This window comes from Chryseobacterium antibioticum, from assembly GCF_012927325.1.
GTDB classification, from domain to species: domain Bacteria; phylum Bacteroidota; class Bacteroidia; order Flavobacteriales; family Weeksellaceae; genus Chryseobacterium; species Chryseobacterium antibioticum.
Map to the genome: position 1 here is coordinate 1 of NZ_JABBGI010000017.1, position 57171 is coordinate 57171.

Annotated in this window: 60 protein-coding genes and 1 riboswitch (1 of these 61 only partly in view); of the genes, 28 read left to right on the forward strand and 32 right to left on the reverse strand. The window is 37.5% G+C overall.

Annotation, left to right across the window (positions count from 1 at the left end; all coding sequences use genetic code 11):
- Positions 1–225: 225 nt before the first annotated feature.
- A complete protein-coding gene (gene def / locus HHL23_RS13800) occupies positions 226–855 on the forward strand; it encodes a peptide deformylase (protein WP_169235375.1) in 630 nt (209 codons plus the stop codon).
- A gap of 18 nt (positions 856–873) precedes the next feature.
- On the opposite strand, the gene HHL23_RS13805 is transcribed toward def, so the two are convergent.
- From HHL23_RS13805 to HHL23_RS13825, 5 genes are all read right to left on the reverse strand, one after another.
- Positions 874–1329, reverse strand: a complete 456-nt coding sequence (locus HHL23_RS13805; RefSeq protein ID WP_169235376.1) for a YdcF family protein — start codon at positions 1327–1329, stop codon at positions 874–876.
- A 147-nt stretch (positions 1330–1476) separates the two neighbouring features.
- Positions 1477–2205, reverse strand: a complete 729-nt coding sequence (locus tag HHL23_RS13810) for an NERD domain-containing protein (protein WP_169235377.1) — start codon at positions 2203–2205, stop codon at positions 1477–1479.
- A gap of 102 nt (positions 2206–2307) precedes the next feature.
- Positions 2308–2730 carry an organic hydroperoxide resistance protein gene (locus tag HHL23_RS13815; RefSeq protein WP_169235378.1) on the reverse strand — a complete coding sequence of 141 codons (423 nt, stop codon included), beginning with the start codon at positions 2728–2730 and terminating at the stop codon, positions 2308–2310.
- The gene (locus HHL23_RS13820; protein WP_169235379.1) at positions 2731–3165 is read right to left on the reverse strand and encodes a MarR family winged helix-turn-helix transcriptional regulator; all 435 of its coding nucleotides are present in this window, start codon (positions 3163–3165) and stop codon (positions 2731–2733) included.
- Positions 3166–3196: 31 nt separating this feature from the next.
- A complete protein-coding gene (locus HHL23_RS13825; RefSeq protein ID WP_169235380.1) occupies positions 3197–3829 on the reverse strand; it encodes an NAD(P)H-dependent oxidoreductase in 633 nt (210 codons plus the stop codon).
- Between the two features lie 244 nt (positions 3830–4073).
- Between HHL23_RS13825 and HHL23_RS13830 the strand changes: the two genes are divergently transcribed.
- A complete protein-coding gene (locus tag HHL23_RS13830; protein WP_169235381.1) occupies positions 4074–4826 on the forward strand; it encodes an SDR family oxidoreductase in 753 nt (250 codons plus the stop codon).
- Positions 4827–4930: 104 nt separating this feature from the next.
- Here HHL23_RS13830 and HHL23_RS13835 read toward each other — a convergent pair whose 3' ends face one another.
- The 14 genes from HHL23_RS13835 to HHL23_RS13900 form a co-directional block, all read right to left on the reverse strand.
- Complete coding sequence (locus HHL23_RS13835; RefSeq protein WP_169235382.1) at positions 4931–5215, reverse strand: hypothetical protein; 285 nt, start codon at positions 5213–5215, stop codon at positions 4931–4933.
- Positions 5216–5322: 107 nt separating this feature from the next.
- A complete protein-coding gene (locus tag HHL23_RS13840) occupies positions 5323–6276 on the reverse strand; it encodes a protein-glutamine glutaminase (protein WP_169235383.1) in 954 nt (317 codons plus the stop codon).
- 309 nt (positions 6277–6585) lie between these two features.
- Positions 6586–7638 carry a serine hydrolase domain-containing protein gene (locus tag HHL23_RS13845; protein ID WP_169235384.1) on the reverse strand — a complete coding sequence of 351 codons (1053 nt, stop codon included), beginning with the start codon at positions 7636–7638 and terminating at the stop codon, positions 6586–6588.
- 187 nt (positions 7639–7825) lie between these two features.
- Positions 7826–8554 (reverse strand): lipoyl(octanoyl) transferase LipB, encoded by a 729-nt coding sequence (gene lipB, locus HHL23_RS13850; RefSeq protein WP_169235385.1) that lies wholly within the window; start codon positions 8552–8554, stop codon positions 7826–7828.
- Positions 8555–8633: 79 nt separating this feature from the next.
- A complete protein-coding gene (gene trpA / locus HHL23_RS13855) occupies positions 8634–9368 on the reverse strand; it encodes a tryptophan synthase subunit alpha (RefSeq protein WP_228464762.1) in 735 nt (244 codons plus the stop codon).
- 97 nt (positions 9369–9465) lie between these two features.
- On the reverse strand, positions 9466–10644 hold the full coding sequence (gene trpB, locus HHL23_RS13860; protein ID WP_169235387.1) for a tryptophan synthase subunit beta: 1179 nt from the start codon (positions 10642–10644) through the stop codon (positions 9466–9468).
- 118 nt (positions 10645–10762) lie between these two features.
- Positions 10763–11287, reverse strand: coding sequence for a hypothetical protein (locus HHL23_RS13865; RefSeq protein ID WP_169235388.1), 525 nt, complete (start codon positions 11285–11287; stop codon positions 10763–10765).
- Between the two features lie 89 nt (positions 11288–11376).
- Complete coding sequence (gene tnpA / locus HHL23_RS13870) at positions 11377–11829, reverse strand: IS200/IS605 family transposase (protein ID WP_169235389.1); 453 nt, start codon at positions 11827–11829, stop codon at positions 11377–11379.
- Between the two features lie 15 nt (positions 11830–11844).
- Positions 11845–12543 (reverse strand): phosphoribosylanthranilate isomerase, encoded by a 699-nt coding sequence (locus tag HHL23_RS13875; protein ID WP_169235390.1) that lies wholly within the window; start codon positions 12541–12543, stop codon positions 11845–11847.
- A gap of 18 nt (positions 12544–12561) precedes the next feature.
- Positions 12562–13341, reverse strand: coding sequence for an indole-3-glycerol phosphate synthase TrpC (trpC, locus tag HHL23_RS13880; protein ID WP_169235391.1), 780 nt, complete (start codon positions 13339–13341; stop codon positions 12562–12564).
- Positions 13342–13456: 115 nt separating this feature from the next.
- Positions 13457–14446, reverse strand: a complete 990-nt coding sequence (trpD, locus tag HHL23_RS13885) for an anthranilate phosphoribosyltransferase (protein ID WP_169235392.1) — start codon at positions 14444–14446, stop codon at positions 13457–13459.
- 134 nt (positions 14447–14580) lie between these two features.
- Positions 14581–15189 (reverse strand): anthranilate synthase component II, encoded by a 609-nt coding sequence (locus HHL23_RS13890; protein ID WP_169235393.1) that lies wholly within the window; start codon positions 15187–15189, stop codon positions 14581–14583.
- A 75-nt stretch (positions 15190–15264) separates the two neighbouring features.
- Positions 15265–16689, reverse strand: coding sequence for an anthranilate synthase component I family protein (locus HHL23_RS13895; RefSeq protein ID WP_169235394.1), 1425 nt, complete (start codon positions 16687–16689; stop codon positions 15265–15267).
- Between the two features lie 249 nt (positions 16690–16938).
- Positions 16939–17583: a hypothetical protein gene (locus tag HHL23_RS13900; protein WP_169235395.1), complete on the reverse strand. Its 645-nt coding sequence runs from the start codon at positions 17581–17583 to the stop codon at positions 16939–16941.
- Between the two features lie 139 nt (positions 17584–17722).
- Between HHL23_RS13900 and HHL23_RS13905 the strand changes: the two genes are divergently transcribed.
- From HHL23_RS13905 to lysS, 4 genes are all read left to right on the forward strand, one after another.
- The gene (locus tag HHL23_RS13905; protein ID WP_169235396.1) at positions 17723–17932 is read left to right on the forward strand and encodes a hypothetical protein; all 210 of its coding nucleotides are present in this window, start codon (positions 17723–17725) and stop codon (positions 17930–17932) included.
- Positions 17932–18306 (forward strand): c-type cytochrome, encoded by a 375-nt coding sequence (locus HHL23_RS13910; RefSeq protein WP_169235397.1) that lies wholly within the window; start codon positions 17932–17934, stop codon positions 18304–18306. The genes HHL23_RS13905 and HHL23_RS13910 overlap by 1 nt, the downstream gene beginning before the upstream one ends.
- A gap of 2 nt (positions 18307–18308) precedes the next feature.
- Positions 18309–19235 carry a 23S rRNA (adenine(1618)-N(6))-methyltransferase RlmF gene (gene rlmF / locus HHL23_RS13915; protein WP_169235398.1) on the forward strand — a complete coding sequence of 309 codons (927 nt, stop codon included), beginning with the start codon at positions 18309–18311 and terminating at the stop codon, positions 19233–19235.
- A gap of 208 nt (positions 19236–19443) precedes the next feature.
- Positions 19444–21138, forward strand: coding sequence for a lysine--tRNA ligase (gene lysS, locus HHL23_RS13920; RefSeq protein WP_169235399.1), 1695 nt, complete (start codon positions 19444–19446; stop codon positions 21136–21138).
- Between the two features lie 36 nt (positions 21139–21174).
- Here lysS and HHL23_RS13925 read toward each other — a convergent pair whose 3' ends face one another.
- From HHL23_RS13925 to HHL23_RS13935, 3 genes are read right to left on the reverse strand one after another with little or no spacing between them, the layout of a single operon-like run.
- Positions 21175–21690 (reverse strand): ClbS/DfsB family four-helix bundle protein, encoded by a 516-nt coding sequence (locus HHL23_RS13925; RefSeq protein WP_169235400.1) that lies wholly within the window; start codon positions 21688–21690, stop codon positions 21175–21177.
- A 4-nt stretch (positions 21691–21694) separates the two neighbouring features.
- Positions 21695–22699 carry a cytochrome d ubiquinol oxidase subunit II gene (locus tag HHL23_RS13930; protein WP_169235401.1) on the reverse strand — a complete coding sequence of 335 codons (1005 nt, stop codon included), beginning with the start codon at positions 22697–22699 and terminating at the stop codon, positions 21695–21697.
- Positions 22696–24039, reverse strand: a complete 1344-nt coding sequence (locus HHL23_RS13935) for a cytochrome ubiquinol oxidase subunit I (RefSeq protein WP_169235477.1) — start codon at positions 24037–24039, stop codon at positions 22696–22698. The genes HHL23_RS13930 and HHL23_RS13935 overlap by 4 nt, the downstream gene beginning before the upstream one ends.
- Positions 24040–24270: 231 nt before the next feature.
- Between HHL23_RS13935 and gyrB the strand changes: the two genes are divergently transcribed.
- From gyrB to HHL23_RS13965, 7 genes are all read left to right on the forward strand, one after another.
- On the forward strand, positions 24271–26205 hold the full coding sequence (gene gyrB / locus HHL23_RS13940) for a DNA topoisomerase (ATP-hydrolyzing) subunit B (protein WP_169235402.1): 1935 nt from the start codon (positions 24271–24273) through the stop codon (positions 26203–26205).
- 84 nt (positions 26206–26289) lie between these two features.
- Complete coding sequence (locus HHL23_RS13945; protein ID WP_169235403.1) at positions 26290–26712, forward strand: DUF5684 domain-containing protein; 423 nt, start codon at positions 26290–26292, stop codon at positions 26710–26712.
- A 268-nt stretch (positions 26713–26980) separates the two neighbouring features.
- Positions 26981–28873, forward strand: a complete 1893-nt coding sequence (locus HHL23_RS13950; RefSeq protein ID WP_169235404.1) for a DUF3857 domain-containing protein — start codon at positions 26981–26983, stop codon at positions 28871–28873.
- An 8-nt stretch (positions 28874–28881) separates the two neighbouring features.
- Entirely contained in the window at positions 28882–29718 is an 837-nt protein-coding gene (locus HHL23_RS22530) for a hypothetical protein (protein ID WP_228464764.1), read from the forward strand.
- A 7-nt stretch (positions 29719–29725) separates the two neighbouring features.
- Positions 29726–30787 (forward strand): transglutaminase-like domain-containing protein, encoded by a 1062-nt coding sequence (locus HHL23_RS22535; protein ID WP_228464766.1) that lies wholly within the window; start codon positions 29726–29728, stop codon positions 30785–30787.
- Between the two features lie 88 nt (positions 30788–30875).
- Positions 30876–31703, forward strand: coding sequence for an RsiV family protein (locus tag HHL23_RS13960; RefSeq protein ID WP_169235405.1), 828 nt, complete (start codon positions 30876–30878; stop codon positions 31701–31703).
- A 43-nt stretch (positions 31704–31746) separates the two neighbouring features.
- Entirely contained in the window at positions 31747–32598 is an 852-nt protein-coding gene (locus tag HHL23_RS13965) for a diacylglycerol/lipid kinase family protein (RefSeq protein WP_169235478.1), read from the forward strand.
- A gap of 91 nt (positions 32599–32689) precedes the next feature.
- On the opposite strand, the gene HHL23_RS13970 is transcribed toward HHL23_RS13965, so the two are convergent.
- Both HHL23_RS13970 and ggt read right to left on the reverse strand, forming a co-directional pair.
- Entirely contained in the window at positions 32690–33970 is a 1281-nt protein-coding gene (locus HHL23_RS13970; protein WP_169235406.1) for a dicarboxylate/amino acid:cation symporter, read from the reverse strand.
- A gap of 314 nt (positions 33971–34284) precedes the next feature.
- Positions 34285–35973, reverse strand: coding sequence for a gamma-glutamyltransferase (ggt, locus tag HHL23_RS13975; protein ID WP_169235407.1), 1689 nt, complete (start codon positions 35971–35973; stop codon positions 34285–34287).
- A gap of 254 nt (positions 35974–36227) precedes the next feature.
- On the opposite strand from ggt, the gene HHL23_RS13980 reads away from it, so the two are divergent.
- The 3 genes from HHL23_RS13980 (at position 36228) to HHL23_RS13990 (ending at position 40993) form a co-directional block, all read left to right on the forward strand.
- A complete protein-coding gene (locus HHL23_RS13980; protein ID WP_169235408.1) occupies positions 36228–39083 on the forward strand; it encodes a TonB-dependent receptor plug domain-containing protein in 2856 nt (951 codons plus the stop codon).
- Positions 39084–39190: 107 nt separating this feature from the next.
- Positions 39191–40156 carry an NAD-dependent epimerase/dehydratase family protein gene (locus tag HHL23_RS13985; protein WP_169235409.1) on the forward strand — a complete coding sequence of 322 codons (966 nt, stop codon included), beginning with the start codon at positions 39191–39193 and terminating at the stop codon, positions 40154–40156.
- Between the two features lie 84 nt (positions 40157–40240).
- Positions 40241–40993 (forward strand): polysaccharide deacetylase family protein, encoded by a 753-nt coding sequence (locus HHL23_RS13990; protein WP_169235410.1) that lies wholly within the window; start codon positions 40241–40243, stop codon positions 40991–40993.
- A gap of 346 nt (positions 40994–41339) precedes the next feature.
- Here the strand turns inward: HHL23_RS13990 and HHL23_RS13995 are convergent, their stop codons facing one another.
- Entirely contained in the window at positions 41340–42545 is a 1206-nt protein-coding gene (locus tag HHL23_RS13995) for a metallophosphoesterase (RefSeq protein WP_169235411.1), read from the reverse strand.
- Between the two features lie 71 nt (positions 42546–42616).
- A complete protein-coding gene (locus HHL23_RS14000) occupies positions 42617–43684 on the reverse strand; it encodes a 3-oxoacyl-ACP synthase III family protein (RefSeq protein ID WP_169235412.1) in 1068 nt (355 codons plus the stop codon).
- Between the two features lie 101 nt (positions 43685–43785).
- Between HHL23_RS14000 and HHL23_RS14005 the strand changes: the two genes are divergently transcribed.
- The 9 genes from HHL23_RS14005 (at position 43786) to HHL23_RS14045 (ending at position 50560) form a co-directional block, all read left to right on the forward strand.
- Positions 43786–44355, forward strand: a complete 570-nt coding sequence (locus HHL23_RS14005; protein WP_169235413.1) for a hypothetical protein — start codon at positions 43786–43788, stop codon at positions 44353–44355.
- Positions 44356–44358: 3 nt separating this feature from the next.
- Complete coding sequence (gene ubiE, locus HHL23_RS14010; protein WP_169235414.1) at positions 44359–45090, forward strand: bifunctional demethylmenaquinone methyltransferase/2-methoxy-6-polyprenyl-1,4-benzoquinol methylase UbiE; 732 nt, start codon at positions 44359–44361, stop codon at positions 45088–45090.
- 3 nt (positions 45091–45093) lie between these two features.
- Positions 45094–45876, forward strand: coding sequence for a type IX secretion/gliding motility protein PorT/SprT (gene porT / locus HHL23_RS14015; protein WP_169235415.1), 783 nt, complete (start codon positions 45094–45096; stop codon positions 45874–45876).
- Between the two features lie 141 nt (positions 45877–46017).
- The gene (locus HHL23_RS14020) at positions 46018–46320 is read left to right on the forward strand and encodes a hypothetical protein (RefSeq protein ID WP_169235416.1); all 303 of its coding nucleotides are present in this window, start codon (positions 46018–46020) and stop codon (positions 46318–46320) included.
- Positions 46320–46607 carry a cell division protein ZapA gene (locus tag HHL23_RS14025; protein WP_169235417.1) on the forward strand — a complete coding sequence of 96 codons (288 nt, stop codon included), beginning with the start codon at positions 46320–46322 and terminating at the stop codon, positions 46605–46607. The genes HHL23_RS14020 and HHL23_RS14025 overlap by 1 nt, the downstream gene beginning before the upstream one ends.
- A gap of 230 nt (positions 46608–46837) precedes the next feature.
- Positions 46838–48409, forward strand: a complete 1572-nt coding sequence (gene rny, locus HHL23_RS14030; protein WP_169235418.1) for a ribonuclease Y — start codon at positions 46838–46840, stop codon at positions 48407–48409.
- 73 nt (positions 48410–48482) lie between these two features.
- Positions 48483–49724 (forward strand): MFS transporter, encoded by a 1242-nt coding sequence (locus HHL23_RS14035; protein WP_169235419.1) that lies wholly within the window; start codon positions 48483–48485, stop codon positions 49722–49724.
- 145 nt (positions 49725–49869) lie between these two features.
- Positions 49870–50055, forward strand: a complete 186-nt coding sequence (locus HHL23_RS14040) for a hypothetical protein (protein ID WP_169235420.1) — start codon at positions 49870–49872, stop codon at positions 50053–50055.
- Between the two features lie 328 nt (positions 50056–50383).
- On the forward strand, positions 50384–50560 hold the full coding sequence (locus tag HHL23_RS14045) for a hypothetical protein (protein WP_169235421.1): 177 nt from the start codon (positions 50384–50386) through the stop codon (positions 50558–50560).
- Positions 50561–50639: 79 nt separating this feature from the next.
- Here HHL23_RS14045 and HHL23_RS14050 read toward each other — a convergent pair whose 3' ends face one another.
- From HHL23_RS14050 to HHL23_RS14065, 4 genes are all read right to left on the reverse strand, one after another.
- Positions 50640–51575 (reverse strand): YeiH family protein, encoded by a 936-nt coding sequence (locus HHL23_RS14050; protein WP_169235422.1) that lies wholly within the window; start codon positions 51573–51575, stop codon positions 50640–50642.
- A gap of 323 nt (positions 51576–51898) precedes the next feature.
- Complete coding sequence (locus HHL23_RS14055; protein ID WP_169235423.1) at positions 51899–52777, reverse strand: LysR family transcriptional regulator; 879 nt, start codon at positions 52775–52777, stop codon at positions 51899–51901.
- A 223-nt stretch (positions 52778–53000) separates the two neighbouring features.
- Positions 53001–54305 (reverse strand): voltage-gated chloride channel family protein, encoded by a 1305-nt coding sequence (locus tag HHL23_RS14060; protein ID WP_185194875.1) that lies wholly within the window; start codon positions 54303–54305, stop codon positions 53001–53003.
- Between the two features lie 31 nt (positions 54306–54336).
- Positions 54337–54404, reverse strand: a riboswitch (Fluoride riboswitch).
- Positions 54405–54454: 50 nt separating this feature from the next.
- Positions 54455–54922 (reverse strand): acyl-CoA thioesterase, encoded by a 468-nt coding sequence (locus tag HHL23_RS14065; protein WP_169235424.1) that lies wholly within the window; start codon positions 54920–54922, stop codon positions 54455–54457.
- Positions 54923–55044: 122 nt separating this feature from the next.
- Between HHL23_RS14065 and HHL23_RS14070 the strand changes: the two genes are divergently transcribed.
- From HHL23_RS14070 to HHL23_RS14080, 3 genes are all read left to right on the forward strand, one after another.
- Positions 55045–55401 carry an arsenate reductase family protein gene (locus HHL23_RS14070; protein ID WP_169235425.1) on the forward strand — a complete coding sequence of 119 codons (357 nt, stop codon included), beginning with the start codon at positions 55045–55047 and terminating at the stop codon, positions 55399–55401.
- Positions 55398–55742, forward strand: a complete 345-nt coding sequence (locus tag HHL23_RS14075; protein WP_169235426.1) for a hypothetical protein — start codon at positions 55398–55400, stop codon at positions 55740–55742. The genes HHL23_RS14070 and HHL23_RS14075 overlap by 4 nt, the downstream gene beginning before the upstream one ends.
- A gap of 83 nt (positions 55743–55825) precedes the next feature.
- A complete protein-coding gene (locus HHL23_RS14080; RefSeq protein WP_169235427.1) occupies positions 55826–56014 on the forward strand; it encodes a hypothetical protein in 189 nt (62 codons plus the stop codon).
- Positions 56015–56070: 56 nt separating this feature from the next.
- On the opposite strand, the gene gcvT is transcribed toward HHL23_RS14080, so the two are convergent.
- Together gcvT and HHL23_RS14090 are read right to left on the reverse strand one after the other, a co-directional pair.
- Positions 56071–57147, reverse strand: coding sequence for a glycine cleavage system aminomethyltransferase GcvT (gcvT, locus tag HHL23_RS14085; RefSeq protein WP_169235428.1), 1077 nt, complete (start codon positions 57145–57147; stop codon positions 56071–56073).
- Between the two features lie 9 nt (positions 57148–57156).
- A protein-coding gene (locus HHL23_RS14090) for a hypothetical protein (RefSeq protein ID WP_228464768.1) crosses the window boundary here: on the reverse strand, positions 57157–57171 show its final stretch. 456 nt of this gene lie beyond the right edge of the window; only the last 15 of its 471 coding nucleotides appear in the window; the start codon falls outside the window, past its right edge; the stop codon is at positions 57157–57159.

Sequence of the window (57171 nt, forward strand, 5' to 3'; positions counted from 1 at the left end):
TAATTCCTATAAGACCTCAGAGATCAAACAAAAGAAATATAGGTAAATATAGAGCAAGAGCTAAACCCATAGTCTCTAAAAATCAAAAGGATAGCTTGTGATATTTTACTAACTTAATGACATTGGGCTTTAGCCCGTTTAATTTTATAAAAATAGCCAAACAGGGCTTCAGCCCAATTATATGTTTGAAACACATTAGCTATCTTTGTATAACAAATAATAAAAATGAAAAAAATATCCTTTCTGTTTATCTTTTTTATCGGCTTCATTAATGCTCAAAAATTGACCCCAAACGAAACCTCAATTATTAATCAGGGAGATATTACTACAGCATTACCGATTTACCAGACTACAGATTCTCATCAGCATAAAACTTTATTAAGTCTTTCAACAGAAATTGATCCGGTTGATCCCAATACCGCAACTTTGGTCAAAAGAATGAAAGAATCCCTTCTTTCAACGGATGGCGGAGTAGGCATTGCGGCACCGCAGGTTGGAATCAATAGAAAAGTGATCTGGGTACAACGTTTTGATAAAGAGGGAAATCCTCAGGAATATTTCATCAATCCTGTGATTGTCTGGAGATCAGAATTACAGAATCTGGGACCTGAAGGAGACTTATCCATTCCCGAGTTCAGAGATCAGTTTTACAGAAGCAAAGTGATCCAGTTAGAATATGTGGATTTGAAGGGGCAGAAGTATTCAGAAATCGTAGAAGGTTTTACGGCTGTTATTTTTCAGCATGAAATAGACCATCTTTTCGGAATCTTAATTTCAGATAAAAAAGAAAAAGAGAAAAATGATTCTTATAAAAAAGTAGATGCTTTTAAAAGGAGTGATTCTACAACGAGATAATTTATCATTTGCAGTATCTTATCCTATATAATAAGCCACAAATTCTCTCAATAACGAATATATGTCTCTCAATTCAAAATATTGAGGACTTACACTACTTACGTTTTTAAAATGTTGTTTTCTAAATAACATTTTAGTTCTTGTCAAATGAAAATATTGAGAAACAACAATTAAACTTTGAAAATTTAGACTGTCTTTTAATTTAAGTGTGTTGTTTACGGTTGCAAGTGTGTTGTTGCCAAAATTATCGACAATTATAATGCTGTCAGGTACTTTGTTTTTAATTAAATACTCTTTCATTTTATCACCTTCATAAAATCCCTCTTTTCCCAGTCCGCCGCTGACTAATATTTTTTTTACTCGTCCATAACGATAAAGATTGAGTCCACATTCCATACGTTTTTCAAGCCTTTCTGAAAGTGTGCCATCTTCATTTACTGTATTGCCTAAAACGACAGCGATATCTGCGTGCATATTTTTGTCTGTCAAACCTGTCAACAATTATATAAATCAAATGTCCACATAGCCATAAAAACAGAATGGTAATAAATATTTTGAATGTTTGTTTAAGGGTTTTCATAAATGACTATTCATTTTTACAATACAGTTTTAATAGAATTGTTACTTTTTATTTCTTGTATAAGTACATCTGGGAAAATTATTACAGCCAAAAAAAATTCCATATTGACCATTTCTCTCCATAAGATTTCCACCACAGTTGGGGCATGAAATATTTTTATTCATGGTAGAATTAACTCGTAGTGTTTTATCTTTATTTCGGTTGTTTGTTTTTGCAGTTAGAATTATGGCGACAATGTCGTTCTTAGTTTGATCGTTAATGTGATAGTGATCATATTTTTTAATTGTTTTGACTAACTTATTGATATAAACAACGTCAGTATATGTTTTAGTTTTAAGCGTTGCTCTTTTTGTAAAGGTAATGATTGAATAATACCTCAAATATTGATAATTTTTCAATACGTGTTTTAAAGCATAAATATGACCTTGATTTTGTAAAATAGGATTATAAAACTTGCGTCTGTATTTATAAATAGCCTGAATCCAGGATTTATCTTTTTCATAGCCTAAAATCCAACCTTTGTAATTCTTCGTTTCGATAACAAATATTCCATAATTTGAAACAATAACATGATCTATCTGTGAAGTGGAGCCTTTAATATTGAATTCAATATTATTCAGAACAGTGTATTTTTCGTTATTTAGTCTTTTTAGAGCTTTTGAAGCTTTATTCTCACCAATAAATCCTTTTATTTTTGGAGTATAGTATTTAATTAATAGGAATAAGATAGCTAGAGCTAATAGAGAAATAATTAAAAAACTAATATCCATGATGTTGGTATGCTATTTCTGTTAATGTTTTTTTAGGTTGCCGGTAGTAAATAAAAAATCTGTCTCCAAAGAAACAGATTTTTTATGAAAAAGGAATTAAACTTAGTTATTCGTCACCGCAATCTTCACTTCAATATTACCTCTTGTCGCATTAGAATAAGGACAAATCTGGTGAGCCTGATCAGTTAATGACTGGGCTTCTTCAATGGATACACCCGGAATATTGACATCTAGTTCTACCGCCAGTCCGAAACCTCCGTTTTCAATCTGTCCGATGCTTACCTGAGCGGTTACTGTTGTTTCACCAGTTTTTGCTTTAGCTAAACTGATTACTCTGTTTAGAGCACTGTCAAAACAAGCTGAATATCCTGCTGCAAAAAGCATTTCAGGATTAGCAAAATCATCATTACCACCGCCAAGGGCTTTAGGCATTCTTACTTCAACATCCAAAACTCCGTTTTCACTTTTTACGTGACCGTTTCTTCCTCCCTGTGCTGTTACTTTTGTTGTGTATAACGTTTTCATTTATTTTTCTATTTTGTTTAATATTTTTAAGATCGTTTCTTTAAGGTGGAGCAGATCTTCTGTCTCTACACCTATTTTATTCTGAATTTTTCCGGGAATTTCACAGGCTTTCTGCTGAAGTTGCTTTCCCGATTCCGTTAAAAAGACTTCAACCACTCTTTCATCCTCTTTTTTTCGCTTTCTGTCGATGATTCCTTTAGCCTCAAGCCTTTTCAGAAGAGGCGTTAAAGTTCCACTGTCCAGAAACAGCTTTTCACCAATATGGTTCACTGCAAGACCGTCATTTTCCCATAGTACCATCATCACAAGATATTGTGGATACGTAATGTCGATCTCATCCAGAAATGGTCGGTAAAGTCCAGTAATCTCTTTCGCAATCACATAGAGCGGGAAGCAGATCTGGTTTTCTAATTGTAACGATTTTGAATTTTCCATAAGGCTGAAGAGGTAAGATATGATGAATGTATTATTTTTTGATGATGAATTCCTCCATAGGAACTCTCACTTTCTTCATGGTAGAAAGCCAGTCATTTGCTGCATCCCTGTAACCAAGATATAAAAGGCTTACACTTTTTAATCCCAATTCTTTAAGGTTAAGAATTTCGTCAACCACTTCATTGCTGAAACCTTCTGCCGGTGTACTGTCGATTTTTAATTCTGCAGCCTGAGCCATTGCTAAGCCTAACGCAATATAAGTCTGACGGGCTGTGTGAGCAAAATGTTCTTCAGGAGTCTGAACTCCGTACATTTCTTTGATCTTATCCGTATAGCTGCTGAAACGGCCTCTTGGTAAGTCCCTCACATCCGTATGATGATCGTAAACTTTATCTATTTTTTCATTCGAATAGCTGTCCCATGCAGCAAATACCAAAACATGTGAACTGTCTCTCATGACTTCAGGATTCAGCGCTCCCTGAACCATTTTCTCTTTTAATTCCTGGTTTTCTACAACGATAACCCTGAATGGCTGAAGTCCCGATGAAGTGGGAGCTAGTCTTGCAGCTTCCAAAATAGTGTTAAGATCTTGTTCTGATACTTTTTTTGAAGAATCATATGCTTTTACAGCATGTCTCCATTGTAAGTCTTCTATTAATGACATTTCTTTTATTTTAAATTATACTTCTTGGTATGATCATTTCTGAAACTGAACTCAGAGATTAAAATCACAGGACAAATGTACAACTAATTAAGTTGTGTGCAATTTAATTTTGATAGATTTAATTTATAACAACTTTATAGAAAAACAAAAGGTCTGGAAGGAAAGCAACAGGATTCAACAAGAATCGGATTTTTTAAGAAGTCCTTTAATTGAAACTTTGCAGTATAATTTTAAACAAAAAGCAATGCAGAGATTTAAAAACAAAACAGCCCTGATTACAGGGGGAACCAATGGGATGGGATTTGCGACAGCACAGCAGTTCATTAATGATGGTGGAAAAGTGATCATCACCGGGCGAAGTGAAGAGAGCGTACATAATGCTTTAAAAAAACTGGGTGAGCAAGCATCAGGTATCGTTTCGGATGCAGGAAGTATGAAAAATCTTATGAACCTGCGGCTGGAGGTAAGAAAATACACAGAAAGCATCGACGTACTTTTTGCCAATGCAGGTTACGGGAAATTTTTTCCTATTGAAAATGTGGATGAAAATCATTTTGACGAACTTTTCAATATGCTGGTAAAAGGTCCTTTCTTTACTGTTCAGCAAATGTTACCATTGATGAGAAAAGGAAGTTCTGTTATTTTCAATACTTCTGTGGCTACTGAGATTGCCATGCCCAATTTTTCAGTGTATTCTGCGGCAAAATCAGCAGTACAGTCTTTTATCAAGACCTTCGCTGTGGAACTTACAGAACGTGGAATACGGGTAAACGGAATCAGCCCGGGCCATATTAAAACCAATATTTTTAATAACACAGGTTTGAATGCAGAACAGATTGAAGATGCAGTTCATGGTATTATTCCTACGATTCCTTTCAAAAGGCAGGGTGAGCCTACTGAAATTGCCAATGCTGTATTATTCCTTGCTTCGGAAGAAGCTTCTTATATTCATGGGGCAGAACTTAAGGTGGATGCAGGAATTTCCGTCATACGATAAATTAAAATCCCCATCATGCTTTGTGATGGGGGATTTTGAGGGGGGGGCATCTGATTTTTTCATCAGTCTGCTTTTAAGTGCAGTATTTTGAGCAAAAAGAGGAGCTACTTCTTTGAAGGAATTTCATTGATTTGTTTAATAATATTGGTCTTGTTTTCAATACCGATATTATAGGCTTTTCCTCTTTTGTGGCTCTGGCTTGTTTTTTCCAGAAGGGTTTTATAATCATCTGCCTTTTTAGACAGATAAAAGATTTGCGGACTTATTCCGATGGATACTCGTGTGAATTCTTCCGGTTTCTCCGGATCCTCTGCAACATTAGTGATGACTGAGTTATTATACCAGGTCAGGTTCTGTGAACTTGAACTGCCGGAACAGGATGTGATCATAAATAGTATTAATAGTATATAAGTCCAGACTTTCATAGAAAAAATATTTAGTAAATAACTCCTGCAATTCATTGATGATAAAGAAATACAGGAGCTGTATAAGTTAATTAGAATCCGCAACCTCCAACGTTTGGAGCTGGTGAAGGAGAACATCCTGAAAGTGAAGAGAATATGTTCAGTACACAATTGGTGTTCACCAGGTTGTTGTCATACAGGTAAGAGGCGCTAGGGCTTCTGTAATAAACATTTCCTGCTGTGTTGGCATAAGATGATACAGATGCAGATCCACAGCTCGTATTGATGCATGCATTTCTCCATGCGGTATCCGTAACAGGTCCGCTAGGGAAAAGGGAAGGATCAATAATTCTTTTTTCGGTAATCCCTGAAGCATTTTTATAGCTTACCAGAATGGCAACGTGGTAACTCCAGGCTACACAGCAAGTCCCTGTAGAGGCTTTTAAGTTTCCGTATACAAACTGTTTCTCACAGTCGTAGCCATTGTTGATCAGAATCTGTCTCATTTTGTGAGCTCTTGCATAGCATCCGTCTACAGGATATCTGAATGTGATACATGGTGAAGAAGCCGTTGAAGTACCGCAAGCCTGATTTTTGATCAGTGTAAACATGCTGTTTAGGGTAGCTATGTTGGGTAAAACACTGGTTAATTTTCCCGCCTGATCTTTAGCTTCTTTTGTGAAAACAGATTTGAAATAGCGGACATCATCCTCACTTCCTTTCTCTACTTTTGCAATTTCATGCGTGTTAGGCTTGATGAAAACCTGAATAGGAGATTCATTTTTCAGCGCTTCTCTGATCAGGCTGATGTAATTTTCATTCTCTTTTGTTGGGGTGATGGTATAGAACTGTGCGGTAACGATAAATGAAACCTTTAAAGTTCCGTTTTCATCTTCTATCCCTACCGGAACTGTTTTCCCCAGATCTGTAAGATTTTTGGTGCTGATCTCGCTCTGACTCATTTGCTGTTCTGCGGTGGAGTCTGTACAGGCATTAAATGACAGGGCTGCCACAAATACCATCATTGATAACAGAAATTTTCTCATAATTTTCATAGTTTGGTGGTTAGTAATAAATGTATTATCTAAGTTTTTGGTGTGTGTTGCTTTTTGGGTGAATCATTTACTGAAAAATAGTTCACTTTAATGTGATATTAAAAGTAAACAAAAATACCATACCAGCAAATTATTTTATGATAAAAAAATAATTATTTTAACATATGTTTGTCTAAAACCTTTGTTTTACGTGTTTAGAGTAGGTTTTCAATATCAATATGTTAATAAAACTTCAGTAATCATAAAAAAAATCCCGCACACTGGAATGACGGGATATATATGTATTAGAGTTTAATAGAATTATCGTTGGCTCTTGATCAGGCTGCTTTGTAAGACGATATCTCTGATCAGTGCTTCCTGGTAGTAGTACAGATCACCGTCTTCACTCATCTGGTTTTCCATGACAATGATGCTGACATCCGAACCGGGAACGTATACATTCAGAGAGGCAAAACCATCACCCAACCCTGTATGGCCTAAGTAGGGAATACCTCTGTATTGTACGATACGGATATTATAACCGTAACCTGATTTCTCTTTTCCAAATACATCATGCTGTGAGAGGATAGAATAGGTAGTCATCAGTTGATAGCTTTTAGTGCTTAAAATTTTCCCTTTATGAAGAAGTGAATTCCAGAGGGTCATGTCTTCAGCGGTGGTAACAACGCCGTCGGCGGGCATATTTTCGTTGTTAATAAATGAATTCTCAACAGGCGTGAAATGATTATCCTTATTCATATGACCAGTCACCAGATTCCTGCGGCTATCCTTCGAATAGCAGAAAGTATTTTTCAAATGAAGCTCTTTAAATAAATCGGTTGCCAATTGGATATAGGAGGTACCGGAAACATTTTCAATGATCTTTCCTAAAAGAATATTCGACAGATTACCGTATTTGAATTCAGTGCCAGGTTTGAAAAGTAACGGTTTCTCTGTGTCCACAATTCCGTGGCTGTGATTCAATAGCTGATGAACGGTGACCGAGTCTGCCCAGGGCTGTGTCAGAGAGGGAAGATATTTTTTGATAGGAGCCTGCAGATCCACTTTTCCCTTTTCAAATTGTTTTAATAATAAAACAGAAGTGATCTGTTTGGTATTAGACATGATCTCGAATTGATCATTCATCTTCAAAGGAACTTTCGTCCTGTTGTCTTTGAAACCATAGGCTTTAGAGTATTTTATTTTTCCGTTTTGGGTGATCAGAACCACTCCGTTGAAAGGCCTCGGAGAGGTTGGAGACTCTATTAAACTGTCGATCCTGCTTATATAATCGTTTTTTTTACTTTGTGCACATGATTGAGAGGCTGTGAAAAGCAATCCTGCAGTGCAGAGGATTCTGATAAATGGCTTCATTAGGTTTTTTAGCTTAAAAAAATTGGAGATGATGTTAAAATGATAAGGAAGATCAAAAATAAGTTTTAAAAATAATATAATGAATGGAAAATTTTTGAAATTTAAACTTGCTTATTCTCTTTTGTATACGCCATAAAAAAACTGGCTGTACAATGACAGCCAGTCTCTATTTCTAATCGGGAGTGTATTATTTCTGAATAAGCTCAGCTCCGAAAACATCTGCAAAATGCTTTCTGATCTTTGCTTTCAGATCTTCCACTTCCTCCGTTGTCAGTTCTCTTTCAAGTTCTCTTTTTAAAGAAGTCACTTGTTTGTCTTTGATTCCGCAGGGAATGATGTATTCAAAATAACGCATATCCGTATTGACATTCAGCGCAAAACCATGAAGGGTTACCCATCGCGAAGCTTTTACTCCCATCGCGCAGATCTTTCTGGCGTAAGGTTTCCCCACATCCAGCCATACTCCGGTTTCTCCCGGTGAACGTTCCCCTTTAAGACCAAATTCACCAATCGCCCTGATGATCACTTCCTCGAGATTCCTCATATACAAATGAATATCCGTAAAGAAGTTTTCAAGGTCTAAAATAGGGTAGCCTACAATTTGTCCGAAACCATGATAGGTAATGTCACCACCACGGTTAACTTTTACGAAAGTGGCATCAATCTCCTTCAGTTTGTCGATACCCGCAAGCATATTTTCTTCATGACCGCTTTTTCCTAACGTGTAAACATGAGGATGCTCTACCAATAAAAAATGGTTTGGCGTCGTGATGTGCTCTTCTGCAGGTAAATCACGGTTTTTTATTTTAGTATCAATGATATTTTTCATCAGACTCTCCTGATAATCCCAGGCGGGCTGATATTCTTTGATACCCAGATCTTCAAATTCTACCGATTTATTTTGATTTGTATTCATACGTTGCTGTCTGTTTTCTTGTAATGGTCATATGGAATCGCGACTTCCTGCCATTTTTAACATACAAATTTAGTGAATTTTAACCTTTTATAGAATGGATAAAATCTATGGCAGCATTCTTCCAGTCTTTATGATTCAAAAGCGTATGGACGAAAGCTGTTCCGATAATCCCACCGTCTGCTTTTTCAGTAACATTCCCGAAATCGTCCTTTGATTTAATTCCGAAACCAATCATCACCGGATTTTTAATAGGAAGTGATGCCAGTCTTGACAAATAGCTTTCATTTTTCAAAACAGCAGTATCATTTCCTGTGGTTGATGAAGAACTTACCGCATACAGAAACCCTGAGCTTAAAGAATCTAAATACAGAATTCTTTCATCGGAGGTTTCAGGAGTCACCAGAAACGTAAAATTAAGATTATACTTTTTTAAGATTTGCTGATAATTGTTTTCAAACTCAATAGGAGGGAGGTCAGGAATGATCAGTCCTGAAACTCCGCTTTCCGAACATTCGCGACAGAATTCCTCAAATCCAAAACTCAAAACAGGATTGATATATCCCATCAGAATAACAGGAATCTGTATTTTGTCTTTTACTGTTTTCAACTGGGCAAACAGTTTTTCAATAGTCATTCCGTTTTTTAAAGCCAGTTCATGCGCCTGCTGAATCACCGGACCGTCTGCGACAGGATCAGAATAGGGCATCCCGATCTCCATCATATCAGCTCCGGAATTTTGAATGAGTTGTATAATGTCAGCGGTATCTTCCAGTTGCGGAATTCCTGCTGTGAAGTATATGTTTAGTTTTTTCATTGTTTTTTTAATGTATTGATGTAAAAAGTATGAATGTAAAAAGTATTGATGTAAAATGTTGGGAACTGTTCCATTGTACATCAATACTTTTTACATTTTACAAATTCTTCAGATAAGTTTCCATATCCTTGTCCCCGCGTCCGCTCAGGCAGATCACAACAACATCGTTTTCATTGAATTTCTTTTTATCCAAAACCGCCAGGGCATGAGAACTTTCCAGAGCTGGAATAATTCCTTCCAGTTTTGTTAATTGAAAAGCAGATTTTAGGGCTTCCTCATCATTAATACTGAAAAATTCAGCGCGTTTTTCTTTAAACAAATGAGCATGAAATGGTCCGATTCCCGGATAATCTAGTCCGGCAGAGATAGAATGGGGTTCAATCACCTGTCCGTCTCCAGTTTGCATAACAAGGCTTTTGCTTCCGTGAAGAACGCCTAATGTTCCAAGGAAAGTCGTGGCTGCCGATTTCCCTGAATCAACGCCCAGTCCGCCAGCTTCTGCGGCAATGATTTTAACGTCTTTTTCCTCTACGAAATGGTAAAAAGTTCCGGCTGCATTGCTTCCTCCACCTACACAGGCGATCACGTAATCCGGATTTTCTCTTCCTATTTTCTCTTTCAACTGTTCCCTGATCTCCTTTGAGATGATGCTTTGAAACCGAGCTACCAGATCTGGAAAAGGATGAGGACCCACTACACTTCCGATCACATAATGGGTCGTCACAGGATTGTTAATCCAGTCTCTAAGCGCTTCATTCACCGCATCTTTCAGTGTTTTTGAACCTGAAGTGGCTGGAATAACTTCTGCACCCAACATTTTCATTCTTGCTACATTCGGAGCCTGTCGCTGGATGTCAATTTCACCCATATAAACAATACATTCCAGACCAAGAAGCGCGCAGGCTGTAGCGGTAGCCACACCGTGCTGTCCGGCACCTGTTTCTGCAATAATCCTGGTTTTTCCAAGACGTTTTGCCAGAAGAACCTGCCCCAAAGCATTGTTGATTTTATGGGCTCCGGTATGGTTAAGGTCTTCTCTTTTTAAATAGACCTGGGTGTTGTATTTCTGGCTTAAATTTTTGGCAAAATAGAGTGGAGTAGCACGTCCTACATAGTTTTTAAGCAGGTCCTGATATTCATTCTGAAACTCTTCAGATTCTATGATCTCAAGATAATTGTTCTGCAGTTCCTCTACATTCGGGTAAAGCATTTCAGGGATGAAAGCGCCTCCGAATTCACCATAATATCCATGTTCATCAGGGTTTTTATAATTCATTTTTTTATTCTTTATTGATTAAATAAGCGTTTTTTTTAGAAAATCGGAAGGGGTTATTTGTACTTCCCAAAGGTCTACAGTATGTTCTGTTTCATGATCCGTTAGTTCATCTGTTTTTTTAATTTGATAGTTCATCGGTCAGACTGCTGATAAAGTGAATGTTATGATTACGTTGTTGTCTGGTGATCAGTTTTTTATGATGCATAAATTCAATTTTACTGATCAGGTCAATTAATGTGGCCGTATCTATTTTCGACTCATACATGGTAACAGCAATTTCCAGGTTGTCAATTAAAAAATAAGGATCCGAATCTTCATAAAGCAGGAAAATTTTAGCATAAATCTTTCCAAGATCATATTTGACATTTGCTTTCACGTGGCTGTCTAAAAATTTATCAGAAATAATTACAAGATAATAGCTGTTCCAAAGGCTGATTCTCTCAAAGAAATACTGGATATCACTTTCATCAAAGCTTTTAATAATGCCTATAAACTCCTGCAATTGCCCGTTAACGGTCCAATATTCCGTATCGCTGTCATTTTGAGAGACAAAATTATACAGAGACTGGATTTTTTTATTCCCGAACTTGGGCGGAAATAAGGTTTTGTAAAATGTTTTTTTTAACTGATGTATGTTCATCATTTTAGTGTATTTTTTAGAGAGTCTCGAAGGGACGATTTAACCTTTAGTAAAGGATAAAATCCTTTACTCTTATCATTCTTGCAACAAATTCAGTCCCAAATATATTTTTCATTATATTCAATATCATGTTTTTCAAGCATTTCAATCAGTTCATCCTTAAATTTTTGATTTTGATGGTGTTGTCGCTGATTTTTGATGTAATTAATAACTCTGTTAACTTCATTTCTGCCTACCGAAAATGCTCCGTATCCATCCTGCCAAAAGAAATTTTCATATTGAGGTCCTTTGGTTTTTATCCATTTTGAAGAATGGGCCTTGATTTCTTGAACCAGTTTCATCAGAGCCATTTTCCGTGAAAGAAGACATAATATATGAATATGATCATCATATCCACCTATCTGCAATGCCGGACTTTCAAAATCTTTACATATCACCGCGATGTAGGGAAATAACTCTTTTTCTATTTGTTCATCAATGAAATCCTGCCGGTACTTTGTACTGAAAACAATGTGGATATAATTTTTTACTAGGGACTGGGGCATTTTTGTGTTTTAATTTTAATTGGACTGCATCCAATTCTTTGTTAAATCGTCCCTTTGGGACTCTTTCGAAATGAATTTTTTTATTTTTTCAAGGTCTTTATCTCCAGGTTCCAGTTCAAATTTTGAATTGATATCAATTGCAAATGGCTTTTGGTTCAAAAGACTGATATTGTCAATATTTTCTTCTGAAATTCCACCACTTAAAAAATAGGGAAGTGGAATTTCAAATTCATTCAACAGGGTCCAGTCGAACTGTTTTCCTGTTCCTCCAAATGCCCTTCCGTCTGTGTCGAAGAGGAAATAATTGACCAATGAACGGTAAGAACTGAGAGTGTATTTTAGCTTTTCCCGGGTTTCATTGTCATTGTTCCCAATTCTGATTACCTTTATAATGGTAACGTCCGGTTGCAGTTTTTGTTTTAATTCAATCATAAAATCTTCACTTTCATCACCATGTAACTGAATAAATTTCAATCCTGCCTTTTCTGCAATGGCGGTAATTTTCTCAATTCCTTCATTGACAAAAACTCCTGTTTTTCCCGGATGACTGATCTTCGAAATTTCCTCTAAACTCAATCTGTCCAGAACATATCTTGGTGATTTTTCATAGAAGATGAACCCGAGAAAATCTGTTTCCATGGAGATGAGTTCCTGGATTTGGTCTGGTTTTGTCAAACCACAGACTTTTATTTTTGGCTGCTGATTTCTATTCATTGCTAGATTGATAAACTGTTACATTGCTACATTGGAAACAAATTCAGCGAATTTGTCCGCAGGATTTTCATTCTTCATGAAATATTCTCCCATCAGAAAACCATCAAATCCTTTTCCCTTTAAATAGTTAAAATCTTCGATTGTGTAAATGCCACTTTCCGCTACAGACAACACCTCTTTGGGAAGTTGGTCTTTTAAAAGGACAGAATGCTGAAGGTCAACCTTGAAGTCTTTTAAATTTCTATTATTAATGCCTACAAGATCAATGTCAGCATTAAAATGTTTCAGTTCTTCTTCCGTATGGATCTCTAAAAGAACTTCCAGATCCAAGGTATGAGCCAATTCAGTAAATTCCAGAACCTGATCCGGAGACAGACATGCTGCAATCAGTAAAACAGCATCAGCTCCAATGCTTTTAGCTTCATAAAACTGGTATTCATCCATCATAAAATCTTTTCTCAGAATCGGAATGTTGATATGGTTTCTGACACTCAGGATATCATCAAAATTTCCTCCAAAAAAATCACGGTCGGTAAGAATCGAAATTCCTGATGCTCCAAAACTTTCATAGGCAGAAACTACGTCCAAAGGCTGAACCTGATTATTGATGATCCCTTTTGAAGGAGATTGTCTTTTAAACTCAGCAATGATTCCGCTTTTATTTTTTACAGATTCTTTTAACGAAAAGCTTTTTCTTCCAAAAAACTCAGAATTTTTCAGTCTTTCAATTGAAATTTCTGCTTTTGAAGCTGCAATTTCTTCTCTTTTTCTTTCAATAATTGTATCTAGTATGGTCATTTGTTTATAAACTAGAAGTTAGATATTAGAGGTTAGATATGCCGGAAAATATCTTATGATTTTTAGTGTCAAATAATAACCAGCAACTAATAATTTAAATTTTTAAATAGCAATATTAACCTTTCACCAATAGTTGAAGGCTTTTTAATGCTTTTCCGCTCTCCAGACTTTCTTTGGCTAGTAAGAGGCAGTCTTCATAGGTTCCGAATTTTTGGGTGTGGAAAAGGGCAGTCGATGCATTCACAAGAACCACAGAGTTCTGTTGTACCGATCCGTTTCCTTCTAAGATATTTCTAAAGATCTTTGCAGATTCCTGAGGGGTTTCACCGCCTTGGATACTTTCCGGACTTACAGAATCAAATCCCAGATCTTCAGCGGAATAAATCTCTTCGCCATTTTTCGTAATCATTTTACTGTCCTGCGTAAGGCTTATTTCATCGTATCCGTCCAAACCATGCACCAGGATAAACTCGCGTTCCTCTTTCTGCAAAAGGTACTGGTAGATTCTTGCAATTTCCATGTTATAAACTCCTATTACTGAATATTTAGGTTTTGCCGGATTGACAAGAGGGCCCAGTAGATTGAAAAATGTTCTCAATCCCAAAGCCTTTCTTAAAGCACCGACAGATTGAAGGGCAGGATGAAAATACGGAGCATGCAGAAAACAAATATTAGCTTTTTCAAGCTCTTCATTCAGTTGTTCTGAATTGTTTTTGAACTGATAGCCAAGCTCTTCCATTACATTCGAGGATCCCGTGGTGGCAGAAGCCCCATAATTTCCGTGTTTGGCCACTTTCTGTCCTGCTCCGGCAACAACAAAGCTTGCCAGCGTTGATATATTGATGGTGTTTTTACCATCACCTCCGGTTCCCACAATATCCAGAGTATCTTCGGTATTAAGATGTACAGGCACTGTCATCTGCAGCAGAGCTTCCCTGAAACCTTCCAACTCTTTCAGCGTAATATTCCGCATCAGGAAGACACTGATAAAAGCGGTAACCTCTGCGGTATTAAATTTATTCTGAGCAATCTCGATCATCATTGCCTTTGCCTCAGATTTGGACAAAGTATGATGATTGAACAGGTATTGTAATATTTCTTTCATTTGTGGCATTTTTATGGTGGTCGGGTAATCTGTTTCTGTTGGTTTCATAATTCTAAGGGTAAACAAAAGGCATTAAATCTTCAACTGAACTGAAACTAAGCTTTTTTGCGAATCTTTCGCTTGTCAGCTTTATTTTAGTTCATCAAAAAGTTTCTGATAATAACTTCTCCATCAGGAGTTAAAATACTTTCGGGATGAAACTGTACACCGTGCACATCATAGGTTTTATGCTGCAATGCCATGATCATTCCGTCCTTATCTACGGCAGTAATTTCCAGTTCTTCAGGAAAGCCTTCCGGATTAACGGCCCAGCTGTGGTATCTTCCTACTTCCATTCCTGATGCAAGATTTTTGAAAATTTTCGTATTTTCTTTAACCAATTCAGCGGAAGTGGCCACGCCATGGAAAATTTCTGAAAGATTGATCAGGTTTCCTCCGAAAGCCTCTGCAATAGCCTGTTGTCCAAGACACACTCCTAAAATACTTTTGGTAGGAGCATATTCTCTGATCAGATCCAACAGAATTCCTGCTTCTTCGGGAATTCCAGGACCTGGTGAAAGTATAATTTTATCATATTTCCCGATTTCTTCCAAAGTGATCTTATCATTCCGTACAACATCTACTTTTTGATCCAGAATTCTTTCAATAATTTGAACCAGATTATACGTAAAGCTGTCGTAGTTGTCAAAAACCAGAACTTTAAGTTGTTCCTGGGTTGCTGACTGATTTATATTGTTGCTCATTTTTTGTTTTTTTAATTGTTGGGGGAATTGATTGTTGATGGTCGTCGGTTGATAGTTATTGTTAACTTATCACTTTTAGCTCATCACTATTTTGCCGGCTTTGTCTACTGCTTTTTTCAGTGCATTCAATTTATTATTCACTTCCTGCAATTCATTTTCAGGGACTGATTTTGCCACCAGTCCGGCTCCGGCCTGGTAATAAAGGGTGTTGTTTCTGCTTAAAAAAGTACGGATCATAATCGCCTGGTTACAGGTGCCATTTAATCCGATCATCCCAATGCATCCGCCGTAATAGCCACGGGAATCTTTTTCATATTGATCGATAAGCTGAAGAGCTCTGTGTTTGGGAGCACCACTTAAAGTTCCCTGTGGAAAGGTGGCAGAAACCATGTCAAGAGGATTGATGTTTTCCGGAAGATCAGCTGTCACTTCACTTACCATATGAATAACGTGGGAGAAAAGCTGGATCTCCTTAAGCTTGGTAACCGTTACATTTTTGCCCAGTTTTCCAAGATCATTTCTTGCCAGGTCTACCAGCATGGTATGTTCAGCATTTTCTTTCGGATCATTTTTTAAAGCTTCAATAGACTCCAGATCAGTTTCCAAATGCCCGGTTCTCTTGAAAGTTCCTGCAATAGGGTGGATGATTGCCTTATTGTCTTTGATGATCAGCTGGCTTTCGGGACTTGATCCGAATAATTTATAATTCCCATAATCAAAAAAGAAAAGATAAGGGGATGGGTTTATATTCCTAAGTGCACGGTAGACATTAAATTCATCACCTTTGAACTTCTGTTCAAACCTTCTGCTCAGCACCAATTGGAAAACATCACCTCTCATACAGTGTTTCTGAGCTGTTTTTACCAGTTCGATATATTCTTCATCCGTAAGGTTAGAAGTTTCGTCACCGGTTTTCTCAAAAGGGTAGACCGGAGTGTTTTGATTTCTGATCAGATTCTCAAGCAGATATAATTCAGATTTTAAACCAGGGATTTGATTTTCAATAATATGCATCTCATCATTGTAATGGTTGATGGCAATGACGTACTGGTATAATCTGTAACGGAGAATTGGGATTTCCACTTCCGGGCTTTGCGGTTTCAAATGTATGTTTTCGAAGAACTGTACCGCTTCAAAACTTGTATATCCAAAAAGGCTTTGAGCCGTCTGTTCAATAGGATCGTGAGTGGTTTCACATTCGAAAACACTTTGAAATTCATCAAAAATATCAGCGATATTGCGATCTCCGATCATTTGTTTCACAGGATCTGAACCTGGAAGCTTAATTTCAAACTCATTAAGGTTCTTCACTTCAATTCCTGCAACTGCATTCACGGCAATAAATGAAAAGTTATTGTCAATATTTTTAGAATCTGAACTTTCCAAAAGAATTGTATCCCGGAATCTGTCTCTGATCTGAAGATAGATATTCATCGGAGTGTAAAGATCTCCCAATGTTTTTTTAGAATCTGTCTTTATTTTTATTTTTTGAATGGACATCTGACTTGTATTTTTTGTTTTGGATTAAATAAAAAAAGGCTTTAACGGAATCCGTCAAAGCCTATATATTGTGTATTTTAATTATTCTGCTGTACTTAGCAACATGACAATACCTCCAGACCCGACGAAGAGTTTGAAAGCCACCACCAAATATTGTTGCTCATATTAAACATGGGACAAATGTAGAAATTTTTTTTATACCAAAACAAGAAAAAAGCAAAAAATTAAAAAACTTAAAATGGAAATCCTTTATTTAAGCTGTTTCAGCTCTGCTTTTAATTCTTCAATTTTTACTTTGTATTCTTCACTGTCATAGGTTTTTACATAATCTTCCAGCGCGGCAATATATTCTTCAATAAATTCTTTATTCGTTCTGTCCGCTTCATACTTGATCTTTGCGGATTGTATCGGGGCTATTTTTTCATACTTCAGCGCATTGTTTCCCTCCTCGGATTGATAGTAAAGAATGACCATGTTTTTCTCATATCCCGGAATATATTTTACTGGAAAATGGCTTCCCATTCTAGGAATTCTGATGGCATTTTCAATAGGGTAGATCGTTGCGCTTGTCGTAGAAAAGAATGTTGAGGTATATTTACCATCCTGTTTCTTGACAATGGCTTCATAATCATGGATGTACATGTCATTCAGCGTGGAATTGGTTTCTACATCAGAAGTGATGATCGCTGTACTTTCTACACCGTATTTGTTTAAATACCAGGCATTCAGATACTGTCCTGCAAAACCGTTCAGGATAGCTAAAGGAAGTATTGGAGCCAGAAACCAAGCCTTTTTTGTAACATATGAAAGTAGTCCAAAAAATACAAAAAGTATAATCACAGTATAAAAACCGTGATGGCTGGTGAAAAACAGAATTTTGGAGATAAAAATCATAGCTTAAATTTAATATTATTGGAGCATATAATTATTATCTAAACATTAATTTTCTGGAAAAATATGGATAACATGAACATTTGTCATGAGTTTAAAAGCTTATTTTTTATATTTTTGTCTAAATTTTATAGAAAAAATAATGAGAAAAGTATTAGCAATTGCATTCATTGGAAGTTTATTAGTCGTAAACTGTTCTAAGAAACCAGATCATACATTACAGGACAGCAACACAATGCTTGAAGAGCCTGAAACTACCACTGTAGTAGACTCAACAGCGAAGAAAGCTGCTCCGGCTGCACCAGCTACTCCTGAGGCGGCTAAAACAGATTCTACTGCAGCAAAAAAATAATGAAAAAACTCCTTTTGGCAGGAGCTATAGGATTTTTGATCCTTTCCTGTTCTAAAAAAGAAAATACGGAGGCACAAGGTGTACCTTCTGAGACATCCGCTGTTTCGGAGCCGGTAAAAGCTAATCTTTCAGGTGATCAGATCATTGAAACATTAGACTGTTCAGGATGCCATGCTGTAAATGAGAGAATGATAGGACCTTCTTACAAAGAGATCGCAGAAAAATATTCTGATAAGGATATTGAAATGCTGGCCTCGAAGATTATAGAAGGCGGAAGCGGAGTTTGGGGAGGCGTTCCGATGGCTCCTCATCCACAGGTATCTAAAGAAGATGCTAAAAAAATGGTAGAATATATTTTGAGTCAGAAAAAATAAATATGACTACTGAAAAATCCAGTCTGCACACAAGAAATCTGCATCGCAATCCCTATGATTTTGATCAGCTTATTTCCTGTGTGCCAGAACTGAAACACTATGTATTCGTTAATGCTTACCAAACGGCTACGATCAATTTTAGCCTTCCTAAAGCAGTAAAACTTCTTAATCAGGCATTACTTTTACATTTTTATAACATTAAGAACTGGGATATTCCTGAGGCCAATCTTTGTCCTCCTATTCCCGGACGGGTAGATTACGTCCACTATATTGCGGATCTTTTAGCAGAAAATCATCCCGAAATTCCTACAGGAATTTCTATATCAGGTTTGGATATCGGAACAGGGGCGAATCTTGTGTATCCTTTACTGGCCAACAGATCTTACGGTTGGACAATGCTGGGAACGGATATCAATCAGGGCTCTTTGGAAAATGCGCAGCGTATTTTAGATCACAACCCGGATTTATTACCTGTTATTCAATTAAAAAAACAGCCTGATCCCAATCATGTCTTCAAAAATATCATTGAGGCAGGAGACCGTTTTACATTTTCTATGTGTAATCCTCCATTTCATGATTCTGAAGAATCTGCTTTGAAAGGAAACCTTAGAAAGACAAAAAACATCAATAAATCAAAGCTTAAAAAACCGCTCCTTAATTTTGGCGGACAACAGTCTGAATTGTGGTGCGAAGGTGGCGAACTTGCTTTTATTACCAAAATGATTCAGGAAAGCACCCAATATTCCTCACAAGTCCTTTGGTTTACCTGTTTAGTGTCTAAAAAGGACAATCTGTATAAGTTGACTAACCTATTAAAGAAGGTCAAAGCATTAGATTTCAAAACCATCGATATGGCTCAGGGGCAAAAAGTGAGCAGAATGTTGGCCTGGACCTTTATTCCTCAGAAGAACAGGAAAGACTGGTTGTAAAATGGGAATGGTCAATTTTGCTGTGCAAGTTAATGGTGAATGATGATTCGTGCCAATGAATTCACTGCGGAGCCAATTCATAATTGACAATTCACGTTTAATCCAGTAGTAATATCCGCTGACAGATTCACTGCGAAGCAAATTCAAAATTCATAATTGACAAATCACTAAAAATGCCTAAATTTGTACGCTTTTAGAAAAATAAGAAATGCAATTATCAGAACAAGAAATCATTAGAAGAGAAAAGCTGAATAAGCTTACTGAGATGGGAATAAATGCGTTCCCTGCGGAAGAGTATACGATTACAGATACTACAGAATCTATAAAACAGGATTTTTCTGAGAATAAACAGGTGAAGATCGCTGGTAGATTGATGTCCCGCAGAATTCAGGGAAAGGCTTCTTTTGCTGAATTGCAGGACTCTAAGGGTAAGATCCAGGTTTATTTCAACAGAGACGAGATCTGTCCGGGTGAAGATAAAGAACTGTACAATGAGGTGTATAAGCACCTTTTAGACATCGGAGATATCATCGGTATCGAAGGAACTTTATTCACTACTCAGGTAGGGGAGATGACGATTTTAGTGAAGAACTTTACGCTTCTTACTAAAGCTTTACGTCCGCTTCCTCAACCAAGAACTGACGAAAATGGAGTAGTACATGACGGATTTAATGATCCTGAACTGAGATACAGACAGCGTTATGTAGATTTAACGGTTAACCCGCAGGTGAAAGAGATTTTCGTAAAAAGAACAAAAATGTTCAATGCGATGAGAACTTTCTTCAACGATGCCGGGTATTTTGAGGTAGAAACACCGATCCTGCAGTCGATTCCGGGTGGAGCGGCAGCAAAACCGTTTATCACGCACCACAATGCTTTAGATATTCCATTATATTTAAGAATCGCTAACGAATTGTATCTGAAAAGATTGATCGTTGGAGGTTTTGACGGGGTTTATGAGTTCTCTAAAAACTTCAGAAATGAAGGGATGGACAGAACGCATAATCCTGAATTTACAGCTATGGAGATCTATGTAGCTTACAAAGATTACAACTGGATGATGGATTTCACGGAAAAACTTCTGGAATTCTGTGCCAATCAGGTGAATGGAAGTGCAGAATCTACTTTTGGAGAACATACCATCAACTGGAAAGCGCCTTATCCAAGAGTTTCCATGACGGAAGCTATCCAAAAATATACAGGTTTCGATATCACTGGGAAAACTGAACAGGAACTTTTTGATTTTGCTAAATCTATCGGAATTGACGTAAATGAAACGATGGGGAAAGGAAAATTAATCGATGAGATTTTCGGTGAAAAGTGTGAAGGAAACTTCATCCAGCCGACATTCATCACGGATTACCCGATTGAAATGTCACCATTGACAAAGAAACACAGAAGCAAAGAAGGATTAACGGAGCGTTTTGAATTAATGGTTTGCGGAAAGGAGATTGCCAACGCCTATTCCGAGTTAAATGACCCTATTGATCAGAGAGAACGTTTTGAATCCCAAATGGCTTTATCAGAAAGAGGGGATGACGAAGCAATGTTCATCGACCAGGATTTCTTAAGAGCTTTGGAATACGGTATGCCTCCAACTTCCGGATTAGGAATCGGAATGGACAGACTGATCATGTTCCTGACGAACAATGCATCGATTCAGGAAGTGTTATTCTTCCCTCAGATGAGACCGGAAAAAACGGTTCCTCAGATTGAATTGGGTGAAGACGAAAAAGTGATTCTTGAAATTTTAAAATCAGGAGAACAGCTTGCCTTAAATGATGTGAAACAACAAAGTCAGCTCTCAGGTAAAAAATGGGATAAAGCTTCTAAAACTTTGACTAAAAATAATTTAGTGAAAGTGGAGAAAATTGATGAGGTTCTTTTGATGAAGTTAGCGTAAGCTTAAAATATAAAATAAAAACAAACCGGTACAGAATCACTCTGTACCGGTTTGTTTTTTCCATTTCCGCAATTGCGCCCTGAAATTCTTAAACGGCGCAACCGTATTGATATGTATCCATTTCCAGACCGGCCATTTTGCAGGTGTGGTAGCCCATTTTCTCTTTTCGGGAATAAATAATGTTTCATGATCAAGGCTTTCAATCCATTCTATAATTTCATTCACCTGATTCTTCAGCATTTCTCTTTGCTGATGAAGGTTGTAAGTTCCATACTTATGATAAAAGGATTCGTAAAGTCCTCCTAAATTGTTCCACTTATATCCCAGTGCAGGAGTCTGTACTTCTATTCCTTTTTTCTCATCTGTTTCCCATTGTAAAAGAAGGTTGGTCCAACCTAGTTGATATGATAGATTCTGTGAGGGACTTTTATCGATTCCAGGTTTCAAAAGATTTTTTTCTTCTTCAGAAATACCATCAAACTCCCTGTCGTAAAGCAGGTAATTCTTTTTTATGGTTTCAATCAGTTCGGCTTTATCTTTATATTGTACCATAGATTTACTTTCTCTGCTTACTGAATGAAGCCATCAGATAAAATAAAAACGGCAGAATAAACAAAGAACCCAGCATCAGTGCCCAACCCAGAGCGGCAATGGTTTTTGGCGGAGCCATGTGTTCCAATAATGACAGATGCTGCCCGTTTCCAAGCAGGATGATATCGGGATTATGCTGATAAGTAGCTGCAATCAGAATCATCACCATCTGAAAGCCTGCCAACGCCCGTACAGGAAGTAGTTTTCGATGATGCAGGGCACGAAGGATCAGCCCTAAAGCTAATGTAGCAAAGGAAATCGCCATGACCCCTAACGGCTTTGAAAATACCCACATCACCAGAGGAATATCGGAAATATAAGCTGTTAAAAATACCAGCATCCCTGTGATTACTACAAAAACCATAGTCTGTCTGGATTTTTTGATCATCAATGTAAGATCAGCTTTATCACGGGTTTCTCTTAACGAAAAGATAGAGGCCAGATAAGCACATAATGATACGGTAAATAAACCTACCGAAACACCAAACCAATTCAGCCAGCTGAAGATATATAAATCTAAAAACCCGACTGCATCAGGGTTAATGGAATGGGATACAGTAGCTGCCGCAATCAATCCTAAGAAAAATGGGGTCAACAGACTTGCATAATAGAAAATCTGGGTATATAAAACCTGCCAGTTGTCTTTCACGGCATCATAGTGTCTGAAGGTAAAAGCCGTTCCTCTTGCAATAATTCCCAAAAGCATCAGAACCAGAGGAATATGAAGATAGGTAGACATGGTCGTGTAAATCTCAGGAAATCCTACAAAAAGGATAACGATCGCAATGATCAGCCACATGTGATTAGCCTCCCACACTGGTGCAATGGATTCATACATGATCTCCTGGGTTTTATGACGGGCTTTTTTATGGGTAAACAGCTCAACAATTCCGGCTCCGAAATCAGCACCGCCCAAAATGATATACAGGCAGATAGAGAGCCATAGAAAACCTATAACAACGTAGATCATGATTTTTTGTTTTTATCGTTAAACTGAGCGTCTGTAGGGTCATAAAGTTTCGGTACCATCTGGATCTGTCTTCTCAGAAGAAAGATGATGATGAGTGATAATGATACGAAAATAGCGGTGAAAAAGTAGAAAGAATACTGTATTCCGGGCATTGGCGTCACAGCATCTACCGTTTTCATAATCCCGTAGATAATCCAAGGTTGTCTTCCCACCTCAGTCACCGTCCATCCTGCTTCTAAAGCAATATACCCGAAAGGAGTCGCGATCAGAAAAGTTTTTAAAAGCCAGTTCTTGTTCAGCCATTCCTTTTTGAAAAAGAAAGAATACAGATAAATGCTTCCAATGCAGATCATCACAACCCCGAAGAAAATCATGATCTGGAACGCATAATGAACAACCGCTACCGGAGGCCATTCGTCTCTTGGAAAATCATTTAATCCCTTTACTTCATGATTGAAATCATTGCTTACCAGAAAACTTAAAACTTTCGGAATTTTAATGGCATATTTTACTTCTCCTTTTTCTTGATCAGGAATCCCTCCAATAATAAAGGGGGCTCCTTTTTCAGTTTCAAAGTGAGCTTCCATCGCAGCAAGTTTAATAGGTTGTCTCTCCGCAACAGATTTTGCGGCAACATCACCACTCAAAGGGGCTCCGAATGCCCCGATTAATGCAAATCCAGCTGCAATTCTGAACGCTTTGGTATGGAATTCTACATTTTTCTTCTTCATAATTAAAAAGGCATGAACCCCCGCAACGGCAAATCCTGTCGCACAGAATGCTGCCACTGTCATATGAAGAGCCTGTGGAAACCAGGCGTCGTTGAACATTGCTTTGATAGGATCTATATTTACATACTGTCCATTGATATAATCAAAACCCGTAGGTGAATTCATCCAGGCATTAGCAGCCACCACAAGGATACCCGAAGCCAGTCCGCTTAACCCTACCAAAAATCCGCAGAACCAATGGAACCATTTGTTGAATTTTTCCCAGCCATATAAAAAGAACCCGATGGCAATAGCTTCAATAAAAAATGCTGTTCCTTCAAGAGAAAACGGCATTCCAAAGATGGGGCCTGCATGTTTCATGAATCCCGGCCAGAGAAGTCCAAGTTCGAAGGAGAGCATCGTTCCGGAAACGGCACCGGTAGCAAAAAGGATGGCTACACCTTTGCTCCAGGCTTTGGTTAGGCCTTTATATATTTCGTTATTGGTCTTGAGGTATTTCCAGTGGGCGAAGGCCATCAGAAAAGGCATTACCATTCCCACACAGGCAAAAATGATATGAAAGCCCAGCGATAGGGCCATCTGCGCGCGGGCTGCAATAAAATCATCCATATTATCAACTTTTGAGTAAATAAATTTAAGCATAAAATACGGATGTATCATATGATTTAATACAGTTGCTGTTTGGGAAATAGGTAATAACTTTAAAAGTTTTTGGATGGAATGACCTTCTTATTTTCTCTTAAAAACTATGTCCTTTTTTGACATATTTTAACTTTCATAAGTCGAAAAAAATCACGATATTTGTAGGTCTTTGCATTAGGCAAATTTTATTAATTTTATATGAGTCAAAAACAATATACAGCTAGCAGTATCCAGGCCTTAGAAGGTATGGAACACGTTCGATTAAGACCATCAATGTACATTGGAGATGTAGGAGTAAGAGGTCTTCATCATTTGGTTTATGAAGTAGTAGATAACTCTATTGATGAGGCTTTGGCAGGGTATTGCGATACCATCTTGGTAACCATCCACGAAGGAGAGAGTATCTCTGTAAAAGATAACGGTAGAGGAATTCCTGTAGATTTTCACGAAAAGGAACAAAAATCTGCTTTAGAGGTTGTCATGACTAAAATTGGAGCAGGAGGAAAATTTGATAAAGATTCCTACAAAGTATCCGGAGGTCTTCACGGAGTGGGGGTGTCGTGTGTGAACGCACTTTCTACTTTATTGGTGGCAACAGTAAGCCTTAACGGTAAATTATATCAACAAAAATATTCAGAAGGGAAGGCACTTGCAGATGTTGCTGAAATAGGAACTACTGATGAAAGAGGAACAGAGGTCTTCTTCCAGCCGGATGCTACGATCTTTCAGGAAACAGTCTACAATTACGATACCCTTGCAACGAGATTACGTGAACTGGCTTTCCTTAATAAAGGAATTACCATAACGCTTATTGATGAGAGAACTCCTAATGAAGACGGATCATTTTCAAGTGAAATTTTCCATTCTGAAGGTGGTCTGAGAGAGTTTGTAGAATATATTGACGGAAGCAGAGAATCTATCATGGAGAATGTGATCTTCATGGAAGCAGAAAGAGATGATATTCCTGTAGAGGTTGCCATGCGTTATAATACATCATTCAGCGAGAATTTACACTCTTACGTAAACAATATCAACACGCATGAAGGAGGAACTCACCTTGCAGGTTTCAGACGTGCTTTAACAAGAACATTGAAAAAATATGCTGATGATTTAGGGATTCCACAAAAAGAAAAAGTAGAAATTACCGGTGATGATTTCCGTGAAGGATTAACGGCTGTGATTTCTGTAAAAGTAATGGAGCCTCAGTTTGAAGGACAGACCAAAACAAAACTAGGAAACTCTGAAGTTTCTGGTGCTGTAGATAAAATTGTTGGGGAAATGCTTTCGAACTTCCTGGAAGAAAACCCTAATGAAGCGAAAATTATTGTTCAAAAAGTAGTTTTAGCAGCAAAAGCAAGACAGGCAGCGAAGAAAGCCCGTGAGATGGTTCAGAGAAAATCGCCAATGGGTGGTTCTGGACTTCCAGGGAAATTATCTGACTGTTCATCCAAAGATCCGGCAGAATCTGAACTATTTCTGGTAGAGGGAGATTCCGCAGGTGGAACAGCTAAGCAAGGTAGAGACAGACATTTTCAGGCTATTTTACCGTTAAGAGGTAAGATTTTGAATGTTGAAAAGTCAATGCTTCATAAAGTTTATGACAACGAGGAAATTAAAAATATCTATACCGCTCTTGGAGTTTCTGTAGGAACTGAAGAAGACAGCAAGGCTTTGAACATGGCTAAACTGAGATATCATAAAGTAGTAATCATGACCGATGCCGATATTGACGGATCTCACATTTCTACCCTGATTCTTACGTTCTTCTTTAGATTTATGAAAGAACTTATTGAGAACGGATATATCTACATTGCTCAGCCACCATTGTATCTATTGAAGAAAGGGAACAAGAAAATATATGCTTATAATGAGAAAGAGCGTGAAGAATTTACTTTAGAAATGGCTCCGGATGGAAAAGGAGTAGAGGTTCAGCGTTATAAAGGTCTTGGGGAAATGAATCCTGAACAGCTTTGGGAAACAACTCTTAACCCTCAACACAGAATATTAAAGCAAGTAACGATTGATAATGCAGTAGAGGCAGACAGTATATTCTCAATGTTAATGGGAGATGAGGTGCCACCAAGAAGAGAATTTATCGAGAAAAATGCGAAATATGCTAAGATTGATGCATAATTGTTATTGAAAATATATTAAAAAAAGCTTCTATGTATTAGAAGCTTTTTCTATATTTGGTGCAAACCAATAAAAAATAATACTATGTTAACTCTTTTACAAACAGACCCTTATGAAGGGGTTGATGCAATGTCGGGTGCGGCAGCGGCAGGGCTCGGAATGGGCTCTATGATTTTCGGATTGCTGATTTATTTATTTTATGGATACTGTATGTATAAAATATTTCAAAAAGCGGGAAGAGAAGATGCTTGGGCGGCCTTCATTCCGGTCTACAATATCATTGTGCTGCTGGATATTGTTAAAAAACCAATTTGGTGGATCATCTTATTCCTGATCCCTTTCGTAAACCTATATGCTTCATGGGTGGTCAATGACAGATTAGCAAAAGCTTTTGGTAAAGAAACTCCGGTTTATACCATTCTTTTGTTTTTCTTTGGATTTATTTTCGTTCCTGTCCTGGCTTTCAGTAATGATAAGTATGACAGCAACAGAATTCCAAATGATTAATAATTTTAAATACAAGATATTGAAAGACTCCAGAAATGGAGTCTTTTTTTATGCCATACTCTGTAATTGAAAAATTTAACAGGGTAGTGTCAGAAAAATAATTTTATGGAAAAATTACAAAACATCCTCATTTAGAGATGTAATTTATTAAAAGTGTAACATAAAAAGACTTTATTAATGAAGGTTTTTCTGTGGTATTATTATTTATATTAAAATAAAAAATTAACATTTATTAAGATTTTATTATTTTTGGTCAATTTTAATAACCATGATGAAAATATTAATTTTCGGAGCTCTCTCAACAGCTTCTCTATATTTCGCACAAAACTATCCGGTTTCTGCTATCCCTGAAAACTTAAAGAAAAATGCTGATGTTGTGGTCAGAAAAGATTTTACAACGATTCAGATTAATAAAATTGATGAAATTAGGTATCAGTATAGTACAGTAACCACTGTTTTAAATAAAGATGGTGACTCTAAAGCCCAAATTTATATCCCCTATCAAAAAGGAGACAATATTTCTGATGTGAAAGTCACTGTTTATGATGCATCCGGAAAGAAAGTAAAGAGCTTTTCAAAATCTGATTTCGGAGACTTTGCCAACAATACCCAAGGTGTATTTTATTCAGACAGCAGGATTTTAGCATTGTCCTATACTTCAGCTTATTATCCTTATACAATTGATTTTTCTTACCAGAAAACAGATGAAAATACTATTTTTATTCCTGATTTTGTGCCTTTTTCTTCTCCAAATACATCCCTGGAAGCAGCTCAGTTTAAAATAATCAATACATCGGGGATCGATCTCAGAACTAGAACCTATCCGTCGAAATACAACTATACTTCTGTTTCCACGGCTGACAATGGGACTGAAAAGACCTATTCCTACAAAAATGTTCCGGCTATTGAGGATGTCCAGATGTTGCCGCAGCCCGAAAAAATATTACCTAAAGTAAGTTTTGCTTTGGCCAAATTTAATCTGGAAGGTAAACAGGGAACATTGAACAATTGGACAGATTTTGGAACCTGGTATTATACCAATCTCGTAGAGCCTGTTTCTGCATCTACTCCTGCTATTAAGGCTGAGGTGGCTGCTCTCAGATTAGAGGGTTCAACAGAGGATAAAGTGAAAAAACTTTATCAGTATATGCAGTCAAAAACCAGATATATATTTGTAGGATTGGGAATAGGAGGGTGGCTTCCCATGTTTCCTGATGAAGTACAAAAGAAAGGATACGGAGACTGTAAAGGACTTACCAATTATATGAAAACCTTGTTGAACGAGGCGGGTATCCCATCGCACTACTGTGTGATCAATTCCAGCTCATCTCAGGTTTCTTTTGATCCGGAATTTCCATCAATGGGGGGAAATCACGCGATTCTTATGGTGCCTACTGAAAAAGGAAATATCTGGCTGGAAAATACGTCACAGCAAATAGCCTTTAATCATTTGGGTTACAGTACTGCAGACCGAAATGTTCTTGCCATAACCAAAAAAGGAATTGAGCTGATTGATACACCAACATATACTGCTGAACAAAACAGAGAAAAGCAGATCTTAAAAATTAATCTTGCAGAGGACAACAGCATCAACGGAGAAATTCAGTTTGCCTACACCGGAAGCCAGTATGATAATAATTTATCGTATACCTATTTATCGCCAAAAGAAAGAATTGAGGCCATGAGGAAGCGATTTGATGTTCTGAATTTTGAAAAAATTGAAATGAAAGACTTTGTCAATGATAAAGATAACGCGATGGTAAAATTCAATATGGATTTTAAAGCAAACAATTACTCTAAAGCTACAGGGGAGAATTTAATCTTTAGAGCAGTCCCTATTTTTACCAATAATTACTACAAATCGGATGAGAACAGAGAACTTCCTTTTGAGATAGGACAGTCTTTTGAAGATGAATATGAAATTGATTTCGTTATTCCCAAGAACTATAAAATTGAAGAAGTTCCCCAAAATGTTACCGTTAGCTCCGAATTTGGAACCTACAAACTTACTGTTTTAAAAAACGGAGAATCTGTGAAAGTTACCCGATTCATCAAAATAAACAAAGGCATATTTCCAAAAGAAAAATACAACGACTATGTCAGCTTCCGAAAAAAGACCTTAAATGGTGATAATTCGAAAATCTTATTGACTAAAATTTAAAAATAACCATGAAAAAAATATTGTTAACAGTTTTCTGCTCCGGAGTTTTGATTATTGTGAATGGTCAGAAACATGAATTTTTGAATCCTCCGAAATTCGATAACGCAGATCTGGCTAAGACAAAATCAGCGCTGGATGAAAATGCACCTGCGGAAATTTTATACAAATCAGTACACTTTGGTGTTGATACCTCTTCAGGAGATCTCCGAAAAGAGGTTTTTTACCGGATAAAGATCTATGATAAAGATAAAGCCGAAGACTGGTTGAATCTTGAAATTCCACTCCATAAAAACTCAGCAGGGGATGAAGAGGTTTTACATAAAATGAAAGCCTTTGTATATAATCTTGAAAATGGAGCAGCAGCAACCACAAAGGTGGATAAGAGCTCCAAGTATAAAAGCAAAGAAAGTAAATATACAACCATTAAGAAATTTGCTTTCCCCAATGTAAAGAATGGCTCCGTGATAGAATACCAGTATGAGGTTTTATCCCCTTTTTTATATGCTGTGCCACAGATTATCATAGAGTCCGATGCCCCTACCTATATAGCTTACAATGTAAATTATACAGGATCCTTGTCTCCAAAACACCGGATGATAGAGGAAAAAACAATGTACGGAATGCCCTTTAAAACCTACAGATTCGGATATGAGAATCTGAAAGGATTTAAAACTGAAAAATTTGTCAAAAATGATAGGAATTACCGTACAAAAATAAGTGCGGAACTTCATTCTTCCAATTTTGGACAGCTGAAAATGCATTCCTCTTCATGGGAGGAAATCAAAGAAAAACTGTATAAAGATGAAGATTTTGGCGACGAACTGAAAAAAAACAAAGCTGGCTAAAGAACATATGCCGGCAGCTATTTCAAGCCTGAGCTCAGAAGCTGAAAAAGCAGATGCTATCTTTAATTATGTGAGAAATACATTCACATGGAATAAAGACCGTGGAATCTATACAGAAAATGGCATCAAAAAACTCATAGAAACGAAGACCGGAAATGCAGCAGAAATCAACCTTTTTCTGATAATGATGCTTAGAGAAGCTGGATTGAAAGCAGATCCGCTTGTCATTTCCACCGTAGATAATGGTTTGATCAATTTAGTTTCTCCCAGTATAGTCGGGATGAATTTTGTTGTTGCAGCAGTTAAAATAAAAGATGGATTCAACCTCTATGATGCCACCTCAAAACAGTCTTCCATCAATAATCTTCCCCCAAGAGACTGGAATCAATATGGCGTTCTCATCGCTAAAGATAAAGCACAGCTGATGGAGATGGGAAATACCACAACAAGTTTCAATTATCTTACCACGGAAGCAAAGATCAACGAAGACGGCAGTATTTCCGGAACATATTCTGATAAAGACACCGGTTCGTATGCCATGTTTGTTAAAGAGAGTTACGATGAAAATGCTGAAAAGTATAAGAAACAGTACAAAGAAAATTACTCAATAGACTTTACAGGAATTAATTCTAAAATTCTTGAAAACGGAGATTTTGAAAGTACCATGAAATTTTCCTCAGACAATCTGATCGATAAAATAGGAAAGAAAATGATCATCAATCCTATGCTGTTTTTAAACAAAAATTCCAATGAATTTGATCAGACCGATGAAAGAAAGTATCCTATTGACTTTATTTCTTCATTTACTAAAGTGAAAAAAGTGATTTTGGAAATACCAGAAGGTTATGTGATAGAGACCATGCCTAAAAGTAAAAAGATCGTTACAGAAGATAAAGAAATTGAATACAGTTATGTAGCCGAACAGAAAGGCAACAAGCTGGAAGTGATTTCTACCACAAAAATTGCCAGCCCGGATTATCCCAAAGAATATTATCCGGCATTCAAACAGATTTGGGGAACCGCTTCAAAAAGTGAAAACCAGGTCATAAGTCTGGTTAAAAAATCATAAAAATCCCTTAGATTTTCAGATTGCGAAATAATTTTATAAAACCATTCATTTTTGAACGGTTTTTGCATTAATAACAAAAAATGGAATTATGAAAAATACAATTGCCGTTCTGGCAGTGTCTTCTTTTCTTGCCTTTTCAGCATGTAAAAAAGGGGAAAATACCACCGGACCTTCCGATAAAACAGAAGCAGCGCAGCCTGAAAAACTTGTGCTGGATTCTGTCAAAATAAATGACTCTTTAAAAATAGCTGACTCTCTGACTGTACGTTTCACCTCCAAACTGCTTGTTTTTCCTACTTTGAAAGACAAAAAACTATTGGACAGCATTTATTTTAATCATAAGGGAATTAAGGATTTTTCTAAAAAAGGCATGGAAGTGTATCTCGACAATGATAAAAGTAGTTATTTCAATTCCGTAAAAAGCGACAGCAAAGACTGGATTTCAGACATTTCTTATGCACAGAGCTGGTATACAAGTTCCCACATGAATCTAATCTCCAATGATAATGGCTACATGCATATCGAGTATGTGCAGAGTGCCTATGAAGGAGGTGCCCATGACAATTACGGATTTTCAGAAAGGGTTTTTGACCTTAAAAACAATAAGAAACTGGAGCTTAAGGACATTACTTCCATGCCAAAGGCCAAGCTTGAAGCTATGTTAATGAAGAATATCAATAAAGTTAGCAGCGGGACAACAGACAGTGAAGGGGAAGTGAAAAATTCAGAAATGCTCCTGGTGGAAGTTATTCCGGCCAGTAACAATTTCTATTTCGACCAGAAGAATTTGTACTTTCATTACAGTCCTTACGAGATCGCGGCTTTTGCGGCCGGAGACATTGTTATTCCTGTTTCCTGGGAAGAATTGAAAGGAACATTGAATACAGAATTTAAAGAAAGAATGAAAATAAAGTAAATTAATGCTTCCACATCAGGAAGCATTTTCTATTTTTGCGGTAATGGAAAAAGCAGCTTTTATCATTAATCCTTTTTCGGCCAAAAAAAATTATCAGCCGTTTCTTGACGAACTCAAAAAAAAGGTTGACAATCCTTTGTATTATATCTCTGAATCTATTCCGGGGACAGATGATTTCATCATGGCAAATTTTGACAAGGTAGATATCTTTGTAGCGATTGGTGGGGATGGAACCATTTCCACGGTGGCGAGAAACCTTATTAATACAGATAAGATTCTGGCTATATTTCCTGCCGGATCAGGGAACGGTTTTTCCAATGAGACTAAATTTAATAAGAATTTAGACGAACTTTTAGAAAAAATTAAAGCCAAAGTCTTTAGGAAGATTGATACATTTACTGTGAATGACAGATTGTCGATCAATGTTTCAGGAACCGGGTTTGACGGAAAAGTGGTCAAAGAATTCGAAAAAACCAGCCGTGGATTCAAAAATTATATCAAAGTATCTCTAAAAACATTCTTTAATTATAAACCGATTAAAGTTCAGTTTTCAGATGAAGCATATAAGCAGTACAATGGGAGATACCTGATGCTGAATATTGCCAACACTCGCCAATTTGGTAATAACGCCTACATTGCTCCCAATGCAAGTAAAAGTGACGGATTGGTAGATATGGTTCTGGTCAAAAAATTTCCACTGACCTATTCAGCGCTTTTTGCTTTCAGGATGTTTACCAAAAGATTAAAGGATGACGAATATGTAACCTATCTTCCCGTTTCAGAGATTTCATTCAAAGTAACCACCAAAAACTGGCATCTCGATGGGGAGTTTAATAAAATAGAATCGCCGGTTCATGTGAAAGTTTTACCTGCCAGTTTGAATATTTTAGTGTAAGGTTAAGGTGGCAATCTATCAGGTTTCAATTGTCATTGCGAGAAGCGCAGATTCGAAGCAATCTCAAAACTGAAATCATTCCTCCAAAAAATTAAACCTCCAGTTTCTTCTCGATCTCAGCCGGATGATCCAGACAATATTGTAACTGGTTCTTATCCAGTTGCTTTTCCCAATTTGCGACAACTACTGTCGCTACAGAATTTCCAATCACATTGGTCAAAGCCCTGCATTCACTCATAAACTTATCAATTCCCAGAATCAGAGTCATTCCTGCAATTGGGATCTCAGGGACTACAGCTAGCGTTGCTGCCAGTGTTACAAATCCTGCTCCTGTTACGCCTGCAGCACCTTTTGAACTTAACATCGCAACCAAAAGCAACATGAGTTGTTTATCCAGAGGAAGATGAATATTCAGCGCCTGAGCTATAAATAAAGAGGCGAGTGTCATATAAATATTGGTTCCGTCGAGGTTAAAAGAATACCCGGTAGGAACTACAAGCCCTACGATTGCTCTTGAGCAACCTGCTTTTTCAAGCTTTTCCATAATTCCCGGAAGCGCCGATTCTGAAGAACTTGTTCCTAAAACCAATAAAAGTTCCTCTTTCAGATAAAACATCAGTTTGAAAATACTGAATCCGTTGTACCAGGCTACGGCACCCAAAACCAGTACGACAAACAGGATAGAAGTGATATAGAATGTTCCTACTAAAAATATCAGGTTCAGCACCGAATGAAGACCATATTTTCCGATTGTAAATGCCATGGCACCAAAAGCTCCGATTGGGGCCAGTTTCATCAGCATATGAACAATTTTGAAAATAGGGGTAGACAGATCCTGTAGAAAATCGGTTACTTTCTGACTTTTTTCTTTCGTTAAAACCAAAGCAACACCCATCAGAATAGCCACTAGAAGAACCTGAAGTATATTTTCACCCACGAGCGGGCTGAAAAGGGTTTCTGGAATGATATTCATTATAAAGCCTGTCAGGGTAGAGTCGTGAGCCTTTTGCTGATATTGCGAAACATCGCCGGATAGGGTAGCCGGGTCAATATTTAAGCCGTGTCCAGGTTGCAAAAGATTTCCTACGATCAATCCGATGATCAGGGCTAAAGTGGAAAACGTAAAGAAATAGATCATTGCTTTTACCGCGATACGTCCGACTTTTTTGAGGTCAGTCATATGAGCGATTCCCAAGGTAAGGGTAATGAAAATCACCGGAGCGATGATCATTTTCACCAGTTTGATGAATCCATCACCGAGTGGCTTCATTTTTTCGCCCAGCTCGGGATAAAACCTTCCCAAAAGGATACCGGCTGTTATGGCAATAATAACTTGAAAATAAAGCTGCTGATAGAATTTTTTAGCCTTCAAAGGATTCTTTTTTAGATTTTGAAAGCGGAAAATTAAGAATTTTTATCTTAAAACATGACGAAAGTCAGTTAAATTAATGATGAAAGTACAGGATAGAAGTAAGGACGTTGGGAAATGGAGGTTCTGGAAGTTTTTGTATTTCTATTTTAGCCTTGTGATTGGATAGGTCTTGCGAAATGTTGGGAAATAAGATGGAAGATAGAGGCTCTGAAGAGTTTCAAATATGTAATCATATTCAATTGTATGATATTAAGAAGTTTAATATCTTTCAGTGCTTCTATCTTCATTCCTCCATCTTCCTATCCAAAATTATATTATTCTACAGCAACAGAATCGTCTCCACGACCATCTGCCACCGCATGAATAGTGCCGTTGTCATCCATAAGAATAAGTTCTGTTTTCCCGATGTACTTTATTTTTTCGATCGCGTAGTTTTTGCTTTTAAGTGCTGTGATTGTGCTTTCAGGGAAATTATTTTCTACCGTGATTTTTTCCGGAAGCCACTGGTGGTGAAATTTCGGTGCATTAACGGAGATATTGGCATTCAGTTTAAAATCTACCACATTCACAATAGATTGGTAAACCGAGGTTGGAATGGTAGTCCCTCCCGGAGTTCCTACCACCATATAAGGTTTTCCATTTTTCAGCAAAATAGTAGGCGTCATCGACGAAAGCATTCTTTTGTTCGGTTGTATCGAGTTGGCTTCTCCGCCTACAGCTCCAAACATATTGGGAACTCCCGGCTTGATGGAGAAATCGTCCATTTCGTTATTTAAAAAGAATCCAGCTCCCGAAACCACGACTTTGCTTCCGTAATATCCGTTTAGGGTAGTGGTAACAGAAGCTGTATTACCGTCTTTATCTATCACAGAAATATGAGTGGTCTGCGTAGATTCACTCGGTTGGGTAATGATTTTTCCAACTTCTGAGCTTGGGGTTGCTTTGCTGAAGCTGAAGCTTTTCCATCTGTTTTTTAAATAGGCATCAGAGGTAAGGTAAGCTGTTTTATCTTCAATAAAATCAGGGTCGCCCATGTATTCCGCTCTGTCGGCAAAAGCTCTCCTTTCGGCCTCAGTCATGATCTGCACAGCCTCCGTTGAGTTTTGTTGATATTTTTCAAGATTTTCATAGCCGGCCATTGTCAGCATTTGGGCAAGTAATACACCGCCGCTTGACGGAAGGGGCATGGTAACCACACGGCTTCCTTTATAATCAAATTCCAGAGGTTTTCTTTCCGCAGTCTTATAGTTTTTAAGGTCATCCAGAGTAATGATTCCGTTCCCTTTTTTCATTTCAGAAACCATGAGATCAGCTGTTTTTCCTGCATAGAAACCTTTTTCACCCTGTTTCTGAATTAATCTCAGCGTTGCAGCCAGTTCTTTCTGTACCAAAATATCACCGGATTTCCAGGGCGTATCTTTTACAAAGGCGATGGAAGAGGTATTATTTTTGAGGAATTTTTCTTTATGTGTATTTAGCATATCGGCCTCCATTTCTGTGATGGCAAATCCTTTTTCCGCCAGATCAATCGCTGGCTGAATGATTTTGTCCATCGGGAGTTTACAGTGTTTTAAAGTCGCAAAAAAACCTGAGATACTTCCCGGTATGCCTACAGCCAGTCTTCCATATTGGGAAAGATCTGTATTCGCCTTTCCGTTTTTATCAACGTACATATTCTTGGACGCTTTTTTAGGAGCTGTTTCTCTATAATCCAGTGTAAATTTTTCACCATTATTTTTCACCCCTACCAAAAAGCCTCCTCCTCCGATATTTCCAGCTTGAGGATAAACCACGGCAAGGGCATATTGTGTCGCTACAACAGCATCATAGGCATTCCCGCCCATCTTCATGATCTGTGTTCCGGCCTCACTTGCCAGTGGATGGGCAGAGACTACCACCCCTTTATTCTTTACTTTTACTTCTTTTATAATATTGAAACCTGTAAACTGTGCAGGCGAAAAATTAAATGCCATAAGTATGGCAGCCAGAAATACTCTCTTCATAAGATTATGTTTAAGACAAAAGTAGATAATTTCTAAAGAAACTGACCGCCTTTGACAGGAGTTTATGACTATACTAATTATTAAAAAGTAAATTATTCATTAAATTATGTGTTTAGTATGTAAAAAATGAATTGTTTTGAATTTTTAATGATAAATATTGCTAATTTTTTAATTCTTTTTCAGTCGAATTGGTATTTAGTTGATTTTAATGTAATTTTAATCCAATGAATTTCTACTTTTGAAAAAAAATACCTATGAATAAAAATTACCAGAAAATTGCTTTGCTTGGAGTATTGTTTTTTATTTCAGCAAATGCCAATGCGCAAACTAAGGATTCAATAAAGACCAACCAGGTAGATGAGGTAAAGATTACCATTGGTTCAAGAAATAAAGCCAGGGTTGCTACCGATACTCCCGTGCCGGTAGATGTTATTAATATTGGTTCCCAGGCAGTTTTAAGTCCCCAGATGGATCTTAATCAAATTTTGAATTATGCAGCGCCTTCTTTTACCTCTAATTCAACAACCGTTGCAGATGGAACAGATCATGTGGATCCTGCCCAGTTAAGAGGACTCGGACCTGATCAGGTATTGGTCCTTCTCAACGGAAAAAGGAGACATACCTCTTCTTTGGTTAATATTAACGGTTCGCCAGGCAGAGGCTCGGTAGGGACCGATCTCAATGCTATTCCCGCATTTGCCATTGAAAGGCTGGAAGTATTAAGGGATGGAGCTTCTGCGCAATATGGTTCTGATGCTATTGCAGGAGTTATCAATGTCATTATGAAGAAAAACACCAATGCTTTTACGGCTGCTATTACAGCAGGAGCTTTTAATTCAAAAGGAGCCAATGATCATCATGGAGGATGGGACGGTGGAAAATATCAGGTAGATCTTAATTATGGTACTAAAATCGGGACAAACGGATTCGTTAATTTCACTGCAAGTTTATTAAGCAGAGATGATACCAGAAGAGCAGGTGTGGCAAGCGGGGATATTTTTAATGCCTATAATGCGATTGAACAGAGGGCTCTTGAGAACGGAGTGAATCTTTCTTCCCTTTTTGGAAACATTGCCAATACTCCGAATAAGCAACAAATCATAGATTACATTCATCAGTATGCTCCGTCCGTGGGTTATTTTACAGCTCAGCAGCAGGCAGATATTATGGCGGCTAGCACTATTCCACAGCTGCAAAATTTATTGAAAAGGGATGTGACTGAAAATGAATTGGCCTATAGAAAATTAATAAGGGAAGATTTTAATATGCGGGTTGGGCAGTCAAAATTGACGTCTGGTCAGTTTTTTATGAATTCTGAATTTGATCTTTCATCATCTGTGAAGGGATATGCTTTTGGAGGAATTTCTTACAGAGACGGTAATGCAGCTGGTTTTTTCAGGAGACCGAATCAAAACAGAACTTCTACGGCCTTATATCCGAACGGTTTCTTACCGGAAATAGCCTCTGATGTTATTGATCTTTCTTTTGCCGGTGGATTTAAAGGAAAATTAGGAAATGTAAACTATGACATCAGTAATACTTTTGGGCAGAATACTTTTGATTATACCATTAAAAACACAGCTAACGCATCCATGCCGTATCCCGGTAAAACGGAATTTGATGCAGGGGGATTGAGCTTTATGCAAAATACAATTAATGCAGATTTCGATACAAAGATTGACTGGCTGAAAGGCTTTAATGTAGCTTTTGGAGGTGAAGCAAGATTTGAGCGGTATAAAATAAAAAATGGAGAAGAAGCGTCATGGGCGCTTTATGATATCAATGGAAAGATTCAGACGCTGTCAACTGATGTTTCTTTGAAACCAACTGATTTTTTAGGAGCTACAAGACCTGGCGGATCACAGGTGTTTCCTGGTTTTAGACCTGAAAATGCTTTAAATAAAGGAAGAAATTCTGTAGCTGCTTATGTGGATACTGAACTGGATGTTACAGACAAGTGGCTTTTGAGTGCTGCTTTGCGGTATGAAAACTATTCAGATTTTGGATCTACATTCAATTATAAGATTGCAACACGTTATAAGCTGACGGATCAGATCAATTTGAGAGCTGCTCACTCTACAGGATTCAGAGCTCCATCCTTACAGCAGATTTATTTCAATGCTACTGCCACCCAGTTTGTAGGAGGTACAGCATTTGAGGTAGGGACATTTTCAAATGATTCAGAAGCAGCTAGGCTCCTAGGTATTCCGCAGTTGAAACAGGAAGAGTCAACAAGTTATTCTGCTGGTTTTACTGCAAAAATTCCAAAAGCTAATCTTACTTTTACGGTTGACGGTTATTATATTAAGATCAAAAACAGGGTGGTTCTTACCGATCAGTTCTCAAGACCGGCCGGAACCTATGCTGACGGAAGCCCGGAAAAAAATCTACAGAATCTTTTTGATCAGGCCAATGCCAATGCAGCAACATTTTTTGCCAATGCTATTGATACCCAGACCAAAGGACTTGAGGGGGTGATTTCCCACAAGGGTAAGTTTTCTGAGAAGTTTTCCTTAAATTCAGATTTGGCGGTGACGGTATCTAAAACCAACAGGGTAGGAGAGATTCATGGTTCTGATGCTTTAATTAAAGCGGGGCAGGTCAACCGTTATTACTCAGAATTGAGCAGAATCTATCTTGAAGAAGCTGTTCCGAGATTTAAAGCGTCTCTTAATAATGCTTTGGAAATTAATAAATTTAATGTGCTTGTGAGGAATGTGTATTTTGGGAAAGTTACAGATCCGAATACAATGGATGCGAATGGAGATGGTATTGTGAGTGGTGAGATCATTAACGGGCAGGCGGTTGCTACTGAACATCCTGTTTGGGGCGGGAAGGTGATTACCGATCTATCGGTAGGCTACAAATTCAGTAATAGTTTTAGACTGACTATCGGAGCCAATAACTTGTTTGATATTTATCCGGATAAAAATTACGGACCTACTATAGTGAAAACACCTGCTTTGGATAGTTCCGGCAATCTGGTTTACGTTGCTAATGCTGCTCCTATAGACCTTACCAATCAAAATCAATTCATTTATTCCAGAAATACATCGCAGTTTGGAATGAATGGGAGATTTCTTTTTGCCAGGGTGAATCTGAGCTTTTAGTGATTTCTTTTAAGGTATTATGAAAAAGGTATGTTTTTGCATACCTTTTTTATTTTGGTTGACTTGATTTTTTTACTTTTGTACAACTCTAAAAAAAATATCTAAAAATGGAATCCTATACGGAAAGAATATTGATTACAGGTGCTCTGGGACAGATCGGCACCGAATTGACGAACAGACTGGTTGAAATTCACGGAGCGGATAATGTAGTAGCATCAGGATTGGACAGATGGCAGAAAGGAATTACTGCCGCAGGACATTATGAAAGAATGGATGTTACCAACACTCAGCTGGTAAGACAGGTCGTCAAAGATTATGAGATCACAACAGTGTATCACCTGGCATCCCTTTTATCGGGGACTTCAGAAAAGCAGCCTATTTTCGCATGGAAGCTTAATCTTGAGCCTCTCCTTCATTTTTGCGAAATGGCGAAGGAAGGACTTCTAAAAAAGATCTTCTGGCCAAGTTCAATTGCTGTATTTGGGAAAGGAATTCCAAAACAGAATGTAGCACAGGATGTCGTTTTAAATCCTACCACGGTATATGGAATTTCTAAAATGGCTGGAGAAAAGTGGTGTGAATATTATTTCGATAAATACGGAGTAGATGTAAGAAGTATCAGATATCCCGGACTTATTTCATGGAAGACTCCAGCAGGAGGAGGTACTACAGATTATGCCGTTGAGATTTTTTATGAAGCGATAGGGGAGGGGAAATATACAAGTTTCATTTCTGAAGATACGGGAATGCCTATGCTTTATATGGATGATGCAATCAATGCAACATTGAAATTAATGGAAGCTCCAAAAGAAAGTCTTACGGTTCGTTCGTCTTATAATTTAGGAGGAATGTCATTTACTCCGAAAGAATTGGCTGAAGAAATCAAGAAAGAAATTCCGGAATTCTCGATCGATTATCAACCGGATTTCAGACAGGCAATTGCAGATTCATGGCCAGCTTCAATTGATGATTCGGTAGCGAAAAAAGACTGGGGACTGACGTATGATTTCGGAATTTCTGAAATGTCGAAGGACATGATCAAGAATCTTAAAGTGAAATTGAATAAAAATTAATTACTTAAAGTTAAAGTTTAAATATGTTTTATTTTAACATCTGATTTTTAATTAATTATAACTTTTATCTAAAATTTAATTTAAATGATTTTATTGACTTTTAACATCCTGAATATTGTGGCTGAAGCCAAAAACAGCATCCAGATTTCTGATGAAGAAAGACTGAAAGTCACCGAAGACAATACGAAAGCAATTCTTCGGATTTTAGATATCCATGATATAAAAGCAAGTTTTTTTGTAGAGATTTCTGTTGCAGAAAAACTGCAGAATTTAATAAAAGCAATTTCATCCAAAGGGCATGAAATTGCTTTTTATAATGCAGGTTCAAATCTTCAGGAAATTGAAGAAGTAAAAAAGAACATTCAGGATCTTTTGGAAAAACAGGTCAGAGGAATCAGACAGAAAGATTTTAAACTGCCTCAGGAAAATTTAAAATCGTTGGAGTTCAATTACGTTTCCAACATCGATAATGCGGATATCCTTTTTCCGTTCAAAAGACTGAAAAGAGATACGGAGATCAATGAAGAAGATGGATTGAGTATTGTGCCTGAAAGTATCTCCCCATACAGCCAGCTGCCATATAACGATTTTGTGTTTCAGATCCTGCCCATGAAATATTATCAGAGTATGGTTTTCGAGACTCTCAAGAATGATGACTTTGTTTTGATTTATCTTAATTCCTGGCAGTTCACGGATTTCAAAAAATACAAGTTTGATGTTCCCTATTACAGAAGCTTATTTTCGGGCAAAAAAATGGAGGACAAATTAGAAGCCCTCCTTACCTGGATTAATGAGAATGATATGGCTACTTCGCGTATGAAGGATTATATATTTTAAAGAAGGTTGCAGGTTTTAGATGATGGGTAGCAGGTTATTGCGACGCCGTTTGAAAATGAGGTCTTTTGATTTGGACTTAACACGGATTATGATGTCAATAGTGAATTTTGCTTCACAGTGAATGATGAATTTTTAAAGAACCAAGAGCCAAGAATCAAGAATCAAGAATCAAGAATCAAGAATCAAGAATCAAGAATCAAGAATCAAGATGTCAGATGCCTAATTATTTGTTTTAATTACCGGCTATTAGTAACGTAACCGGCAACATTATTTTTGGCTAGCAACTACTAATTAACCATTCTTTTAACTCATTTACTCTCAAACCATCTTACCCCCAAACTCGCACCTAACTCAACTCAAACAGTGTGATTTCTGGCAGTACTCCCACTCTTCCCGGATAGCCCAGAACTCCAAAACCTCTGTTGACATACAGCATTTTCCCCTCACTTTCATAAAGATCAGCCCATTTTGGATAGCGGTACTGTACCGGAGACCATTTTATATTTTTAAGATCTAAACCAAATTGCATCCCGTGAGTGTGTCCTGAAAGCGTCAGGTGGATGTTTCCAGGGTGTTTTTTGACCACATAATCGAAATGGGTAGGGTCATGGCTCAGTAGAATCTTAGGAGCGGATTCCGGAACGCCTTTTAAAGCATCATCAATTTTTCCGAATTGAGGAAATGGTTTCAGCCCCCAGTTTTCAACACCAAGGATGTATAATTGGTCTCCATTTCTTTCGATTACTCTGTTTTCGTTTCTCAGCATATCAAAACCGGCCTGTCTTTCATATTCGATAAGCGTTTCAAGGTTCTTCTTTTTGGCATCAGGAGAGGTCCATGTTACATAATCTCCATAATCGTGGTTTCCCAGGACTGCCAGCTTGCCGTCTTTCGCCTTTATTTTTGAAAATAAGGGAATGAAAGGCTTAAATTCATCTGAGATATTATTCACCATATCTCCCGTGAAAAGAACAAGGTCAGGATCTTGCTCATTAATCAGATCAATGGCGTGCTGAAGCTTGCCCGGATCTGAAAAACTACCGCTGTGGACATCAGAAATCTGGATCACTTTATATCCTTGAAAACTTTTCGAAAGACCTGGAATCTTTACTTTTATTCTTCTTACGGTATGCCTGTATTTTCCGAATGTAATTCCATCAATGAAAAGGGCGGAAAGAACTCCCCCAAGGCCTAATCCTACGATACTCAGGAATTTTCTTCTCTCAGGGAAAAAGTTTTCTTTCGGTTGCGTTAATCCTATCAGATATCCTCCTGTTCTGAAAATGTCATCGATTAATAAAAACAGGACCACGAAAACTTTAGGCATAATGAAGATCAGAAATAGCGAAATGGCAATCTGGACTCTCATTGAACTTCGGTCTGTTCTTTGAAAGTGAGCTATTTCATATGCGAAAAGTCCGTAAACTGCTAAAGACACGATCCAGTATCCTAGCCTTACCCAGAAATTATCAGTTAATGTTCTTATAGCCTGATAGATATAGACTTCCAGGAACAGAAAGATGACGGCAATGATTAAAAAATTTCTCTGCATAATAAAATCTAAAAAAGCACAAAGAATATGTTTCCCTGTGCTTTATATTTTTTTTGTTAATTAAAATAATTTTAAGGAAATCTGTACACGATAGCATTGATGTTCATTCCGGCACCTACCGAAGTCATCACAATGTTACCTTTATCTTTAAACGTTTGACCTTCCATTTTTCCTTTAATTATTAAATCATACATAGTAGGAATAGTTGCTACAGATGTATTTCCAAGATTCTGGATCGTCATAGGAGAGATGGCATGGTCGTAATCTTTCACATCATAAAGTTTGTGAAGTCTTTCGATCATAGCATAATCCATTTTTGCATTGGCCTGGTGGATCAGGATCTTGTCAATGTCTTCAATAGAAAGTTCCGCATCTTCAATGGTTTCCTTGATGGCTGAAGGAACATTTTTAAGTGCGTATTCATAAATTTTTCTTCCCTGCATTCTTACGTAAAGGCGTCTCTGGTCTACATTCTCATTGATAGAAGGAGCATTTTCCAGATAGCATAATTCAGGACCGTTGTCGCAGATCGTGTTGTGGGCAATGATACCTACGTTTTCCTGATCTGTAGCCTGTACAACAACTGCACCGGCGCCGTCTGCAAAGATCATTCTGTTTCTGTCATGCGGATCGGTAACACGGCTTAAGGTTTCTGCACCTACCACAAGAATGGTTTTTGCAGCTTTTGCCTTAATCAGGTTGTCTGCAAGAATCATGGCTTCCACCCATCCCGGACACCCGAAGATCATATCATAAGTAATACATTTTCTGTTCTTAATGCCTAGCTTATTTTTTACTCTTGCCGCCATATTAGGCATGAAATTCACATATCCGTCTACAGTAACTTCTCCAAAGTTGCTTGCGTAAATAATATAGTCAAGTTCCTCGCCGTCTACTTTTGCATCCTCAAGAGCTGCTTTCGCAGCTTCAAACCCGATCTGTGAATTGGAAAGATCGTCTTCTATAAACCTTCTGTTTTCTATTTCTGTGATTTCTACAAACTTCGCAATGGTTTCTTCTGCAGGTTTTTCAATCTTAACTCCGTCTTCAGTGTAGAACTCAGAATCCATGAAATAGTCTCTACCAATAACTCTGTTAGGAATATAGGATCCGGAACCAATAATGATCGTATTCGGCATTCGTTTAAATGATTTTTTAGAGATGCAAAGTTAATAATTAATATTAATAACAAAGAATTAAAAATATTATTAAATTTGCAAAAATTGTACTTTACAGTCGTATGAAAAACAACTCGTCCTTAAAAGGCTTACTTATTGCAGCTGTGGTGTTTATCGTTGCCTTTGGAGTCTACTTCTTTTTTTTAGCCAAGAAAAATTATTTTGTAGTAGACAACCCTACACCCAATACCTATTATTTTAAGATCAATAACGGTTCTGAAGGAATTATTTCAGCCGGGCAGTATGTTCATGTGGATATAAAAAGGGGGAAAAACTCTATCAAGGTTTTCGACCAGAATAAAAAAATGCTCTATGATTCTGCCTTTGAAGTCAATAAGATTCGCGGGCTGATCAATATCGCTCATCAGGATTATTATATTAATGATCAATATTATGGGTACAATCTTAAAAAAGATTCATTACTTTTGGCCCTAGACAAAATCACAATTGACGGAAAAGATTATTTTGGAGGCGCAAAACGCTTCAACAAGCTTTATACTGAGGATTTTTATTACAATGTAGATGAAGATTACGACAAAGTGATCAAAAACATTCAGCAGGTAGAATCAAGATCAAAGATCTTCAGAAAGCAGGATTTCCTAAATTATTACAAAGAATATTACAAGTTTTAAGTTTTGACAAAAGATATTACCAAAGTTACTCCCTACAATTCCGAGGCTACCAAGAAGAGCCAGGTAGAGGATATGTTCGACAATATTGCACCGAAGTATGACCTTCTGAATCATGTTTTATCTATGAAAATTGATGTTTTATGGAGAAATACATTGGTGAAAATGATGAAAAAAGACAATCCGCAGGAAGTGCTGGATGTCGCTACAGGAACGGGAGATTTAGCAATCACGATTGAAAAAGGAACCGATGCAAAAGTAATTGGTTTAGATTTATCACAACAAATGCTGAATGTTGGCGTTATTAAAATAAAAAAACTTAAATTAGACGGCAAAATTTCCATGCAAAAAGGGGATGCAGAAAATTTACCTTTCGAGGACAATAGATTCGATGCTGTTTCCGTTGCATTTGGAGTAAGGAATTTTGAAAACCTTCCCAAAGGTTTGGCAGAATTAAGAAGAGTAGTTAAAGATAACAAGAGTGTTTATATACTGGAGTTTTCAAAGGTTGAGGGGTTCTTAGGTCCATTTTATATGTTTTATTTCAGAAACATATTACCTGCCATTGGCAGACTGGTTTCCAAAGATAATAGGGCGTATACATACCTTCCGGATTCTGTAAATGCTTTTCCTTTCGGGGAAAAGATGAAGCAAATTCTTTTAGATACAGGATTTAAGAAAGTAGAATATAAAAAGCTAAGTTTAGGTATAGCCACAATTTATAAAGCAACAAAGTAACCTATGAATAAATTTTTATTAAGAGCACTGGTTTTAGCCTCAGTTAATATTGCAGTTTTTGCAGATGCACAATTCAGAACCCGAAACAGAATGGATAAGTTGGAAGACTTTGACGAGCAGAAGTTCAGTTGGGGGTTTTATTTGAACGGAAACAGGCTAGACTACCGTATCGTCCTTCATCCAAGATATGGTGCGGAAGGTAATCAGAATCTTGTTAAATCTAAAGAAAGCTACAGCTTCGGGGCCGGATTGATCACCAAATGGAGACTGAATGACTATCTGGATTTAAGATTGGAGCCAGGCTTGCAATTTGCTCAAAGGCAGTTGACTTTTAATACCCAGTCTAATGACCAGTACGCTGCTGGAACATTGACGAATCCGCCTTTCCTTCCAATTCCTTTAACGGAAAAAGACAAAGTAAGAGAGATTAAATCTACATTGGTAGACGTTCCGGTATTACTGGAACTTCACGGCCAGAGATGGTACAACTCCAGACCTTACATTGCAGCAGGGGTGAACTACATCGTTAACCTTCAGTCTAATTCAGATTCTGAAGATGATAACATGCAGCAGGTTTTCAGATCTACTACGCACAACTTTGCATGGTCGGCTGAATTGGGGATCCAGTTTTATTTCAATAAATTCAAACTGACTCCGGCGGTAAGAGGAACATTCTTTATGAACAACGAGAAAGTAGCAGATAATGCCAATACTCCTCCATATTGGGCAACAGCAATGTCTACCCTTCAGACAAGAGCCGTAATGTTTGTTTTGAAATTTGAATAACAAAATATTGCAGAAAAAATACAAAAGGAGGTGCTTATGCATCTCCTTTTTTCATGACTGATCAAAATATAGAGACTTTTATTTTTGTTACTGTTATTATTTTTTTACTTTTGCTATTAGTTAGAATATAGAAAACCTGAAATGCTTCAAGATTTAGAAAACAATTTTTCAGAATTAGAAAAAAAGATTTTGATTTTACAAAAGAATTATAAAAGTCTTACTGAAAGGTTATCAGAATTAAATAGTGAGCATGAAGAACTGAAAACGAAATACGATGAGGAAAGAAGAAGAAATCAGGTATTAGCAGAAGAACAGAAAAATATAAAACTTTATTCAGCAATATCAGGAAATCCTGAACACAACAGATTAATGAAAAACCATATCAACCGATTGGTAAAAGAAATTGATTTCTGTATTGCACAGCTTCAAAACAGTGGATTATAATGGATGTAAGAAGAATAACCATAAACATTGCAGGAAGGGTATATCCGCTGAACGTACCGGCCGCAGAGGAGGAAACTTTGCGTAAAGTAGGAAAGCAGATCGAAAATATGATTAAAGATTTTGAACAGAACTTCGATGTAAGAGATAAGCAAGATGCTTTAGCAATGTGTGCCCTGAAACTAGGAACCAATGCTGAAGTAGTTTCTCTCAACTACGAAAAAAATATAAATTCTACCAACGAAAGATTAGTGAAGATTAATCAGACGTTGAATGAAATTGGGAAATAGATTTTTTTTCCCATCAGACTGCCTACAATAATTCTAACACATTAAAGGTAAACTCAACGCTAAACAATTACCGAGCAAATGTCCTCTGAATGGCGAGCCGGGTCTCCCGGATTACAGACAGTGGAAATCAGTTCAAATCGTGTTGATTAGGAGTTTACTCTATATCACTGGATTATTGTAGGTTTTTTTTATTTAAATAAGTGTAAGACAATTAAAACTCAATATATATTATGACAATAACAGCCATTATAGTCGGCGTGGTTTGCCTTGTAATTGGTGCGGTGATAGGAATTCTTTTTTCTAAAAGCTCACTCAACACCAAGGGCAAATTTATTATAGATGATGCAAAGAAAAATGCCGAAAACCTTATAGAAAAAGCAAATGTTCAAGCTGAATCCATAAAGAAAGAAAAGAACCTACAGGCCAAAGAAAAATTTTTGGAACTAAAATCTCAGCATGATGCGGATATTCAATCCCGTGAGAGAAAAATGCAGGAGGTAGAGAAAAGAACCAAAGACAAAGAACACAAGCTTAATGATGAGCTTAGCAAGACAGGAAAACTTGAAAAGGATCTTGACAAGCAGATTGCAGATTACGCTAAGAAAAATGAAATCTTAGATAGAAAACAGCAGGAACTTGATGTGGCAACTTCTAAAAAAGTGGAGATTTTGGAGAAAATCGCCAATTACACCGCAGAGGAAGCTAAAGCAGAATTGGTAGAAACCATGAAAGCAGAAGCTAAAACAAGAGCTCAGGCACACGTTCAGAGCATTATGGAAGAAGCACAGTTGAATGCTAAGAACGAAGCCAGAAAAATTGTTGTTCAGACGATTCAGAGAATTGGAACAGAGCAGGCTATCGAAAACTCAGTATCTGTTTTCAACATTGAATCTGACGAAGTAAAAGGAAGAATCATTGGTAGAGAAGGTAGAAATATCCGTGCTTTAGAAGCGATGACAGGAGTAGAGATTATCGTTGATGATACTCCGGAAGCTATCCTTCTTTCATGTTTTGATCCGGTAAGAAGAGAGATTGCAAGATTATCCCTTCACAGATTGGTAACGGACGGAAGAATCCACCCGGCAAGAATCGAAGAAGTTGTAGAAAAAACAAAAAAACAGATCGAAGAAGAGATCATTGAAGTAGGTAAAAGAACGATCATTGATTTAGGAATCCACGGATTGCACCCGGAACTGATCAAGATTGTAGGAAGAATGAAATACCGTTCTTCTTACGGACAAAACCTATTACAGCACTCAAGAGAAGTAGCGAATATTGCTGCAACAATGGCTGCTGAACTGGGATTAAACGTAAAATTAGCGAAAAGAGCAGGTCTGTTACACGATATCGGTAAAGTTCCTGAGCAGGAATCTGAACTTCCTCACGCTTTACTGGGAATGCAGTGGGCTGAAAAATATGGTGAAAACGCAGAAGTTGTTAATGCAATCGGAGCTCACCACGACGAAATTGAAATGAAGTCATTATTATCACCGATCATCCAGGTTGCCGATGCAATCTCAGGAGCAAGACCGGGAGCAAGAAGACAGGTACTTGAATCTTATATCCAGAGACTGAAGGATCTTGAAGCTGCAGCATTAAGTTTCGATGGCGTATCAAGCGCTTATGCGATTCAGGCAGGTAGAGAACTGAGAGTAATGGTAGAAAGTGGAAAGGTAAATGATGAAGTAGCAAACCAGCTATCTTATGACATCTCTGAAAAAATTCAGAATGAACTGACGTATCCGGGACAGGTAAAAGTAACGGTTATCAGAGAAACAAGAGCTGTGAATATTGCAAGATAATAACAGGATAAAGATATTGTATAAAAACCTTTCAAGAAATTGAAAGGTTTTTTATTTTTATCAAAACTTAAAAATGCAAGAACTGTCTTTGTCTTCAAAACTGAAGTACATCTTTTCAATCCCCGTTATCATTTCTGCCCTGGGCTATTTTGTAGATATCTATGATCTGCTTTTATTCGGTATCGTAAGAATCCCCAGTTTGAAAGCTTTAGGTCTAAACCCCGACGCCGATGGAACCTTTATCCTGAACTGCCAGATGGTGGGACTTCTTATCGGAGGAATCTTTTGGGGAATCTTTGGAGACAAAAAAGGAAGACTGTCTGTACTTTTCGGTTCCATTTTAGTCTATTCCTTAGCTAATTTAGCGTGCGGATTCTTACCTTATTTCCCAAAAGAACATCTGTTGTATCAATATGCTGGTTTAAGGTTCATCGCCGGAATAGGACTGGCCGGAGAGCTTGGAGCAGGAATTACCCTCGTTTCTGAAAGCCTGCCGAAGAGTCTGAGGGCGATAGGAACGTCTGTTGTAGCCGGTTTTGGTTTAATGGGTGCTGTAGTAGCTCAATTAACCGTAGAATTGGCGGGCGGATGGAATATCTCTTATATTATCGGAGGAATTATGGGTGTCATGCTTCTGTTGCTAAGGATAAGCGTATCCGAATCAGGGATTTATAAAAATATAGTCCATAAAAGTGTCTCCAAAGGAAATTTTCTCTCCTTTTTTACCCATAAAGAACGCCTGACCAGATATCTGAAATGCATCGCAGTCGGATTACCTACATGGTATTGTATAGGGATTCTGGCCGTTTTAGCGAATCAATTTGCCCCTGAATTAGGAATAAAGGATATCAATCCCGGAAAAGCAATTATGTGGGCCTACGTAGGCATCTCTGTAGGTGACCTGATGAGTGGTTTTATCTCTCACGCGTTGAAATCCCGTAAAATGGCTATTTTTTATATGCTGCTTTTCACAATAATCGGCGTGGCCGTCATGCTGTTTGGAAATACCAATACAGAAACGAAATATTATATGTTCTGTGTCTGGCTGGGATTAGGGACAGGGTATTGGGCGATGTTTGTGACCCTTGCAGCCGAACAGTTCGGGACTAATATCAGAAATACAGCCACGACTACCGTTCCCAATATGGTAAGAGGGCTTGTACCGGTAATGATTCTGGCCTTTGATCTTTTGAAAAATAATTTCACAGTAATCATCAGTGCAGCCATTGTAGGTATTGTTGTGTTTGGGCTTGCCTTTTACTCATCACTTACCATTTCCGAAACACATGATAAAGATCTGGAGTTTACTGAGTAATACAGCGGTTTGATAGGAATTGATGTCTTTTTAAGTGCAAGTAAATGAATAAATTAACGTTTTGTTATGCTTTAAATAATCATTAATTGTTTACTTTTGAAAGTAAAGGAAGTTAATTCTATTGTTTAATTAAAATCAAAACATCATGTCACAGGAAATTTTAAAAAGAGCAAAAAAGTTAAAAAAAGATGACCTTAAAAACATTATTGGAGGAGTTGGAGGAGTAGTCACCCCAGATCTTTCAAAATGTGGCTGTAGCTGTACAGGAGCAGTGACTGGCCCGTCATATTGTGTAAAATATAAAAAATGTCTGCAGGTAATAACCTGTTAATGAAAAACATTTTAGTAAAACCTTTCGAGTCATTGAAAGGTTTTCTTTTTATTAAAGCTTAAGAGTCCTGGAAACATTTCAGAACCTCCTTCAAAAAAAAATCTGGTGTCATTCTTTTGGATGGTTATAGCAGTTTAAAAGAGCAAAAAATAAAAGCTGTTTAATAAATATTTCCGGTTGATATCCCTTTATTGGGGTGATAATCTTAATGAAATTAAGGTATTTTTAAAATTTTAATTAATTATGTTGCGAATAATTAATATTTGTTTAACTTTGAAAAGTAACTGAACTTTATTGTTTAATCTTAAAACTATATCAAATCACCATTATGAAAAATGCTAAAAAATTAAAAAAAGGAGACTTAAAGAACATCGTAGGAGGGATAAGCGGACCAGTCGATTTATCTAAATGCGGATGCAGCTGCTCAGGTGCCGTTACGGGGCCTTGGTACTGTGTACAGTATATTGGTTGCCCACAGGTATACACTTGTGATCAGTCTGTATAAAAGACCATTCAGTCAGAAATAAACATTTCCACATTTAATACGCAAAAGCCTTTTGGACCTTCCAAAAGGTTTTTGTCATTTAACTGATGATGTAAAGCAAACTCCCTACACTTATAGTAATCCATAAAATAACAGCTACTGCCAATGGTTTACTACCTATCGATCTTAGAGTCTGGATCGAAAGAGTAGATCCAATGAAGAATAAAGTAAGATTAAGGCCGTATTTTGCCACTGTAGTCACAGAAGTACTGAAATAGTCAAAAACCGAAAAATAAGTGTTTAAAAGAATGGCCAGAATAAACCATCCTATGAACCAAGGGATTTTAATCTTCGATTCCTTATTCTTAAAAATAAACATCGTGATCACAGAAACCGGAATAATCCATAAAGCACGGGCCAGTTTTACCGTTGTGGCTATTTTTAGAGCCTCGTTTCCATATTTTCCGGCAGCGCCTACCACAGAACTGGTATCATGAATTCCTACCGCGCACCAAAGCCCGAACTGTTCCTGGGAAAGATGCAAAAGATGCCCAATAGCAGGATAAACAAACAATGCCACAGAATTCAGCGTAAAAATAATAGCCAGCCCCAGAGAAATTTCTTTTGTGCTCGGTTTTATAATAGGAGATACGGCTGCAATGGCACTTCCGCCGCAGATCGCTGTTCCCGCAGAGATCAGATAAGATAGCTTTCTCTCAAGCTTAAATACCTTGCCTAAAATATAGCCCAGAATCATCACTGTCAAAATACTGACAACCGTTAAAAAGAAGCCCGTTTTTCCTGCCTCGAGCGCTTCATTCAATTTAAGTCCGAAACCCAATCCTACAATCGAGATCTGAAGAAGCAGGTGAATATATTGATGAAGATGTTTTTCAAATGGATTGCCTATAAGAACTGCCAGACCAAAACCAAGGGCCAGTGCAATAGGTGAGGAGACCCAAGGAGTCAGACATACGAGGGCCAGTATAATAAAAATAGTTTTTCGTATCGTTTCATTTTGGAAGAAGTCTTTCATACAATAAGTTTAGACTCCAAAATTCCGAAATATAGCATTACAAAGTAAATTGTATTTTATTATAATGGATAACTTTTGGTTATGGGTTTCGAGGTGAAAAAGTTTTGTAGATGAGTTGGAAAAGGGTTGTCAGTTGCTGGTTCCTTGTTGTCGAGTTGTTGATTGAACGTCTGATATCTGGTGTCTGAAATCTGAAATCTAATGTTTGGACCCAAAATTCACCATTCACTTGCGAAGCAAAATTCACCATTCACATCATACACTTGTCTACAATCACAATCCGAAGACGAGACTTTTAAACTGCGACACCTGCAACCTAACCCCTAATTCTTCACAAATCTCAGAAAAAGTTTAATCATCTCCGACTGTTCTCCTTTTGGAAGGATAAAGTGAAAATTTCTCTCAATACTGAAGTTTTTGATATCAACAATCGTAAGGGTATTGTTCTTTAATTCATTCAAAATGGTACTGATCGACAAAAACGCCATACAATCCGAGTGTAAGAGGTAATTCTTAATACTTTCGCTGCTTCCCAGCTGCATGACAGTATTCAGTTCTGCGATATTGATTCCTTTTTCCTTCAACCGGTTTTGGATAAACTCCAGGGTGCCCGAGCCCTGTTCCCGGAAGATCAGGTTTAAGTCGTAAAGATCTTTTAGGCTTAAAGTTTTATGAGCTAGCGGATGGTCTGTCTTTGCCGTAAGAACGATCTCATCAGCTTTAAAAATTTTATAATCAAAAAAAGAAGACTGAGATTCCCCTTCAATAATCCCCAGATCGATCTTTCCTTCCTTTAAAAGTTCGGAAATAATTTCTGTATTGTGCGTAATCAGTTCGATCTTAATCTCTTGATAATAAGCATTGAATGTAGCCAGTATTTCAGGCAAAACATACTGTGCAACGCTTGTGCTGGCTCCAATGATCAGTTTTCCTTTATGCTGTTCATTGATCTGGCTGATCTCAAATTCCAGATCCCGGTAGAGATTCCGGATCTTTTCGGCATATTCATATAAAACTTTTCCACTTTGAGTAAGCTGGACAGAAGTTCCCTTTCTGTCGAAAAGCTTTGTCCCGAGCTGACTTTCAATTTCTTTGATGTGCTTGGTCACGGCAGGTTGCGAAATATGAAGTTCCTCGGAAGCTTTCGTAAAACTCAGTCTTGAGGCAGCGGTATGGAAAACTTTTAATCTGTAGTCGAACATTGTCGGAGCTTATGGGTAGTAAATTTAGTAAAATTATACGGGAAAGGGATGCCAGTTGTGTGGTGAAGTTTGAGTGTTATAGAGTTATAGGGTCTGAGCGTTTTCGGAGTAAGGAACTTAAGATATTTAGCATGCTATTTTTACCCGAAACCCCGTACCGCGAAACTTACCTAACCACTACTCTAAGACTCTCAAACTCTATAACACTCAAACCCTGAACCTCTCACAGATCCGAAATAGATTTGTCCTGATCATTTTGAAATCTACTGTTTTTCGTTTCTCCGATCTTTTGTTTTGTATAAATACTGTTGTGGCCGGAAATTAAATAGGAAACCACGCAAGCAATAGCGATATAGACACCGGATTCTGCTCCGAATAATTCAATTCCCATCAGCATACAGGCCAGCGGCGTATTGGTTGCTCCCGCAAATACGGCTACAAAACCCATTCCTGCAAGCAGTCCGAATGGTAACGGAATAAAAAAGGATAACGCACTTCCAAGAGTCGCTCCGATAAAAAATAGAGGAGTCACTTCCCCCCCTTTAAATCCAGCTGAAAGGGTAACAATGGTAAAGATCATTTTTAGAGCAAAATCATATAGTGGAAGTTGTTTCTCAAAAGATTCTACAATCACCGGAATTCCCAGCCCGATGTATCTTGTAGTTCCCAGAGCAAAAACGGCCAGAGCAACAATAATTCCACCCAACACAGGACGAAACGGAGGATATTGGATTTTAGATTTAAAAACAGAACTTACCCAATGAATAAACCTGCTGAAACCCGCCGCACAGATCCCAAAAGCAATTCCAGCCAGAATACTGTATAAAATAGGTAGAAATTCTATTTTAGGAATAAGATCTATGTGATAATGGGTATGTTTCACATTCCAAAGGTCGGTGGCCAAATTTGCAAGAATTGCGGATGCAAATGCCGGAAAGATAGCGTTATACCTTATTCTTCCGATCAGGAAAACTTCAAGCCCGAAAACCGCCCCGGCTAAAGGTGTCCCGAAAATAGATCCAAAACCTGCAGCAATGGAAGCGATAAGTAGGATTTTTCTTTCATTCTTATCAAGCTTAAATGGTTTACTGAGCTGATCTGCAATAGCTCCCGCCATTTGAAGCGCTGTTCCTTCACGGCCGGCAGAACCTCCGAAGAAATGCGTAACCAGAGTTCCCAGATAAACAAAAGGCGCCATTTTGAAAGGAATGATCTCTTTGGGATCATGGATGCTGTCGATCAGTACATTGTTTCCTGCCTCTACGTCTTTTCCATAGTAATAATATACGAGACCAATAAGAAATCCTGCAACCGGAAGCAATGCAATCAGCCAGACGTGATTTTCCCGGAAGTTGGTGGCCCATTCCAGAGACTGCAGAAATCCGGCAGAAGCGGTTCCCACCAAACCACCAATGATGATACTGATGCACAGCCATTTTGAAATATAGGGCAGGGCAGGGTATTTTCTAAAGAATAATTGGGTATAAAAAACTGTTTTTCTATAAAGTGTTCGTTGTTTTTTTGACATAATAATCCTGATCAGTTATTGGTTAATAATCTCTTAATCAGGCGTCATCAGCTTCTGTAAAGCGGTTGGGTAAGGAAGAGCACCATTTCCTTTATATCGCAAATATAATTATTCTCTATGAATTGTAAAAACAAAAAACGATTCCTGTTCTACAAAAACGGTTTCATTTCATCTTCAATCTGCGTTCTCAGGTCCATGAGGCGTTTAGCGTACAGTTCCTGCTGTTTTTCCTCTTCAGTTTCAGGAACCCAAACAGGGACAGGGAGTTTTTTACCGTTTTCATCTACAGCTACAAAAACAATGATACAGTGGGTCTTTTTGTCGAAAGTAGGCTGCTTAAGATTTCTTGAAAAAACATTGATCGAAATATGCATGCTCGATTTTCCGGTATAAATCACTTGTGCATCTACTCTTACGACTTCCCCGATCTTAATCGGTTCATAAAAACGGATCCCGCCCACATAAACAGTGACAGAGTAATTTCCGCTCCATGTCGTGGCACACGCATAACCAGCCTGATCGATCCATTTCATGACGCTTCCTCCATGTACATTTCCTCCATAATTCACATCTGAAGGCTCCGAAATAAACTGAAAAGTAATAGGCTTGTTCTGCATCTTTATAAAATTTTAATAAAGTTATTTAATAATTTCCAGAATTTTAGATTAAATCCTACTTTTGAAAGATCAAACTTCAATGAAGAAGGAAATTTAACAAATAACACATTTAAAAAGTAACAATGAAGAAAGTATTCTATCTTAATACATGCGATACGTGCAGAAAAATATTAGCCAAGTTTAATCTTAAAGGTTGGGAACTCCGTGAGATCAAAAAAGAACCGCTTACAAAGGATGAGCTGGAAGGGATGTATAAAAAAACAAAGTCATACGAAGCCTTGTTCAGTAAAAAATCAACACAGATCAAATTAAGAGATCTCGATGCAAAGACTCTTCAGGAAAATGACTTCAAAGATCTGCTTCTGGATCACTACACTTTTCTGAAACGTCCTGTTTTTCTTACAGATAACGAAATTTTTATAGGAAATGATAAGAAGAACTTGGAGGCTTTAAGAGAATTCTTTGCAGCCAATGAATGAAATATCTAATTTCCATACTGCTTTTTACTTCATTCAGTTTCTATGGACAAACAGTCTATAGAACCCCATCAGGGGCAAAATATCATGTATCATCATGCAGAATGGTGAAAAATGTTTCTTCTGGCCTGGATGTAAGTAAAGCGGTGAAAATCGGACTTCAACCCTGTAAAATATGCAATCCTCCCAAAACATCAGTGTATGGAATTGTTTCCAGCCCTAAAAAAGTAAACGGTGTCAATAAAGGGAACCAATGCTTAGGAAGAACAAGAGCGGGGACAAGATGTAAGCACTACACCCGTATTGGAAATGATTATTGTTTTCAGCATGTGCCTAAGAAATAATCGTTTTTATCCATATTTTGTGATTTATTTTTAATGAATTCATTATTAAATACTTATATTTATAATAACCAAAAAATAATATCATGAAAAAAGACTTTTTAAAAACAAAAAATCTTAACAGATCAGCATTAAAAGAGATTGTGGGAGCAGGTAAAGTTCCTGTTGTCAATTGCTTTACTCTTTGTGGGCCGGGTGGCGGCGTTATTTCTAATACTCCGGGAGTCGGGGATGCCTGTAGTCCGGATAGAAAGATCTGCTGTATCTGTTATTAATCATAAAAAAGAGGCTGTAAATTACAGCCTCTTCTTATTTGAATATTTTTTGAACATTATACGAAAGGAGCTTTCACTACTTTAGCAGGAATATTCTTGTTTCTTACCTGAATAAAGATTTCAGAACCCAGTTTGAAGTGAGGCTTGTCTACATAAGCCAGACCTAGACCGATCTTTTTCATGGGTGACTGCGTTCCTGACGTTACTTTTCCAATTACATTTCCTTCTGCATCTACTACCGGATAATCATGTCTTGGAACTCCTTTGTCCTGAAGTTCAAAACCTACCAGTTTTCGGGTAATACCTTCTTCTTTCTGCTTGGCAAATGTATCTTTAGAAACAAAATCTTTATCAAATTTCGTGATCCATCCTAATCCCGCTTCAATAGGAGACGTAGTATCATCAATGTCGTTTCCGTAAAGACAGAACCCTTTTTCTAATCTTAGAGTATCTCTTGCAGCAAGGCCGGCAGGAACAATTCCTTCAGCTTCACCGGCATTGATTATGGCATCCCAAAGCTGCTCAGCGTTTTCATTGTTGAAGTAGATTTCAAATCCACCGCTTCCCGTATATCCCGTGTTCGAAATGATCACATTATTGACTCCCGCAACACTTCCAACGGCAAAATTATAGTAAGGAATTTCAGAAAGATTAGTTTCTGTAAGCTTTTGAAGGATTTCAGTCGCTTTAGGTCCCTGGATCGCTAATAATGACATCTCATCAGATGCGTTGGTCATTTGAGCTCCAAAAGTGTTATATTTTGAGATATGATTCCAGTCTTTTTCGATATTTGACGCGTTTACTACAACGAAATATTTATCGTCTTCCATTTTGTAAACAATAAGATCGTCCACGATTCCTCCGTTTTCATTAGGAAGGCAAGAATATTGAGCTTTCCCGTTTTCCAAAGCATCTACATTGTTTGTCGTAACAAACTGTAAAAGATCTTTAGATCCCGGTCCTTCAATAAAAAACTGTCCCATGTGCGAAACATCGAACAATCCTGCTTTTTCTCTTACGGCAAAATGCTCTTCCGTTACACCAGAATACTGTACAGGCATTTCAAAACCTGCAAAAGGTACGATTTTAGCGCCCAAAGAAACGTGTTTATCGTATAAGGCTGTTTTCTTCATATTTAATTTTTATTTCTTTATTTT

Bases quoted from the DNA above. Each gene is read 5' to 3' on its own strand.
- HHL23_RS14045 (WP_169235421.1), top strand. From the start codon at position 50,384: ATGAAAAATGCTAAAAAATTAAAAAAAGGAGACTTAAAGAACATCGTA.
- HHL23_RS13865 (WP_169235388.1), bottom strand. From the start codon at position 11,287: ATGATGAACATACATCAGTTAAAAAAAACATTTTACAAAACCTTATTT.
- HHL23_RS13935 (WP_169235477.1), bottom strand. From the start codon at position 24,039: ATGGATGATTTTATTGCAGCCCGCGCGCAGATGGCCCTATCGCTGGGC.
- HHL23_RS13835 (WP_169235382.1), bottom strand. From the start codon at position 5,215: ATGATCACATCCTGTTCCGGCAGTTCAAGTTCACAGAACCTGACCTGG.
- HHL23_RS14025 (WP_169235417.1), top strand. From the start codon at position 46,320: ATGGATGTAAGAAGAATAACCATAAACATTGCAGGAAGGGTATATCCG.
- trpB (WP_169235387.1), bottom strand. From the start codon at position 10,644: ATGAATTATAAAAACCCTGATGAACATGGATATTATGGTGAATTCGGA.
- HHL23_RS13825 (WP_169235380.1), bottom strand. From the start codon at position 3,829: ATGTCATTAATAGAAGACTTACAATGGAGACATGCTGTAAAAGCATAT.
- HHL23_RS14070 (WP_169235425.1), top strand. From the start codon at position 55,045: ATGAAGAAAGTATTCTATCTTAATACATGCGATACGTGCAGAAAAATA.
- HHL23_RS13810 (WP_169235377.1), bottom strand. From the start codon at position 2,205: ATGGATATTAGTTTTTTAATTATTTCTCTATTAGCTCTAGCTATCTTA.
- HHL23_RS14005 (WP_169235413.1), top strand. From the start codon at position 43,786: ATGAAAAACAACTCGTCCTTAAAAGGCTTACTTATTGCAGCTGTGGTG.
- lysS (WP_169235399.1), top strand. From the start codon at position 19,444: ATGCAATTATCAGAACAAGAAATCATTAGAAGAGAAAAGCTGAATAAG.
- HHL23_RS13875 (WP_169235390.1), bottom strand. From the start codon at position 12,543: ATGAATAGAAATCAGCAGCCAAAAATAAAAGTCTGTGGTTTGACAAAA.
- HHL23_RS14060 (WP_185194875.1), bottom strand. From the start codon at position 54,305: ATGTCAAAAAAACAACGAACACTTTATAGAAAAACAGTTTTTTATACC.
- HHL23_RS13995 (WP_169235411.1), bottom strand. From the start codon at position 42,545: ATGCAGAGAAATTTTTTAATCATTGCCGTCATCTTTCTGTTCCTGGAA.
- HHL23_RS14080 (WP_169235427.1), top strand. From the start codon at position 55,826: ATGAAAAAAGACTTTTTAAAAACAAAAAATCTTAACAGATCAGCATTA.
- lipB (WP_169235385.1), bottom strand. From the start codon at position 8,554: ATGAATACAAATCAAAATAAATCGGTAGAATTTGAAGATCTGGGTATC.
- HHL23_RS14040 (WP_169235420.1), top strand. From the start codon at position 49,870: ATGTCACAGGAAATTTTAAAAAGAGCAAAAAAGTTAAAAAAAGATGAC.
- HHL23_RS22535 (WP_228464766.1), top strand. From the start codon at position 29,726: ATGCCGGCAGCTATTTCAAGCCTGAGCTCAGAAGCTGAAAAAGCAGAT.
- HHL23_RS13950 (WP_169235404.1), top strand. From the start codon at position 26,981: ATGATGAAAATATTAATTTTCGGAGCTCTCTCAACAGCTTCTCTATAT.
- HHL23_RS13930 (WP_169235401.1), bottom strand. From the start codon at position 22,699: ATGATCTACGTTGTTATAGGTTTTCTATGGCTCTCTATCTGCCTGTAT.
- HHL23_RS14000 (WP_169235412.1), bottom strand. From the start codon at position 43,684: ATGCCGAATACGATCATTATTGGTTCCGGATCCTATATTCCTAACAGA.
- trpD (WP_169235392.1), bottom strand. From the start codon at position 14,446: ATGAAAGAAATATTACAATACCTGTTCAATCATCATACTTTGTCCAAA.
- HHL23_RS13905 (WP_169235396.1), top strand. From the start codon at position 17,723: ATGAGAAAAGTATTAGCAATTGCATTCATTGGAAGTTTATTAGTCGTA.
- HHL23_RS14035 (WP_169235419.1), top strand. From the start codon at position 48,483: ATGCAAGAACTGTCTTTGTCTTCAAAACTGAAGTACATCTTTTCAATC.
- ggt (WP_169235407.1), bottom strand. From the start codon at position 35,973: ATGAAGAGAGTATTTCTGGCTGCCATACTTATGGCATTTAATTTTTCG.
- HHL23_RS13945 (WP_169235403.1), top strand. From the start codon at position 26,290: ATGTTAACTCTTTTACAAACAGACCCTTATGAAGGGGTTGATGCAATG.
- HHL23_RS13845 (WP_169235384.1), bottom strand. From the start codon at position 7,638: ATGAAGCCATTTATCAGAATCCTCTGCACTGCAGGATTGCTTTTCACA.
- HHL23_RS13890 (WP_169235393.1), bottom strand. From the start codon at position 15,189: ATGAGCAACAATATAAATCAGTCAGCAACCCAGGAACAACTTAAAGTT.
- porT (WP_169235415.1), top strand. From the start codon at position 45,094: ATGAATAAATTTTTATTAAGAGCACTGGTTTTAGCCTCAGTTAATATT.
- trpA (WP_228464762.1), bottom strand. From the start codon at position 9,368: ATGAAAAAACTAAACATATACTTCACAGCAGGAATTCCGCAACTGGAA.
- rny (WP_169235418.1), top strand. From the start codon at position 46,838: ATGACAATAACAGCCATTATAGTCGGCGTGGTTTGCCTTGTAATTGGT.
- HHL23_RS13900 (WP_169235395.1), bottom strand. From the start codon at position 17,583: ATGATTTTTATCTCCAAAATTCTGTTTTTCACCAGCCATCACGGTTTT.
- rlmF (WP_169235398.1), top strand. From the start codon at position 18,309: ATGACTACTGAAAAATCCAGTCTGCACACAAGAAATCTGCATCGCAAT.
- HHL23_RS13910 (WP_169235397.1), top strand. From the start codon at position 17,932: ATGAAAAAACTCCTTTTGGCAGGAGCTATAGGATTTTTGATCCTTTCC.
- HHL23_RS13990 (WP_169235410.1), top strand. From the start codon at position 40,241: ATGATTTTATTGACTTTTAACATCCTGAATATTGTGGCTGAAGCCAAA.
- HHL23_RS13815 (WP_169235378.1), bottom strand. From the start codon at position 2,730: ATGAAAACGTTATACACAACAAAAGTAACAGCACAGGGAGGAAGAAAC.
- HHL23_RS13830 (WP_169235381.1), top strand. From the start codon at position 4,074: ATGCAGAGATTTAAAAACAAAACAGCCCTGATTACAGGGGGAACCAAT.
- trpC (WP_169235391.1), bottom strand. From the start codon at position 13,341: ATGACCATACTAGATACAATTATTGAAAGAAAAAGAGAAGAAATTGCA.
- HHL23_RS13965 (WP_169235478.1), top strand. From the start codon at position 31,747: ATGGAAAAAGCAGCTTTTATCATTAATCCTTTTTCGGCCAAAAAAAAT.
- HHL23_RS13895 (WP_169235394.1), bottom strand. From the start codon at position 16,689: ATGTCCATTCAAAAAATAAAAATAAAGACAGATTCTAAAAAAACATTG.
- HHL23_RS13985 (WP_169235409.1), top strand. From the start codon at position 39,191: ATGGAATCCTATACGGAAAGAATATTGATTACAGGTGCTCTGGGACAG.
- HHL23_RS13960 (WP_169235405.1), top strand. From the start codon at position 30,876: ATGAAAAATACAATTGCCGTTCTGGCAGTGTCTTCTTTTCTTGCCTTT.
- HHL23_RS22530 (WP_228464764.1), top strand. From the start codon at position 28,882: ATGAAAAAAATATTGTTAACAGTTTTCTGCTCCGGAGTTTTGATTATT.
- gcvT (WP_169235428.1), bottom strand. From the start codon at position 57,147: ATGAAGAAAACAGCCTTATACGATAAACACGTTTCTTTGGGCGCTAAA.
- def (WP_169235375.1), top strand. From the start codon at position 226: ATGAAAAAAATATCCTTTCTGTTTATCTTTTTTATCGGCTTCATTAAT.
- HHL23_RS14020 (WP_169235416.1), top strand. From the start codon at position 46,018: ATGCTTCAAGATTTAGAAAACAATTTTTCAGAATTAGAAAAAAAGATT.
- gyrB (WP_169235402.1), top strand. From the start codon at position 24,271: ATGAGTCAAAAACAATATACAGCTAGCAGTATCCAGGCCTTAGAAGGT.
- HHL23_RS14065 (WP_169235424.1), bottom strand. From the start codon at position 54,922: ATGCAGAACAAGCCTATTACTTTTCAGTTTATTTCGGAGCCTTCAGAT.
- HHL23_RS13925 (WP_169235400.1), bottom strand. From the start codon at position 21,690: ATGGTACAATATAAAGATAAAGCCGAACTGATTGAAACCATAAAAAAG.
- HHL23_RS13805 (WP_169235376.1), bottom strand. From the start codon at position 1,329: ATGCACGCAGATATCGCTGTCGTTTTAGGCAATACAGTAAATGAAGAT.
- HHL23_RS14050 (WP_169235422.1), bottom strand. From the start codon at position 51,575: ATGAAAGACTTCTTCCAAAATGAAACGATACGAAAAACTATTTTTATT.
- HHL23_RS14055 (WP_169235423.1), bottom strand. From the start codon at position 52,777: ATGTTCGACTACAGATTAAAAGTTTTCCATACCGCTGCCTCAAGACTG.
- HHL23_RS13820 (WP_169235379.1), bottom strand. From the start codon at position 3,165: ATGGAAAATTCAAAATCGTTACAATTAGAAAACCAGATCTGCTTCCCG.
- HHL23_RS13840 (WP_169235383.1), bottom strand. From the start codon at position 6,276: ATGAGAAAATTTCTGTTATCAATGATGGTATTTGTGGCAGCCCTGTCA.
- HHL23_RS14075 (WP_169235426.1), top strand. From the start codon at position 55,398: ATGAAATATCTAATTTCCATACTGCTTTTTACTTCATTCAGTTTCTAT.
- HHL23_RS13980 (WP_169235408.1), top strand. From the start codon at position 36,228: ATGAATAAAAATTACCAGAAAATTGCTTTGCTTGGAGTATTGTTTTTT.
- tnpA (WP_169235389.1), bottom strand. From the start codon at position 11,829: ATGCCCCAGTCCCTAGTAAAAAATTATATCCACATTGTTTTCAGTACA.